The organism is Pseudovibrio sp. FO-BEG1 (assembly GCF_000236645.1).
In the GTDB taxonomy this organism is placed as follows: Bacteria; Pseudomonadota; Alphaproteobacteria; order Rhizobiales; family Stappiaceae; genus Pseudovibrio.
Genome location: NC_016646.1, coordinates 173015 through 229533, shown reverse-complemented (window position 1 = coordinate 229533; position 56519 = coordinate 173015). Strand labels below are relative to the sequence as shown.

Sequence of the window (56519 nt, the reverse complement as noted above, 5' to 3'; positions counted from 1 at the left end):
TGGACTCCGTCACCCTGTTCGCCCGCTGCCATCACGGCTGGAGTTATTACCCCACCAATGTGGGCAAGCCGCACCCGGAACTGCAAAACGCTGACCTGTTGGGGGACATGATCAAGGCCTGTCATGCTGCCGACATTGCGACCCCAATTTACCTGACAGTTCAATGGGATGAGCTGACAGCCCGCGAGCATCCGGAATGGCGTGTGATGCAGGCGCAGAACACAGCGGCCAACTATCCGGGCACCGAGCCTTCCGCCATGAACCAGCTTACTCCCACATGGCACACCATCTGTCTGAACCACGAAGGTGCGATCCAACGGCAGATCGACATCGCGAAGGAAGTTTGCGCGCGGTATAATCCGCCAGCGTTGTTTATGGACATCCTCGCCTCGTGGGAATGCACCTGTAACGCCTGCCTTTCCTCAATGAAATCAGAGGGTTTGGACCCGCTGAGCGCGGATGATCGCAAGAGTCACGATAAACGCGTTCTTTTGCGTTTTTTTGAAAGGTTTTCGCAAGCGGTCAACGGAGAGTTCCCGGATACACGAATTTTCTTCAACTCTGGCCACATCTACAAAGGCCAGGATGAACGCTACCAGTACTACGGTCATCTGGAGCTGGAGAGCCTGCCGACCGGTGGCTGGGGCTATGACCATTTTCCCGTCTCAGCACGGTACGCGGATACATTGAACCTGCCGTACCTGGGTATGACGGGACGCTTCCATACGCATTGGGGTGAGTTCGGCGGCTTTAAGCGGGCTGACGCGCTGACCTATGAGTGCTGCCTGATGGTGTCTCTGGGTGCACGCTGTTCCATTGGCGATCAGCTGCACCCGAACGGGCATATGGACTTTGCGACCTACGATCTGATCCGCCCGGCTTATTCCCGCGTTAAAGCGCTGGAGCCATATGCGAGCAACGCGACCTACCAGCGGGAGGTGGCGATCCTTTCTGTTGAGGCGCAGGTCTCCCAGCTTGGCAGCCATCTGGGGCATCGCAGTGAGCCGAGCGATTCTGCTTCTGCCCGCATGCTGCTGGAAATGCAGATCCCGTTTGATCTCATTTCCTCTTCCAGCAGCTTTGATGACTACAAGCTGATTATTTTGCCGGACAGCATTCGCCTGAATGACGACCTTGCGGTTCGCCTGAAAGCGTTTACGGACGCAGGCGGCGCCATTCTGGCCACTGGCGAGTCCGGCCTTGATGTTGAGGGCAAGCGATACCTCCTCGACATCGGAGCAGAACTGTCTGACACACCAATGGAGTACGACCCGAGCTATCTGTCCTGTCGGGGAAAGCTGGACGATGATCTGGTCGATGCTTCTGTTGTTATGTACGAGAAGGGGGCATCTCTGCGCGCAACAGATGGTGATGTGCTGGCTGACGTCCGTCCATCCTATTTCAACCGCACATGGGACAAGTTCTGCTCGCATCTTCACACGCCGGAAGACCCGGATGCAGCGCCGCTTGGTCCGGCAATCCTGCAGAAGGGGAACGTGGCGTATGTGGCTTATCCGCTGTTCCGCCTTTACGGCACAACGGGCCAGACGCTTTACAAGTATCTGGTGCGCGGGCTCATCAACCGCCTGATGCCAAACCAGCTGATCGGCACCGAGCTGCCATCAGCAACGCGTATGTCACTGATGAAACAGGCAGATGAGCAACGTCAGGTACTACACGTGCTTTACGCACCAACTCAGCTGCGCGGCAGCGGTGTGCCGTACAATGATGGTCAGACCCGTGCGGTTGAGATCATCGAGGATGCGCCGGAGCTTAAAGAAGCCAAAGCCTGGGTGCGTATGGACGAAGAGCCAACGGACGTGACCTGCGCTTATTCGGGTAAAACACTGCCATGGCAGTATGACAGTCTCGACAAAAAGCTGCACATCGTCTTTCCTAGCCTTCATATCCATGGGGCCGCCGTTATCTCACAGGCAGATAACGCAGTGGCTGCGGAATAAAAGGGCAGTGCAGTGAAGAAACCAACCATCCTCGATGTAGCAGATACCGCAGGCGTCGCCGTTGGCACCGTTTCACGCTATCTGAACGATCAACGCATCAGGAAGGACAACCGGACCCGGATCGAACAAGCGATTGCTGATCTGGGATACCGGGCCAATACGCTTGCCCGCGCCATGAAAACAGAGCGCACAAACACAGTCGGGTATCTGGTTCCCAAGTTTGACGAGTTCAACTCGGGGATTTTGACCCAACTGGTGCGGTCTCTGCGTGCCCGTGGGTATTCCATTGTAACCTTTCACCATTCCGATGAAGCGGATGCCATCAACGAGGCGCTGGAATCAGCGTCTTCACGGCGCATCGATGCCATCATCTTGTCCGGCACTCATGAAGTGACGGAGAAGGTGCAGGAGCTGCTGACCGGGGAGCAACCGGTCATAATCTTCAACAACGATGTGCCGGGCGTGGAAACGGACAAGGTGCTGGTCAACGATGAGGCCGCTGCGCAAGATGCAGTGAGCCGCATGATCGACTTTGGCCACACCCGCATTGGCGTGGTGACGGGGGACCTGAATGGAAGCACAGGGCAAAACCGGTTGCAGGGCTACAAAAAAGCCCATGAGCAAGCAGGCCTGAGTGTTGATGAGGAGTTGGTTTACGTTGGCAATTGGGGCCAGCTGGATGGATACACCGCCATGGACAGGTTCCTTGGTATGGAAAATCCACCAAGTGCTGTGTTCTTCTCCAATTACCTTATGACCATTGGTGGTCTGGACTGTTTGTCCAGCAACGGCAAACAGGTGGGCAAAGACATTGATCTTGTCACCTTTGATGATCCGGACATGTTCCGGCTGATCCCGCCGGGCATCACCGCCATTGAACAGCCCATTGAGCAGATTGCCCGTCATCTGACGGAGATCGTGCTGAGCCGGCTGGATGGAACGGCGCCTGATCACCCTCGCAATATTCGCGTCAATTGCGCGCTCAAGCTGCGCGGCTCCTTAGGAGTTGCTCGGAAAGCCTCCGGAAAAACCCATGAAGATAGTTAGCTACAACATTCAATACGGAACCGGCATCGACGGTAAAGTCGATCTGGAGAGAATTGCAGGAGAACTTGAAGGGGCCGACATCATCGGCCTGCAGGAAGTTGACCGCTTCTGGAAACGAAACGGCAATGTGGATCAGGCTGCGGAACTGGCCGATCTGCTCGGTGGATATCGCTGGGTCTATGGCCCGGGCCTTGATATGGACGCCTCGTTTCATGATGAAAACGGCAAGCTGGTCAACCGCCGCCGTCAGCATGGGGAAATGATCCTTTCCAAATACCCGATCATTTCCACCCGTACCTATCCATTGCCCAAGATGGGCTCCATCACCCGCCACGCCATTCAGGCCGCGCTTCTGGAAGCTGTCATCGACGCGCCGGGAGGCCCGCTGCGGGTCTACAACACCCACCTGTTCTACTGGTCGCCAGACTTTGCGCTGGTGCAGGCACAGTTTGTAAGGGACCGCATCAAGACAGCTCCGTCTGAGGGTGGTGCGTGGTGTGGTGGTCCGGGCATTGATGCCCACTGGCTCAATGACGAACCGCAGCCAACCATGCCAACCGACTGCATTTTGCTGGGCGATATGAACAACGGTCCGGGCACGCCGGTCTATGAGGTGTTCACCGGCCCGCCATCAGAAGAAGGTGGCCGGGTGCAGACGCTGGATGGCTTTGTCGACCCATGGGTGTGGCTGGGCAACGAGGAGATGAGTGGCAAGACCGCGCATTTCGACACCCGCCGCATTGACCATGTGTTTGTGGGCGCTTCTCTGCGCCACCGCATTGCGGGCATGTGGGTGGATAAAGACGCGAAAGGCTCTGACCATTTGCCGGTCTGGCTGGAACTGAAGGATGCCTGAGGGGGGAAAGCATGGCACAAGTTACTTTGAAAAATCTCGAAAAGTCCTACGGTCCAACCAAGGTCATTCATGGCATTGATCTGGAGATCAAAGACAAGGAATTTGTCGTCTTTGTCGGGCCGTCCGGCTGCGGAAAATCCACCACCCTGCGCATGATCGCTGGCCTTGAAACGATTTCTGGTGGGGAGCTGGTCATTGGCGACCGGGTGGTCAACGACATGCCGCCACGCCAGCGCAACATCTCCATGGTGTTTCAGGACTATGCGCTCTATCCGCATATGACGGTTGCCAAAAACCTCGGCTTCTCGCTGAAGATCGCTGGGGTTTCCCAGTCCGAGATTGAAAAGCGTGTGGCGGATGCGGCAGGTATTCTAGGGCTGGAGCCCTACCTGAAGCGCAAGCCAGGCCAGCTTTCCGGCGGTCAGCGCCAGCGTGTTGCCATGGGCCGTGCTATCGTGCGCCACCCGGATGTGTACCTGTTTGACGAGCCGCTCTCCAATCTGGATGCCAAGCTTCGCACCCAGATGCGCATTGAGATCAAAAAGCTGCATCAGCGCGTGGGCAACACCATCATCTACGTGACCCACGATCAGGTGGAAGCCATGACACTGGCCGACCGTATCGTGATTATGCGGGATGGCATCATTGAGCAGGTGGGCAGCCCGCGTGAGGTTTTTGAAAAGCCGAACAACACGTTCGTGGCGACCTTCATCGGCTCGCCGCCCATGAACCTGATTGATGCCCACGTGGCCAGCAGCAACGGCGATCCGGTGTTGAAACTAGGTGATGGCAGTGAGCTGAGTGCACCTGCTCGGCTGCGCAACACACTGGAAGCAGGCAAAGCGGTGAAGCTGGGCGTGCGGCCAGAAGACATTTCGCCGGAAGGGAATGCCTTGCCGACAGCCGGTGAAATCGCACAACTGCAACTGCCTGTATTGCTCTCTGAAGACCTGGGCTCAGAGGCAACTTTGTTTACGGAGCTGGCAGGCTCTCCGGTTCAGTCCATCATGTATAATCCGCGCACAGTGCATGCTGGGGAAACGCTGAGCTTCAACATGGCCCTTGATAAATGCCATGTGTTTGACGGAGAGACCCTGCGCAATCTGGCAGCTTAAGTTCTTTTGGGGCGAGCCTTTGCCGAAAGCCTGTTACCACTTTTCGGCAGGGCCGCAGCTTGATCTGCCGGATTGACGTAAACAAAGAAAAGCCCTGAGCACATGCTCAGGGCTTTTGCCGTTGTCGCGTCCTCCCCAAAAGCGGCTCTGGTTTTCAGGAGGACGCGCTGCTTTAGCCTATAGGGAGGCCGGCCTACGCCATTTCTTCCATTTCAAACCCCGGAACCAGCTCCAGCGGCATATCCTGATAGCAAACCGGACGCAGGAAGCGGCGGATCGCCATGGTGCCGACAGAGGTTGCGCCGAAGTTGGTGGAGGCCGGGTAAGGGCCACCATGAACCATGGCATCACACACTTCCACGCCAGTCGGGAAACCGTTTGCCAGTACGCGGCCTGCTTTGCGCTCCAGCAATGGCATCAGCTTGCGGGCTTCTGCGTGGTCTGCAGCATCTATGTGGATGGTGCAGGTCAGCTGGCCTTCAATGGTGCGGGCCACGTCCCGCATCTGCTCGATGCTCTTCAGCTTGACGACAATGCCGAGCGGACCGAACACTTCTTCCTGCAGCTCTTTGTTGCCGAGCCAGTTTTCAGCATCCGTCACGAACATATACGGCTTGGCGCCACGGGTTGCGCAGGCTGTGCCCACCAGCTCTTCAACACCCGCTTCGCTAGCAATCTTTTCAGCGCCGGAGCGGTAAGCCGCTGCGATGCCGTCTGTCAGCATAGGCTGTTCACCAGTGGCGCCTAGAGCCTCCTGAGCCTTAGTGATGAAAGCATCTGCCTCAGCGCCTTCCACCAGCAGAACCACACCCGGATTGGTGCAGAACTGGCCTGCCCCCATGCATAGGGAACCAGCCCAACCGGCCGCGATGGCATCACCACGGTTGGCGAGCGCATTCGGGAAGATGAAGTTTGGATTGACGGAGCCAAGCTCACCGAAGAAAGGGATCGGCTCAGGGCGGGAGGCGCACAGATCAAACAGCGCGCGGCCACCGGCCAGAGAGCCGGTAAAGCCAACGGCTTTGATCAGGGGGTGCTGCACAAGGGCTGTACCAACCTCACGGCTACCGCCTTGAACCAGTGAGAATACACCCGGATGCATGCCACAGGATTTGATCGCTGCGTCAATGGCTTGTGCCACGATCTCCGCTGTGCCCGGATGAGCCTCATGGCCCTTCACGACCACCGGACAGCCCGCAGCCAGCGCTGAGGCCGTATCACCGCCTGCGGTGGAGAACGCCAGCGGGAAGTTGGAGGCGCCGAACACAGCCACAGGACCAACCGGACGCTGGCTGAGGCGCAGGTCAGGACGTGGCAGAGGTGCACGGTCTGGCATGGCTTCATCGTGGGTGAGGTCCAAATACTCGCCCTTCTCAATATGGTCGGCGAACAGGCGTAGCTGGCCAACTGTGCGGCCACGCTCACCGTTGAGGCGCATTTCCGGCAGGCCGGTTTCTGCGCAGCCCACTTCGGTGATTTCTGCGCCGCGCGCATCGATCTCGTCCGCCACAGCACGCAGGAACTTGGCGCGTTCTGCGCGGGTGGTCCAGCCGAAGGTCATGAAGGCGTCTTCGGCAGCTGTGACGGCGCGGTCAACCAGTTCGGTGGTGCCGCAGGCATAGCTTTGGGCAGGGCCCGAGAACGGGGATGACTCGAATTTCTGGGCGTTATCGACCCATTCTCCGGCGATGAGATGGCAACCTGTTAGCATCGTTTCCTCGGCACATGAAGTTATCTGGTAGGCGCTGCGGCGCTGATGTGCAGCCCATAGCTGAATTTTGACAGTGATATATCACTATCTTTTGTCAGGTTCAAGCCGATAACTTCATATTGTGCAAAGGTCTTTTCTACCGCAGATCCGTAAGGGCCTCATCTTCCACGCGAATTCGCAGGGCAAGGATGGCACCGTTAAAGCCGGAGAACAGGAAGGCGATCGGAAACAGGCCGAGCACCATGGGCGCGGTGAAGATCTCCAGTGCCACCAGCAAGTAATTGGGATGGCGCACAAACGCAAACGGTCCTTTGGTCACCAGAGGTGTTTTCGCCACAATAATGCGCGTGGTCCAGCGACGGCCCATGCTGAGCAGAATCCAGAGGCGGAACACCTGCAAGACGGCGAACACCATCAGCCACGGAATGGATACCGGTTTGTCGTAGCCCAGCACAACAAGCGCGATGATCCACGCCACATGCACGCTGACAATCAGCGGGTAGTGAGAAGCGCCAACCTCATAAGCCCCTTGCTCCAGCAAGCGCTTGGTGTTGCTGCGGGCGATGACCAGCTCGGACAGGCGCTGGAGGATGATAAAGCCCAGAAACAGCAGGGCAGCTAAGGAAGCATCAGGCATTGATCACCCCCTCTGGTTTTGAAAAATCAGTTGTGTCTCGGTGCCCGCCAGCCCCTGATGGGATGACAGTGACCGGTTGGAACGAGGCTGTGAAACCGGGGCCAAGGGCGCACATGACCATGTTGCCCTGTGCGGTGCGCTCTAGTACTCGTTCAAGTACAAACAACACAGTTGGAGCGGACATGTTGCCGAACTCCTGCAGGATCTCGCGCTCCACATCCAGAACACCAGTGGGCAGATCCAACGCGCCTTCCAGCGCTTGCACCACCTTCGCGCCGCCCGGGTGGCAGACGAAGCGGTCAACGCCAGTCCTTTCCATGGAAAGGGCACTGAGACTGCGCTCTGTTACATCACGGAAGTGCTCGGTGGCGAAGTCGGGGATAGAGCGGTCAAACACCACGCCGAGGCCGTGTTCTTCCACGTTCCAGCCCATGATGTTGAGCGTGTCTGGCCACATCTCCTGATGACCCGCTCCCAGCTGGAACACTGGTTTAGACCCTTCCGGCTTGCCGGTGGAAAGGCAGGCGGCTGCTGCGCCGTCACCAAACAGAACGGTGGCAATGATATCGGCCTTGGTGAGCCGGTCACTGCGGAAGGAGAGCGTACAGCCTTCCAGAGCGACCATCAGCACGTTGCTGCCCGGTTTTGCCTGCGCCAGCTGCTGCGCGATGGAGAGGCCGGAAACGCCTCCGGCACACCCGAGCCCGAACACCGGCACGCGCATGATGTCTTGCCGGAAGCCCATCTGCTTCCAGGCCTGCGCTTCCAGCGTTGGGGTTGCGATCCCGGTGGAAGAGACGGTGACGACCGTGTCGATCTCATCCGCACGCAACCCTGCTTTAAGCAGCGCTTTGCGGGCGGCGGTGATGAACAGTTCCGTTGCGCCGCGCACATAGGTTTCGTTTCTGGTTTTCCAGTCCTGAGGTTCCAGGAACCATTCCAGTGGCGCAAAGGAGTATCGGGTTTTGACCCCGGCGGTCAGAAACGTGCCAGCCATGCGCTCAAACTGCGCAAACTTTGGCCCAAGAATCCGGCGAGCGTAATCCAGCACCAGAGTCTGGGGTAATTCATAGGGCGGCACCGCTGTCGCAAGGCCGGTCAGGTAAACGGGCATCGGCTCTCCAACCCTGCTTTCTTTCTTGCCAGAACATGCATCATCAACTTTATAGGCCTTGACCAAACTGCTGAAAATCCGGCGTTTTTTGGGGTTGTTTTGGTGGGGTGAGATTGAGTGCTACGGATTGTCAGAGTGCGGCTTGCCCGGCCTCCCGTTCAGTTGCGGATTTCATACGGTAAATGGTGATCGCCAGCAGCGTGGCATTGGTGATGTCGTTGAGCGACCCACCCCAGGATCCCACGATCAGGGCGTTGACCATCCATGTAAGTGCACAGGAGAACATGGCGATGCGCATCTGGATTCCACTGAGGCAGAAGAGCGCGAAGCCGCTCATGAGAGAGGCAGTCCATGGCAGCAGGTCAATGAGGCCTTCATACACCATCACACTCATGATGGTTTGGATGACAGCAAAGATGCCAAACCACGTGTAGCCTTTGAAGCGCAGGGAAACGAAGGACCGCACACCATTGATGCCAAGGTTTGCGCCAGCCACATAAGCGCCCATGAGCACATAATGGATGCAGAACAGGGAGCCGCTGACAAAAAGCAGGCCGCGAAACAGTTGATCACGCTTGGTGGAAAAACCAACCATGTTGACGGCATAGGCCGCCAGCCCAAAGCCCTGTATGACGAGTGGATCCATCTTCCATTTTCTTTCTTATTGGAAGAGGAGTGTAGGCGTGAAAGACCGGCAGATCGTCTGTAATAGCGCGGGTCAGAGATACTACGCGCTGGATAAGTTGTGGCTTAAAGCATCAGAGTAAAGCGGTGCAATGTCAACGGGTTGCCGTTCAGGTGGACGGTCTTGGTTCCGTCTTTATCCCAACGGAAACCACAGGCACGCAGCACGTTGGAAGAGGCCGGATTGTTGTCCGCCGCAAAGGCTTCCAACTCCGTCAGATCTCCTTGCGCCCGCACCAGATCCGCAACGGCAACTACGGCGGCTTTGGCGTAGCCTTTGCCGAGGTGCTTTTCACCTACGCGGTAGCCCAGTTCTGCCGTGTCCAAAGGCTCGGAACCCAGTTTGCGCAGGTTAATGCGGCCCACCAGTTCACCCGCCTCAGAACGCATCAGATAAAACCGGTCCGGATCCGCCATCAGATCACGAATGACCTGCTTCAGAGACTCTTCCTCAAAATGCTCCGGCCCGCGAGCTGGTACCCATTTTTCAAAGAAGGTGCTGTTGCTGCTCTCAAATTCCAGAACATCAAGAGCATCCTCCTCGCAGATTTCGTGAAGGGTGAGGGGCGGCAGGGCAAGGTCGCTGGGTGTATTCATAAAACAGGCACTAATTAAAAAGGACAGGTGCAGCCTACAGCATATCCGTGCAAAGAGAAAACCCCTCACGCCGGCAGGCGCAAGGGGCTTTCTATGTCAGTCTCAGAAAAAGCCTAGAGGTCTTCGCGGGAAAGAGCGTGGGCCGGAATGCTGGAGCAATCCATTTTCACCATGCCCTGACCATCCAGATACACCCAGTTGCGGTTGATGCTGGTTGCCAGATACTTCTCATCATCTGTGTGCACCAGCTCATCCTGTTTGAACTTCGGCAAGATCCATGCCTTCATCAGTACCCAGTAGAGAGCAAAGGCGGTGAAGAAGCCAACGAAGTAGGAAAGGTCAATGGCGTAGATCGCCAGTGCACCACCTACGGCCCAGGCAATCAGGCCAGCCGGGTTGCAGCCTGCGATGTATTTGAACTGACCTTCTTCCTCATAAAGCTCTGGCACGTTCAGGCGGCGTTTGCGGATTACAAAGTAATCGCAGATCATGATGCCACCCAGAGAGGCGAGCATGGCGCCGTAAAGGCCGAGATATGTGAAGAGGTGGTCAAGGATCAGCCAAGGCATTGCCAGCGTACCGACGATTGCTGCCAGAACCAGACCCATGGCGTAGGTGATCCATGGAGCGCCTGCATTCACGAAGGTCAGCGCGGCTGGGATCAGGTTTGCACTGGTGTTGGTAGACCACTGCGCCAGCACGACCATGACCAGCAGAACCACCAGAGTGATGCCGGTGCCCTGACCCTGAATAACTGTGATCGGGTTCCAGTCACCTGCCGCAATGAAGGAGACAGCACCGATCAGCGCGATCCAGCTCTGCACCACTGGCAGGGCGATGAACTGTGCCAGAAACACGTTCTTGTTGCGCTTGAAGAAGCTCTTGGTGCCAGCCTCAACTTTCAGGAAGCGGGTGATGTTTGGAATGTCGACTGCCAGAGAAGACCAGAAGGCCATGTTGGCAACAAACAAAGCCACGATGGAGATTTCTGCATCACCTGCAAAGGACCAGATGTCTTTGCCGCTTGCTGTGGCCAGACCATCAAGGGTGAAGTACATCCAGACGGAGATGGCCATAATCGCTGGAGCTGCGATTTTCGCAAGACGCTCAACGGCGCGGATGCCCATGGCGGTGTTGATCACCTGCAATACAGCGAAGCCGATGTACCAGACCACCCAGTTATCAAAACCGGTGAGGTAGGAGAAGATGCCGTTCAGCGCCAGTGCGCCAAGGTAGGTTTGAATGCCGAACCAGATGGCTGCCACGATGCCGCGGGTGATGGATGGAATGTGTGTGCCCACAGTGCCAAACGGCGCGCGCAGGTAAACGGCGAAGGAAATGCCGTGCTCGGTGCCGATGTCTGCTGTCATCGCCATGACGATGCCGAGCAGCAGGTTGGCGAAAAAGATTGTTGCAATAACGATTGGAAGAGGGAGACCCGCCACACCGCCAGCACCCAGCTGGAAGGTTGCGATGATCACCGCCATCGAGATCCAAAGTCCAATGTAACCGCGATTGGAAATGGCACGTTGATTAAGCCAGACGGGAAGGATGGCTGGCTCCATGAGGCGGGATTGGCCGCGCGAAGTCTCATCCATAACTTGGGTTTGCGCCATGTTCTAGATCCTGATGTATATCTAATTTTCTGAGACAGTAAATCTTAGCAGGGCGCAAGTATGCGCGTGCAAAAACAGCACCCACAGCAAGAAGTAGTGATGACATTACCGTTTGCCGGTAGTTGCACTACATGCACTGTGAGGCTGAATACAGCCTGATGAGATTGTTCTGCTAAAGTCGGCTAACTAACCTGAAAATATGTATTGCGCAAGTAGGTCAGAGCAAATTTTACTAGATTTTCGCAAAGTATTAGAGTGAAAATATTTATCAAGGGCGAAGAAAACTTCAAAACTAAGATTTTTGATCAGTTGGTAAAAGTATTTTATGGGGTAATTCTTGATGGCAGCTGAGGGAGTTCTGCTCACGTTAACTCCCTCAACCCTGTAGGTGTGCGGATCTTGGCTGTGTATTTGATTTTAGGGCCATAAATAACTTCGATTGGAAAGTTAATCGCGAGGTCGCCATAGAGCGCTTTTATGGTTTCAGGTTCAGGATGCTCCAGAGTAAACGTCTCAAGCCGCGCGCCCAGATCCGGAATGTCTGAAGGGTTTTCAGGCACGCCATAACGGTCAATCAGTGAAGGTGCAGCGCCCTCCAGCGGCAGGCTTCCATCCTTGGCAATGGAAAAGGCAAACTCAGGATCGTCTTGAGGTAGCGGAACATGCTCTCCAAAAATATTTGGGTGTTTGGTGAGGACTGGATCGATGGATTCCACGCCAGCAACCCAGCCTCTTAAACGGCGTCCAGCGTTCCATTCGGCTTTTATCGTCTTCTGATCATCCAGGCCGAACCATCGTGCGCGGTTGGGAGTGGGGCAGGTTGGATCAAGTGCAACGACTTCAAGATAGAGCGTTCCACCGAGCTGGAGGCGGTGATTGTGTGTTCCCATGTAATCATGACAAACGCCAAAAGGAACCTGAAGACCAAGGCAGTCTTCAACGTGCTTGACGCCATCCTTCAAGGTCGGCGCAATCACCGTGATATGGTCAAATTTTAACATGCTGCAAGGCTCTGAAAAGTTACGGTAGGACTGAGGATTATCGGTGCACTCCAAGAATAGGGTGCAATCGCCACGGGGGATGTGTGGCTTAGAAATGCCTAACAGTTTGGAACACCTTGGCGCAGGTGTCTAGTGCGAGCGGTAGATGCATATGTTTAGAGGTTCTGGCGGTGTTGGACTTGAGAGGTCTAAGCTGGAAAAGAGACAAACTGGCAGATGATCTACAACGCCGAGAGGATAAGCGCTGCACTACCAAAACTCAGCATGAATACCAGTGCCATTTGCTTCCATCCAGGAGCAACCAGGTAGGCCTTTTGCGGCTTACCGGGATGGTAGAATACTGTTACCTCTGAATTGTCGTGGTGGTCTATGTAGCTGAGCTGCCATTTCAACAATGCCCGCAGATTGTAGGATACTTGGACGTGCCAGACGTTAATCCTATCGCTTTCATAGGGCACACCATCAACAGAGTAGCTGTAAAGCACCTTCGCTCTGTAATTGGTTCCATCATGTGAACCACCACCCCAGCCATGGACCGATTCCTCATGCAGTTTACCGATGACATTTGGCCATTTGCTTATCCGGTACATGTATATCAACGAGTACACACCCATCAGTGCGAAGTATCCGGCGGAAGTCAGTAAAATCGTATCACGGTCGCCTGCGGCAAGTAGTTCAAAATACTCAGTCATATGCATAGGTTAAGTTGAAAAGCGTTTGCTGCCAATGTGAAAGGCCAGCTGCAAACCAGTGAGACGGAGACGCAAGGCTTCCGTGTGGATGTAACCCAGCTCAGCGCTTTCATGCTGCGGGTGGTTCTGGATGAGCGCTGGTTCGAAACTGCGCCGTTTGTGGGGACGCGGTAGTCGACTCGTCCGTCAAACCTTTGCCTGAGAGTGCTCTTCCAACAGAGCTGCTTCTTGTTCCGCTGATAGGCCACATTTCAGCGGAACATCCCGCCGTGTCCGATCCCACTCAAGCAATGGCTCAAGCGTTTCGGAAAGTGGCCGACAGGCCAATCCTGCGGCCTCTGCGCGGGTGGTGTACACGTTCATGAAGTGTGTGTAGTCTGAGGCGGACGGGATCATGACGGGAAGATCTATCCACGGCTGAATGCCAGCTTCTAGGATGTGTTCCTCGTCCACCCACTTCAGGCGGGCGGGGGAGCCGGAGACTGAGATGATCTGCTGAAGCATATCGCCCAGTTGCATCGGGGTGCTGGTCACATTCCAGATCCCACCGCGCTTTTCCTCTGCGCAGGCCAGAGCAAACTCCGCCACATCCCGCACATCAATCATCTGCACATTTCGGGAGGCCGGAGCAGGGGCTGGCACCTCTGGCTTGTCAGCTGTGGCTTGATCTATCCGGCGGACCCACCAAGTCAATCGATCCGAATAATCTCCTGCACCGACCAGCAGTCCCACACGCAGAGACGTCACCCGATCTCCAAGCATGTCCTCTGCAGCAAGCTCGCACGCGCGTTTAAGGCGGCCATAGGAGGCGCCGTAGGAGTTTGCCGAGCTGCGCTCCTGCGGTTCCAGATTTCGGGCGAGTGCAAGATCTTCCTCGGTTGGAAGGGGCACCGCATCCTGCTCATTAAGCAAAGGCTTGGTGAAGGTTCCATAGGCGGAGATGGAGGAGATGAACACGTAGCGCTGGAGGTTGTCTCCTAGCGCTTCAAGTAGATGGCGCACACCGTTCGGTTCAAAAGCGCAGGTATCGAAGGCCCAGTCGAACTGCTGTTCCCGCAAGATGCTCAGATCTCCATAGCGATCCGCTGTGATGGCCTTCACGCCATTTGGCGGGGAGCGGTTGGTGTTGCCGCGCACCAGAACGGACACTTCATGTCCTGCGCTGGCAAGTGCCTCTGTTAGTGCACCGCCTAAAAAACCCGTTCCACCAACAACCAAAACCCGCATGATGTTCTCCCCATTCGTGCACCCAACCTAGCGAGCTGTATGTGTTTGTCCAGCCACACCTTCAGGTTTCACAACCAGAGTAATGTTGACCAACTGATGAGGCTCTGATATTTCCCCAGCCCTCAGCTGCAGCAATTGGTGCGCAGCACAGTATGGAGCGAACCATGTCTTTCCGTGTTTCGCCCTTTAAAGGGCACTGATCCTTCTCAGAGCCAGCGCTAGCGGCCTGTAGGATCTTCTTTCGAGCCAACGCTCGGAAACACTCTCAAGAACTATAGGCCATTTTCATGGGCAATTTACGCTTGGATTGTGCGGGCAGCGCTACAGTTGCGCCTGCGCCAATCCATCGATTTTACGGGACTTCCGCCTGGATCCTTGGAGATGCAGAAGTCCAACTCAATAAACTTGCGCAGCTTGAGGCGGTCCACCAGATCGCGGCGTTTCCTGATCTTCACCCCGGTCCGGTGGGTGTTGCCATCCTGTCTGACAGGGTGCACCCGCACATGATCGGCAATGACATCGGCTGCGGCATGACTGTGTTCCGCACCTCCCTAAGCGCTCACAAACTGAAGCCGCAAAAGCTGGCAGACCGCTTGCGTGTGTTGCAGGATTACACCGATCCGGCTGAGGGACAGGCGCATTTGCGCAGTGCTGACTTGCCGGATGATCTTGCAGTCACAGCCATCGGCACCATAGGTGGCGGCAACCACTTCTGCGAAGTGCAGGTTCTGGCAGAAACGCCGGATGTCGAGCTTGCTGCCAAGGCAGGTGTCGCCAAAGGTGACGTGCTGCTCTTCGTCCACTCCGGCTCCCGTTCCTTCGGAGCCAGCATCTTTGCTGATTATGCAGAGGTTGGTTCGGAAGGGCTGGCGGCAGAGGATGAGCGCACAGCGGCTTACCTCAAAATGCATGATCTTGCTGTGCGATGGGCAAGCCTGAACCGGCAGATCATTGCACAATGTGCCGCCGCTGCTCTGCGCTGTGATGTGGAGCTGGTGGTCGACAGCAGCCATAACCTCATTGAGCGATATGGTGATGGATTCCTGCACCGCAAAGGCGCTGCGAAAGCGGATGTTGACCTTGTTCCGCTGGCTGGCTCTCGCGATGCAAAGAGCTTTCTGCTGAAGCCAATCGGCAACAAACCGGAGGCATTGGCATCTCTGGCTCATGGAGCAGGCCGCAAATATGACCGAGCCTCCATGCATGGCCGGATTGGCAAGCCGAAGTCCGTTCGCAATGCCTTGTCACGCACCTCTTACGGAGGCCGCGTGGTCTGTGAGGACAAACAGCTCCTCGTGGAAGAAGCACCACAAGCCTACAAGAACTCCGAGGATGTTCTTGCACAGCTGGTTGAGGCAGAGCTGGCCACGTGTGTGGGGGTGATGACACCTGTTGTCACGTTCAAAACCGCGCGTGGGGCAGACGAGCGGAGGAGCAAGCGATGACGGAAAAGACAACCGTTCGTTTGCTGTTGTCATCCGGAGACGGGCCTGCGGAATGCAGGCTCGCCCTTTGCCACAGCGTTGCAACTATGGAGAAAACAGCAAAAAAGCTTGGGCTCTCCTTTGCCAGTGATCCGGAACGTGCTGACCTTTCCGCAAATGTTGCGTCTGCTGAAGTGACACTTGCGGGTGAGGGGGCCAAGGCTTTTGCCAGGGCATGGTGCGGCACGATCAAGTGGACCTGCCAGAGCCCCTTCCGCCCAAACCATAAACGGCAGAACTGGTTCATTGGTGTCTATGAGCTGCCAACTTCTGCAGCAGAGGCTGAAGAGTTTAACGCAGAAGACCTGCGCTTTGAAACTTTGCGGGCTGGCGGTCCGGGTGGGCAGCATCAGAACAAGACCGAAAGTGCAGTACGGGTCACCCATGTGCCCACAGGTCTTTCTGTTGTGGCGCGGGACGAACGCTCCCAACACCGGAACAAGCAGATCGCCCTACAGCGTTTGCAGGAAAAGCTCTCTGGTCTTTCGGCTGAAGAAGGTGCGCGCCTGCGAAAATCTGAACGCTTGCTCCACCACCAATTGGAACGAGGCAATCCGGTACGGTGCTTCAAAGGAGTGCGGTTTAAGGAAGTCTGACCTCAACAATCCGAAAGCGCCTCTTTATGATGGCGCTTTCGGGCTCAGATTCGATGCGGGGAGAAATGGTGAGATGACTGATATTGTGAATGGCTTGCTGGTGCAGAACGGACGTGTTCTCATGGGTCTACGCTCTGCATCGCGCAAAAACTATCCCGGCCTCTGGAGCTTTGTGGGTGGGCACGTAGAAGACGGAGAAACTCTGGAACAGGCTCTTATCAGAGAGCTTGGCGAGGAAGTTGGCGTCAAAGCGCAGCGGTTTGCGAAGGTCTTCGAGTTTACAGCTCCGGCCCCAAGCGGTGAGGGTTCAATCACCTTTCATATGTTCACAGTCGACCAATGGAAGGGCACGCCGGAGAACCTGGGCGACGAGCACTCTGAAGTGCGGTGGGTGGCATTTGAAGAAGCGATCAGGCTGCCCGATCTTGCCTTTGCTGAATACCAGAATGTCTTTGAGAAATTGAAAGAAGAAGGAGCGCTTCAATAGCACTCCTGAATGTCAGCTCTGGCTCTCCTGCTGGGCTTCCGGAACAGTGATTTTGCGACCCCATTTGATGTTGGACCAGACCAGCTCATGCAGGAAATAGAAGATAAAGCCGAGGATGGAGCTGACGATTGCAATGCTTCCGCCCACGGTGACTGAGCCGGTAAACACAAGGCCGATCAACGTCATAGAGACGAGGCCCATGATCTGCCAGGTAACTGATTTTGTAAAAATGCGTGAGGCTGAATCCATCTGCGACGTCCGGGTAAGAATGTAAATCCTGTCTTCGTTGCTACCGGAAAAAATGCGGATTGGACATTTGGTATTTGAGCTGCAATAAATTCATTTTGGTGATTTTATTCTGCAATGGTGATTATAATGGACAAGCGTGACAGGGCTGTTTTGTTTAAAAACCGGCTGACTGAAGCCATGGCACAGGCAGATGTGACACGCAGCCAGCTGGCCCGAAATGCAGGTGTGGATCGCTCCACCATCGGCCAGCTGCTGAACAACGAAATCCCACGGCTGCCTAACAGCCAGTTGCTGGCAGACCTTGCAGCATCCCTTGGTGTGAGTGCCGACTGGTTGCTGGGGCTGACCAACAGACCTGAACGCCCCGGTGACATCATCGCGGCAGCCATGGCCATGAGCCCGGCAGAACGCTCTTCGGTCGATGAGCAGATCCTCAACTGGCACAAGGAAGCCACCGGCCTGAAGGTGCGCCACGTGCCCGCCACCCTGCCGGATATCTTGAAAACAGACAGGATGCTGGCCTGGGAGTACGCCTCATTTCGTGGGTTGGATGCGGAAGAGGTGGTTGGCTCCATTCGCGGACAGCTGGACTGGCTGCGCTCACGCCAGTCAGACTACGAAATCTCCATACCGCTGCATGAGATACAGGCCTGCGCCCAGGGCATTGGCTACTATGCCCATCTGGAGGAAGACACTCGCCGCGAGCAACTGCAGTTTGTTGCGGATACCTGCCGCCAGATGTTTCCTCGTCTGCGTTTGTTCCTGTTTGATGCGCACAAAGTGTTCAGCGCCCCCATCACTATCTTCGGGCCCAATCTGGCGGTGATCTATGTGGGCCAGTATTACCTCGCGTTCCGGGAAGCGGAGCGGGTCAGTTCCCTGACCGACCACTTCGACTGGCTCGTCCGTGAGGCCTCCGTCGATGCCAGAGATGTAGCGGATTACGTGGAGACGCTCATTCAGTAGCCTGGTTGTTATGCTGTTCGTTGACTGATCTGCTGCCTTTGCGGTGAGGCCAGATGTAGAACTCCTCCAACACCATCGATCACCGCAAACACCAGCAGGAGTGGGTGAGGGGAGAGGGCATAGGCCCAAAGCATGGAGGCGGCGAAGAGGAGCCGCAATATGCCTTCATATCTGCCGATGGAGACTGAAAAATTGCGCCAACGCCAAATCGCCCATCCTGCTCCCAATACACCGAGCATCTGCCCGAACAGCAGTTGAACTGGCAGAAAAACAGGCCATGTCTGACCTCCAAGCGCTACATTGAGGCTGCTCAACGTTTCTATGTGGGCACTGTTGATGAAGGGGATGGCAAAAGGTGCCAGTGCCAGAACATCATAGATGCAAAAGAACCTGAATAAGCGTTGGTAACTGCTTTGAGAAAACATGATGCACTCTTTGGAAATTGTGAGGTTGAGCTAAGGAAGCACGGGCGAAGTTGCTCGTGCTCCGGTTAGCGTAGAACCGGTTGATCCGAAATTTCCAGAGGGACAGCTTGGTAAATTAGATAAATCTAATATTAAGCTGTGGATTAAGTGACTTCTGTTCTCTTAATTGGTGTTTCCCATAGATCTCCGGGGACATTGCGGTCTCTTAGGCACGAGAAGATCTTGGCGGTGAACAGCAGGCCGAGAGCGAGTTCAAAGGTGCTCAGCGAGATCCAGATGAGCTGAAGCGCCCCTTCCTCGATGCTCCAGTTGTACGCGATCAGGTAGGAGGCAGGTACGCTGCCGAACCACATGGTGAGGATACGGGTTTTGAAGACAAACGTGTTCTGATGAAAACTCTGCAACATACCGCTGGCGATGAAAGACACAGCAAACGCCACTGCATAGTACCAGATGTGCGAGGTGACGGAGACGGAGAGCTCAAAGATATCCTGTCCGTAGCTGCCAAGAGAGAACAGCGAGGTTATCTCCCGGTCAAAGCTTTGCAGGATCACCGTAACAATCGCCACATACGAGAATGCGACAAACAGTGAGGCGCTGATGATCTTGGGAATGCGATCATACTGATTGCGGCCAATGGCCTGAGAGGACAGGATCGTCGCCCCGTTGGCAATACCAACCACGGGCACGATACCGATGTAATTGAGGATGACATTGAAGTTGTTGGCTGCCAGCGCTGTCGTACCCACAATGGCGACGGCCCAGATGATCGCCGTGTTGCCGATCTCGTCTGTACTGTCATGGGCGCCAAGGGGCATGCCACGCTTGAACAGGGCGAGGACGTCGAGCGCTCGCCGGGATTTGCTGAGCAAGGCACGGGCTTCTTTCCAGGCCGCAACCCGCAAGGCGCGGGGTGTTTTGCGGAGATAGACAATCAGCACTGCCAGAGAGCCGAGCACCGTGCCAATGGCAGAACCGGCCATGCCCAACTCTAGAAAGCCATAGGCACCAAACACCAGCAGATAGGTCATGGGCATGGCAACCAATTGCCCTGCAAGGCTGGCCTTGAAGATGAGGCGGGTGTTGCCGATGGCGCCGAAGTAACAGCTGGCAGCGCTATCCAAAATCATGATGGAGCCAAACAGCATGGCCCAGCTGAGGTAGACATTTTCCAGCGCTACGACTTCTTCTGGCCTGCCGCTAAGCTGGGAGATGTTCATCAGCAGCGGCAATGTGAGAATGAGGCCCAACACGCACAGGATGGCGACAGCAAACAGTCTGCCTCCCATTTTGTGGGCCGCTTCAATCCCGCTACGTGCATAAGCTTCAGCAATAACCGAGCGGCCAATCTGCGTGACACCAGAGAAGAAAGAGATTGCGGACATGCCCATGAAGACAGCGGGGCCGGAAGCCGTGAGCGTCTGTTCTGAGTAGGCGGCGAGACACAGTCGATCTACAATCATCATCAGAGTCCGGCCAGACATAGCCAGCATTAATGGACCTGAAATGCGCAGAACCCGCGTCAGTTCATGATGAAACAGCGGAAATCTAAGCAATTAGAAAATGTACCTTACGGAAATAAAACTAAAAATCGAAATCAGTATATATAGCTATCAAAGGTTGTAGAGACACTTTTACGCGATACACATGGCTATACACAGAATGAATGCATGTGTTGCCGGGGCGCCACAAATGGCTTAGGCCGCTACGTTTTTGAGCCTCGCCGGCTAAGCGGGCGAGGCTCAAGAGGTGCTTGTCGGCAGGCTACAAGAGCCCACAATCAGGCCTTCGCCGCCTGTTCTTTCTCGTTTATTGGTTCTCCAAAGTAAGCACGATACATGAACATGACGATGGCGAAGATGCCCCAGCCGAAGACCAGGTCTCCCGGTACGCGGGCCCAGACCAACGCGGTCATTACCGGACCGTGGATTGTCTCCGGTGCGCGGGCAAGCCAGTAGCTCTCAGTAAAGCTGATGTAAGCCTGATAGATGCCCTGCGGGATCAGGGAGAGCGCCAGCATCATGGCCAGACCGATGTTGAGACCCCAGAACGCCTGCTGCAGCCACTTGTCGCTCCACCGATTGTCAGGAATGAGTGAGCGTAGGCAGAACAGCATCAACCCAATGCCCAGCAAGCCATAAACCCCGAACATGGCCGCGTGACCGTGGGCCGGTGTGGAATTGAGGCCCTGCATGTAATAGAGCGCCAGTGGCGGGTTGATGAAGAAGCCGAGCAAACCGGCACCAACGAGGTTCCAGAACAGAACGGAAGCGAAGAAGTTAAGCGGCCATTTGTAATGTTCGATCCACTTGGTGTTCTGCTCCAATTTGTGGGTCTGGTAGGCCTCAAAGCCAATCACCAGTAGTGGCACGACTTCCAGTGCTGAGAATACGGCCCCCAGCGCCAGCACGCCAATCGGTGTGCCGCTCCAATAGAGGTGGTGGAATGTGCCCAGCACGCCGCCGGACATGAAGATGATGGTGGCGAAGATCACCGCAACTGCAGCAGTGGACGCTCGGAGCAGCTTCAGGTTGACGAAGATGAGCGCGATAATGGCTGTCGCAAACACCTCAAAGACGCCCTCAACCCACAAATGCACCACCCACCAGCGCCAGTATTCCATAACGCTGATATGCGTGTTCTGCCCCCAGAACAGACCCGCACCGTAGAGCAGGCCGATTGCGGTGGCGGAGAGCAACGTCAAGGCGATGAGGCTGCGGTTGTGGCCGCCTTTGAGGGCCGGATAAAGCGCACGCAGCACAAGTACCAGCCAGAGCAGGAGCCCGACGAAGAGGAAGATCTGCCAGAAACGGCCCAGATCAACATACTCATAGCCCTGATGACCGAACCAGAAGTTCATGGTGCGGGAGAAGAACTGGTTCACCCCGAGCCACTCACCCGCAAACGAGCCCACCACGATGATGATCAGACAGATCCAGAGGAAGTTGACGCCGAGTGTTTGATAGGCGGGATCCTTGCCGGAAAGCAGTGGGGCCATGAACAGGCCTGTTCCCAGCCACGCTGTCGCGATCCAGAACACCGCCAACTGCGTGTGCCAGGTGCGGGAGATGGAGTAGGGAATGATTTCGGCCAGCGGAATGCCATAAAGATCCTGACCTTCAACTGCGTAGTGCGCGGTGAGGATGCCAAGCGCGACCTGCGCAATCATGAGGCCCACAACCACCCAGAAGTACTTGGCTGTCGCCCGCATGGAAGGGGTTATCTTCACATTCGCCAGAGGGTTCTTTGCAGCAGCGCCGCCTTCCGGAATGATCCGCTCGCGCCAAAGATCATACTGGCGGACGTAGTAGAAGCACAGCGCACCAGCACAGCCAAGCAGCAAGAGGATACTGATGATGGTCCAAATGAACGCAGCACCGCTTGGCTGATTGCCAACCAGTGGTTCATGGGGCCAGTTGCTGGTGTAGGTGATGGTATCATCTGGACGGTTGGTCACCGAACTCCAGGAGGTCCAGAAGAAGAAAGCGGAGAGTTTTTGAGCTTGTTCGGGAGTGATTAGAATGTTGGGAGGAAAGGCATAATCATCGCGAAGGTTTTGCCCGTCGATGTTGTCGTAGGAGGCAAACAGTCGTGTGAAATGATCTTCCACCTGTTTGACAGCCGTAGCCCGATCATCTGAAATGGTAATGGTCTCATTGGCCGGATTGTAGCGATTGCGCCGCATCTCCTCTTCAATGAGAACCTGAAGAAAAGCTTTTTGCTCATCACTTGGTGGGGTGTAACCTGTGCCGACCCGTGCCCGGTGGAAAACATCCCGCAGTGCCAGCGCTTCTCTGTGCAGCCAGTCCGTGGACCAGTCTGGCGCCACGTAACTGCCATGCCCCCAGATGCTGCCTTGCTGCATACCGCCAAGAGATTGCCAGACGTTCTGACCTTCTTCGATGTCATCTTTCGTGTAAATCACATCGCCGCTGTCTGAGACCACCATGTTGGGAATAGGTGGTTTCATGCGGTAGATTTCAGCGCCAAAAAAGAGAAGGACACCAAAGGCGAGGACCATGCCAACGCCGAGAAGTATCCAAAGCCGTTTGAGTGAAAAGGTTACATCATAGTCCTTGTCAAACATGGCTTGCTGCTCCTGACCTTCGGGGGAAACACTGGCTTGCGTTTCAAATCAGATTATCAATCTGATTCAGGCCGTGCCTCCCTCAAAGTTAGGAGAGGCGTTCAGGTAGCTGCGGGTAGCATGTCACTTTGACTTTTTTGCGGTTCGTTGGCCAAACGGCTGCGCAACAGCTCACCTTCGCCCTCAACAATCGGGTAGGCCACGGTGGTCAACAGCGCGTTCAGGTACTTCAGATCGCTGATGGTTTCCAGATGGATGGAGCTAGTGGTCCGGCTGGATTTGCGGTTCTGGCTCAGACGGCGCAGGTGTGCTTCGCGGCTCTTGTATTCCAACTCACGCACCAGCACTTTGCGGGAAACAAGATCCCGTGCCAGATCCGGATCGCGGGTGATGAGCACGCGCAGGGAGATCTGCAGGTTTTGCAGCACGGCAGCGTGCAGGTCTTTAATTTCCTTCCAGCCTTCCTGAGAGAACTCCTTGTTCAGACCGGAAATCTTCTCGGCCAGCACCAGCAGGTTACGCTGAATGACGTCGCCCATCTGTTCCAGACAGACGCAGTAGTTCATGAGCTCAGTATACTTCTGGTAGTCCTCATCGCTCATGGACTGGGTGGTTACATCCGTCAGGTATTCTTTGATGGAACGGTGCAGATCATCAATCTCATCATCCATCTTCATCAGTCGTTTGGCTGTTTGCGCATCATCTCCGCGGAACACAACCATCACGCCGCGTAGCATGGCTTCCACTTTTTCGCTCATATGCAGCATTTCGCGCGTGGCCGCATTGAAGGCAAGGTCAGGGGTTTCCAGCAGTTTACGGTCCAGCAGGCTGAGCCGTTCCATGACGGCGTCTTCCTCTGATTGGCCAGCACTGTCGGAAATGATGAGCTTGGTCAGGCGGGCCACAAGACCGATTGTTGGAATACCGAGCAGGACAACACCCAGGTTGAAACCACTGTGGAAGTTGGCGATGGCGCGGGCAGGGTCATCACCCAGCATATCGAGGGTGAGCACATCAAAGCGCATGAGAAGCAAGGTGATCAACACACCAGCCACACGGAAGATCATGTTGCCAAGCGGAACACGGCGTACTTCAGCACTGTCACTCATGGTGAGCACCAGTGGAATAATGCTGGAGCCGATGTTAGCACCCAGAATGAAGAGTAAGGCACCTTCCATCGGCAGAACGCCGGTGCTTGCCAGTGTCATGATCATCAGCACAACAGCAACAGATGAGTGCAATAGCCAAGTAAGGGCAGCAGCGGTGATGATCGCCACAAACGGATCACCAATCAGCAGATTCAGGATGACTGGCAGAGAGCCACTTTCGCGCAAAGGCTCAGAAGCCATGCTGATGAAGGACAGTGCGATCAACATTTGGCCTACACCGATGATGATACGGCCTGTCTGGCGCATGGTGCGCGTACTGCCGCGGGAGAACAGAGCACCACCCACCACGAGACAGACCGGCAGCAACCAGCTCAGGTCGAGGGAAAGCACCTGCACGACCATCGTGGAGCCCAGATCCGCGCCAAGCATGATGGCAAGGCCTGCGGCCAGTGTGATGGAGCCTTTGCTGATGAACCCACGGGCAAGAATGGCCGTAGCTGTCGCACTTTGCAAAATGATGGAAACCAGAAAGCCAGTGGTGAAGCTGGTGTAACGGTTTTTGGAGGCCTGCTGCATCCAGCCCTGAAACTTCTGGCCTACCGCGCGCTCAACGCCAGTCCGGATCATTCTGGTTGCCCAAAACAATAGGGAAATACCTGCAGCAAGGTGTAGAAGTATTTCAAAACTGCTCATCACAGCCTCCGGATTCAGCTCTTGCGGTTATTAATAGGAGGCTCACTTAAACGCAGTTGTCGTGGTGTGCGGCAAAGGTCTTTAAGCAGATGTTGTCGGACTATCAGAATATGCGAGATCCCTCGCTTCCCCCGGAAATGACGAGAGGGAAAGCAAGTGATCGCATCGCGCGCCTTGGGAGCTCTTGCGGATTCTTGAAATCGATCCGGCAACTAAAATTAGCCACCTCAATGATTTGATAAATAACTTAAGACAGTTATGTCGATAACTCAATATGTTAAGCTCAATTATGGCGAGAAATTTACGCAATAAGTGCGTTTTTTGAGGTCTTTCGTGATCACTTTGCTATTGGACAACCAATTCCTTCTGATAAGTCCAACCTATTGAATTTTCTGAATTAATGTTAGTTGGCAAAGTAATCGCAAGTCGCTGCTTGAAAATGCGCACGAGGTGCGTTTTCCCCAGCCTCTCACAAAAGCGTAATGTGGTGATTATTTTGCTGATTTCCCGTTATCTGACTCGCTTTTGCCAGAGTTTGAAGAAGACTGCTGCATGTAACGGGTTGGATGATCAGGCCCCCTTGAGAGCGATGTTTCAAACTCAAGAGGTGATTATTGAGGTTGAAAGGATATCTCCAAGCTTGTGCGGAGATTACCTAGGCGTTTTCTGCTGAATCAGGTTAGTAGTTTCTCAGAGCAGATCACCTATCAAGTTTTACGGTAACAATTACTTTGAGGCTTCTATGAGTTTTGCGCGCACGATCATGCTGACTTTGCCTGTGGCTCTGTTGCTTGGCACTTCTGTGCAGGCGGCGGATGAGCCAACAGAAGAGCAAGTCACCACAATTGCCAAATGCGTTGCAGAAAAGGGCGGCGGTTATCCGGCGATGGCCTGTTTTGGTGAGGTGATGGAACAGTGCATTGGCACCAAGTATCAAAACAGCCACATGATCTACTGCGCCGTGCAGGAGTATGCGGTGTGGGACCAGCGTCTCACCGCGGCTTACGCTGAGATTATGGATATTGCGAGCACCAATGTGAAAGCAAGCCTGAAGAATGCGCAGCGCAACTGGATCAAGTTCCGCGATGACACCTGCTCGGCCAATGCGTTGATCTATGAAGGCGGCACCCACGCCCCGCTTACCATGTCGGTTTGCATGGGAGATCAAACAGCGGTGCGCAGCTTGCAGCTTGAGCAGTTCCTTGCCGAAGTCGGTCCTCACTGACGAACATGGCCTCTCTCTTTAAAGGGGCCAATATTTAGGAATAGCAGTACAGGCCAATGTGTTTAGGCTGAGCGGATGCTCGTCTCTTAAGGTCTGTGCTGATGAAAAAGGTTCTGATCCATATCGGTGCCCACACAACAGGTTCTACCGCGCTCCAGCAGCAACTCTATGCTAAGGATCCGGAGCGTTTCGTAGACCCAGCGCACTTTGAAAACAGTCGCTTCATGAAGCTCTATGAGGATCGCCTGGTCAAGCCCAAAGCCTCTCAGCTGGCGGAGCTGTTTCAGGAAGCCGTTTACCGGCCTGATATGGAGACCTACCGGCTTTCCTGCGAACGTTTGATGGGCAGGCCTTTTCAAAAAGGCGGCTTCTATCAACATCTGAAACGTTATGTGCAACTGGTGGAAGGGCTGCAGCGGGCCGATGTTTCCGTGAGGACGCTTGTGGTTCTGCGCGAAAGAACAGACTTCCTGATCTCCTGCTTTCTACAAAGTCAGACGGGGTATGCTTCACGCAACAACTTCCATGAGTTTGCCAATCTGGCTGTGACGGATGCCTTCTCCTGGCAAGCCATTGCGGATCAGCTGGATAACGCTGGCACCACCTTCCTGCCTTGGGAAGCTGTTGAGACCAAAGCCTCTGAGCTGGCAGGGCAGTTCAACAAGTTCTTTGAGTTGAAGTTGCTTGGAGGCGAAGACCTGACAGAGTGCACCGAACAGCCTCACCCTGACCCGGGCCTTTCCGTGATCCAGCATCTGGTGAAAATTGAGGATGAAGGCTTGCGGGCGCATCTGATGAAATGTGCTGCAGAGTATTGCCGCCAGGGCGATAGGGCTGCGGTGATTTCGGAGGATTTAGAAGGGATTTATCGCAGGCATTTTCTGGAAGGTGATATCGCGTTCGCCAAAGCCAACTATCCCAGTCCTTTCCGCAAAATCTATTCACAGACGAAATCGGTGGCAGAACAGTTCTGGTTTGCATTCGCCACAGATGATGCCTGATCAGCTTTAAGCGCGGTGTTTGGTGTCACCTACTGTAATTTCCATTGTAACCAGAAAGGCTTGAATAAGCGGGCAAAGCAAGGTGCGTGAGCTTGCTTGCGGTGAGTGTGCGTGAAATGAACAGCCTTGGGTGTGGGCGAGCCGCTGATTATCTGTAAGCCAGCCATCATAACGCCAAACTCACGCCGGTTTTACTGTACCGTCAGCAATGCGCTGGCATAGTGTGCAAATCACTCAACTGACAGGAGAATCCTGACGCCCTCCGGAATATTGGAGAGGTTAGCGCTATTGCGCAGGTTTCGCTGCCGCTTGAAAACAACAATAATAACAGCAGATGGACGCAAACGTCCCGATCAAGATGAGTGAAGAGGCGCCGTGTGACGCAGGTTCAGCTTAAAAACCTCTCAAAAGTGTTCTCCGGAACACCTGCGGTTGATGCCATCAATCTTGATGTGGCCTGCGGTGAGTTTCTGGTGCTACTGGGGCCTTCCGGCTGCGGCAAAACCACGAGCCTGCGCATGGTCTGCGGGCTGGAGCAACCGACCTCCGGTTCCATCTGGTTCAATGGTCAGGATGTGACTAGTCTGCCTGTCCAGAAACGAAAAGTTGGCCTTGTTTCCCAGCGCTTCGGCCTGTTCCCGCATATGACGGTGGAGCAGAACGTGGCGTTTGGGCTCTCCGTGCGCGGTATGCCTGCTGAGGAGCAGATGCGGCAGGTGGGAGAGATGCTAGAGATTGTGCGTCTCTCAGCCTTTGCCAAGCGGTTTCCTTCTCAGCTGTCTGGTGGACAGATGCAGCGCGTGGCGATTGCCAGAACGCTGGTGACCAAGCCGGAAGTGCTGTTGCTGGATGAGCCGATGGCGAGCCTCGATACGCTTTTGCGCACTGAAATGCGCCAGTTCATCCGCGACCTGCATGATGAGTATGGCATGACAACGCTGCTGGTCACCCATGATCAGATCGAAGCAATGGACCTGGCGGACCGGATTGCGGTGATGTTTGATGGCAAGGTTGCACAGCTCGCCGCGCCCGATGAGATTTACCAGCGCCCTGCAAATGAGCAGACTGCCCGTTTCATGGGGCACTCCAACATCTTTGAGTGCGCGCGCACTTCGGAAAGTCATATCGACAGCCCGTTTGGTCAGCTTAGTTTGGGGGAAGCATCAGCACGGGGTGCCGTACAGCCCTCCAAGGCTATGTTGCGGTTTGAGAGTATTCAGATTGGAGAGTGCTGCGAAGCACCGCAGAACAATGCGTTTTCCGGTACAATCACACGAGCAGAATTTCTTGGCGCGATGATGCGCTACACGCTTCAGGTGGGAGAGGGATCTCTGACTGTTGAAGAAGCATCTACAATCAAAAGAAAAACAGGCGATGCGGTCACTGTGACACTACCGCCAGAACAAATTTGGCTGCTGCAATAAGCGGCTGAAGAACCGGTTGGGGGCAATTTATGCAAAGAACAAAATCACTCACCAGACAGATGCTTCTTGCAAGCACGCTCGCTGTTGTCAGCTGGAGCGGCGTTGCACAGGCAGAGGACGCGCCGGGCATGTTCCGTAGTGAGTTCCTGAAAGGCAATCTGGGCTGGGAGGATGTTACCGCCAAAGCCCGTGAGGAAGGCACCGTTAACTTCTATTACTGGGGCGGCTCTGACATCATCAACCTGTGGGTGGATCAGGTGGCAACACCGGCTCTCGCTGCAGAGGGCGTGCGCCTCAACCCGGTTCGCATCACAGCCACCAAAGACACCGTGGATGTGGTGATCGCTGAACTGGCCGCTGGTCGCGGTGAGGAGCAGGGCAGTGTGGATCTGGTTTGGGTCAACGGCGAGAACTTTTACTCTTTGAAACAGCAAAACGCACTGTGGGGTGCGTTCGCCAATCGCCTGCCAAACTCCGTGAACTTTGAGTGGGATGAGAACGATCCGCGTTCCCTCCTCAATCTGCGTGACTATGGTGTTGAGACCGGTTTTCAGGAAATGCCATGGTCTGGTGAGCAGTATGTGTGCTCCGTCAACCGCGCTCATGTTTCCGCAGAAAACACTCCGGCGACCTTTGCGCAGCTGAAGACCTATCTGGAAGCCAACCCGGGCAAGTTCACTTATGTGAAGCCACCGCATTATCTCGGCAACACCTTTGTGCAGTCTGTGCTTTATGCGCATAACCCGGATGGTACTGGCGCTGAGCCATACCAGAAAAGCTTTGAAGAGCTGGGCGGCGCAGAACTGGCACGCCTGATGGAACCGGGCATTGAGTATCTGAAGAGCATCGAACCGCTGTTGCTTGGTGGTGCCTCTGGCAAGCCGCGCTATCCTGAAAACTCTGGCGAACTGGACAATCTGTTCCTCAACTCCGAGGTTCACTTCAACTGTAAGTTCGGCGTGTTCGGCAACCATAACGGCCTGATCACCGGTGCCTATCCAGAGCAGGCGGAAGAGATGATCTTCCCGGCTGGCAACATGATCAAGAATAAGAACTACCTTGCCGTACCACTCAACAGCCCGCATCCGGCGGCCGCTCTTGTGGCGATCAACTACTTCTCTTCAGCGGAAGCTCAGGCTTCCAAGTTGAAGACAGCAGGTATGCCAGTTGGTTTGGATCTGTGGCGATTGAGTGAGGAAGAGTCTGCTGAAATCGAAGCTTCCGCACCACCTCACTACGGCGTCACTCAGCAGCAGCTGGACGACAACATCGCACCAGACACCAACGCGAGCCTTGTTGATGTGATCGAAGCCACCTGGTTGGCCGTGATTGAGCGCAAGGAAGATAAGCCACTGGCCGACATCGTGGCGCAGGTTTCTGGCGAACTGAACAACTGATAGTCTTGCGGATGGCGGGCTGCTGCCATCCGCTCCTTTACGAAACGATTGATGATGCCCAAGGCGCTTTCAGCTCACTCCAACACCTCTGCCTCCCCTGCATTCATGCAGAACCTGCGTGACATTGCAGAAATTACACCACTGCTCGTGGTTTTGCTGGGGCTGTTTGGAGGGGCCGTTGTTCTGGGCGTTCTGCAAAGCTTTGGCTATGCACCTTGGTTTGGCATCAACGAGTTTCCAACCACTGAGTATTATGAACGCCTCTGGCTTTCCTCCGATTTCTGGGTATCTCTCGGACTGACGCTTTACTACGGTTTCGCCGCAACCCTGATTGGTCTTGTGCTCTCTGTTCCGCTGAGCATTGCGCTTTCCAAAAAGTTCAAAGCGTCCCGTCTATTCGGTGCCCTCATTCGCCTGCCTTTGATGGTGCCTTATACGGTTGGCATCGCGCTGGCATTGGTGATGCTGGGCAATGGCGGTCTGCTCTCCCGCATCTCCGCCGGGCTTGGCTTGATTGACGATCCCTCACAGTTTGTACAGATCCTCAAGACCCATTGGGGCTGCGGGATTATCGCCGTTTATGTCTGGAAGCAAGTGCCATTCATGACGCTGACTCTCTCGGCTGTTCTGGCCCGCAAAGGGGAAGATACGGTAGAGGCTGCTATGGTGCTGGGAGCAAGTTCAAGGCAGATCTTCTGGCGCGTCACGCTTCCGCAGATCATGCCGGGCATTGTCTCCGCTTCGCTCATCTGCTTTGCCTTCAACATCGGCGCTTTTGAAGCTCCGTTTATTCTGGGCGGTGGCTATCCGGATACGCTGCCGGTTCTGGCGTGGCGATACTTTCAGGATGCAAACTACGCCTTTCAGCTGCAAGGCATGGCTGTGGTAGTGTCTCTGGCCTTGGTTTCCGGCGTCTTCCTCGGTGCTTATTTGCTGGGCTACCGCAGATGGGAACGTGCGCGGGGGCGTGTGTGATGCTTAGTCAGACCTCCAAACTCCGTGATCTTAAGGCGATCAGCCCCTGGCAACGCCTCCTCGTGCTGACCATGGCGACTTTTACCATCGCTCCGTTTGCGCCGCTGATTATCCAGTCACTGGCCTTCCGGTGGGCGTGGCCCAACATTCTGCCAACAGTGTGGTGGCATGAGCAGCGTGAACGCTCGCCGTTTCCGTTGGCATGGGATTATGTGTTTTCGCCGAGCTCCCGCGTTGGGGAGGCAACCCTCAACACGCTCGGCATCGGAATTGCAGTCACGCTGCTGTGCCTGCTCATCTGTCTGCCCGCTGCACGCGTGCTGGCGCAGTGCAACTTCCGTGGCAAAAACCAACTGGAGTTTTTGATCGCTCTGCCGCTTCTTTTGCCAGAAGCTGCCATTGGCATCGCCCTGCTGATGATCTTCATTGCAATAGGTCTTGCTGGTACGTATGCGGGCGTGATTGTGGTGCACCTGATCCCAACCATTCCCTACATGGTGCGGATGCTGACGGCTGTTTATCAGGGCCATGGAACGGACGCTGAAGACCATGCCCGTGTTCTTGGCGCTAATCGCAGGCAAATCTTCTTCCGTGTCACCCTGCCCATGATCCTACCGGGTGTCATCGCAGGTTGCCTGTTTACCTTCCTGGTCTCTACCAACTTGTTTTTGCTGACGTTCTTCATCGGTCAAGGCCAGATCATCACCCTGCCAACACTGCTCTTCGCTAAAATTTCCGGTGGAGCACTGGACGCAACTGGCGCAGGCATCGCCCTGATCGCCTCAATCCCCGGCATCATCCTGCTGATCTTCACAGACCGGTTTATCCGGAACTATCCGCTGGCGGAGTAATACCCTGAAAAATTAGGGACTTTAAAAACAGAGGTCTGTCTTGTTCAACACACCTAAAGGGAGCGCCGTTGGTTAGAGTCCGGCCATCGGAAGAACTTTAGGCATTAGATATGACAGACATTTCAGTTGGCGGTGTTTCTACGCACCATGCCCCACTTGAAGTGAATGCACCGGCAGCTCAACAGGCGGCAGAGCTGGACGGTCATACAGTTTCAAAATCACTTGGAACGCGGATTAGTGAGGGCTGGAATAATTTCACCAGCAAAATATCCGGATTTTTTGACAGTGTTTCCAGCAAGTACAACGATTGGAAACAAGCTCGGGCCGATGCGGTTGTTGAGCGACAGCAGGAAACATCAAAGGGCGCTGCTTCTGAAATTATAAGCAGCTTGAAAGACGGTAGGTTGGTGGAGGCCTATCAGAGCTTTACACAGCTGCACAGCGTGGCTGAAAACTTGCAGCCAGAAAACCCACGCGCGTTCGTTTCTGAGAAACTGCAGGAAGCAGCCTCTCAGCTTTCAACGCAAGACCGCGAAGCAATCCGCCTTCACGACTTCAAAGAGGATGGCGAACGTCTTGTTCGTGATCATTCTGCGCATGCAGTGCGTTCGCTGCATATCTCAGAAGGTCTGGTGAAATCCGGCCTGATGTCCGTCAGTGACCTCAGTGCGGAAATCAACTTTATCGAAGACGTCAAAAGTGAAATTCCCACTGCCTTGAAGCTGGTTAAGAATGAGCTGAAAGGTCAGGCGCTCGCGGACGTTCGAAGCGTCTCACAAGGGCTTTTCCCGGTTGCCGATGATGGTACGGTGAACACAACGCGCAATGATGTCCAGATTTTCCGGGGTGATCACAACGAGACACCCGGAGAAGTGCTCAAGCATACTGGCGAGAACTATCTGACAAAAGGTAGTTTTGAGAATGTTGGTGGTGTGGATGTCTCCACCAAAGCGGTGGCTGATTGGCCGCGTTCAAACATCAACTTTGTAGATGGTGACCGCACGCACAATACAACCAATACAGGAGGGCCGGATGAGGCACCTGCAAAGGTCGCTGAATCTGTTGCGTTTGCCCGGGAGTTTACTGGTTCTGATGAGGCCACAAAGGTTCTTTCCAGTGTCGTGCACCAGTATGGTTGGCGAGACCTGTCCTCCAAGATGGTGAATGATGATGGTCAGGTTGTTCGCCTTACATTAGCACCTAAAGAGTATGCCTTTGCGAATGTGCACGGCTCTGACGGTGTGAGGCAGGTTGAAAATCCTGGTATACAGGTTGGTGGCGCGGAGTATACGGTCACCAAGACGGAAAGTGGTGACTTCAAAGTTGCGATTGATTGGGAGCTGCTGGCCGTTGGGATCAAGGATGAAAACGGGAGCACCGTTTTGTTTGACCCGCGCAATCCAATCCATGCTGCGAACACTGATGAAGAGAAAGCAAGCGGCATTTCGAGCGCGCTCTCCATTCAGTTAGATGGTGAGATTCTCATCTCTGGTGAAGCAGCCGCGCGCGGTGAACTCGAGCTGTTGGACAGCTCGTTTGAGCATACCTTCACCGGGAAGTTAACTCTTTAAACTCACGATAATACGAGAGGAAAAGCAGTGCAGACTGCTTGGGCACCCTCTCGTGTAATTCAACACCCAGCGTCTTTTGTAACCTTGCATGAGGCTCAAAAGCGCTGGGTTTTGCGCCATTTGCGAGCAGGAGACGCAAATGGCCTTTCAAAACAAAAGGGGCATCATATGGAACTGGTTGAAACCGTAATCCGGCAGTTTGGCGAGACGATCGGGTTATCTGACCTGAAGCTAGACAGCGAAAACATCTGCTCATTGACCGTCGATGGTGAGATCGAGGTGTTTTTTCAGGTTCTGGATTTCAAAACAAACGTCATCCGGTTGAACAGCAAACTGGCCAATCTGAACAGCGTGCCGAAATCGCTTTATCAGCACTTGCTGGAGGCAAACTACAACGGTATCGGAACAGGCGCGGCAGCGCTTTCCATCAACCTGCGCAGCTCGGAAGTGCTGCTGACACAGGCCATTCAAGCAGACAAGCTGTCAGCTGAAGAGTTTGCTGACACGGTGAAGTTGTTTGTGAAGTACACCAGCTTCTGGGTACAGGAACTGGTGGAGCTGGCCAAGTTTCCGTCAGATGATCCAGTCTCCATGCCGGAGATGCCGGTCGATAACCTGAGTTCTCAGATGCAATACCTGATGCCTTAAACAGCCGGTTCGAGACTTCGGATTTGCTTAAGATCTGAGGTCTCGCAAATCGGGTGGGTTTTGGCTGCGTGTCGCTCAATAGTTCTCCCAGTGAACCACTGGAGGGAACTATGGAACTACATGGACAGACGATTATCGTAACAGGCGCAAGCAGCGGCATCGGTGCTGCTGCTGCCGAACTCTTCGCCTCAGAAGGTGCCAATGTTGTACTGGGTGCCAGACGCGAAGCTGAGCTTGCCAAACTGGCGGGCGGTATTACTGAGCAAGGCGGTTCGGCGACCTATCTTGCCGGAGATGTCACGGATGAGACGTATGCTGCCGCTCTGGTTGAACATGCACTCAACACCTATGGCAGACTGCACGGTGCTTTCAACAATGCAGGCATCATGGGAGACATGGAGCCGGTGCCGGAGATGGATACGGACAACTGGAACGGCGTGCTGCGCACCAATCTGACCAGCGCCTTCTATGCAGCCAAGGCGCAGATCCCGGTGCTTAAAAACACCAGTCAGAGTGCAATTGTTTTCACCTCATCCTTCGTTGGCCACACAAACAGCGGCATGCCGGGTATGGGAGCTTATGCTGCCAGCAAGGCAGGATTGGTAGGTCTGGTGAAATCATTGGCGGCTGATCATGGACCAGATGGTATCCGCGTGAATGCGCTTCTGCCTGGAGGCACGAAAACAGCCATGGCAGGCGATGACCCGGAAGGCCATGCCTTCATCTCCAACCTTCATCCTCTCAAGCGCATGGCGAACCCAAAAGAGATTGCGCAGGCCGCTCTGTTCTTGCTGTCAGATCGCGCAAGCTTTGTCACTGGGAGTGCCATGACGGCAGATGGTGGGGTGTCTATTCGGCTGGTTTGAGCCTTGGGAATAAAAAGGGGAGGCGCTGCCTCCCTTTACTTTTTCAGGAGCTGGTGGCCCTGAAGCTGAAGCCCCGCCTCTGCAATCCGCTTCTCCCAAGCTTTGCGCGTGCCAATGCCAGCAGGCTTTTCAAAAAGGCCAGCCTCTTCAGCAGCCTTCGTTAGCGCAGCATACATCGGGATGTTGGGTTCACCATCCGGCAGCAGCAGTTCTTTGCGATGCAAGATGGGTGGGTTATCGCGCTTGGAGTAGTCGATGGCCTTGCTGGTCTGGATGGCAAGATCAAACGTGATTGAATGCAGCAGGGCAGGGAAGCCGGAGCTCTCAAAATCTTCGTAGTGCAGCAAGGAAACTTTGCCCTTCGCGATCTTGCAAAGGTTCCATGGTGTATCCGGGTGTTTTGCCGTGACCTGAGCCAGTCGATCAGCGTCTTCCGGTGCGAGCAGATCGATGCCAGAGCGATGCAGGTAGAGCCAGCCACCAACCCGGCGGCCAATTTTTGTCTTTTGAGCCATAGCTCTTATCTACCTGAAACTATAAGGAAGTGCAGTTCAAATCCGGGTGTTCGTTTTGGGAGAAGCAAAAACGCACCGCCCTGAGGAGGTAGGCGGTGCGTTTGTTGGTTAAGCCTGAAGCAGCTTAATAGCTTCGTCCGTTGTCCAGACGGCGTTCGCGATAAAGCGGAAGTTGGTCAGAGCGGCCAGATAGCCATCGCCATCCGGAATAACAGCTGCCGCTGTGCCATCACTCACCACAGCAACTTCAAAGCCTTGCTCGATCAGCTCACGCATGTGGCTCTCGGTGCAAAGGTTTGCAGACATGCCAGCCAGGATCACCTGATCCACGCCCTGCTTGCGCAGCTGAAGGGAGAGGTCGTTGGTGTCGTTGCCGTAGACCTTGTGTGGGGAAGTAACGATGGTTTTGCCGTCGTTGATGTAAGGCTTGTAGACGTCCAGCCAGTCCGCACCGGAACCTTCAAAACCATCCACATTGAGAGCGCCTTTGCGATCGAACATGCCGATGTTGTGCATCAGCTTTTCCAGTGCGCCTTCAAACTTCCAACCGTGATCAGTTGGGTAGTAGTAGTGAGGAGAAACAGCCACGGTGATGTCCGCTGCCTTTGCAGCTTTGAACAGACGCTCGATGTTGTTCACGGTGTTGTTGCGGGTCACGCTCTCGCCTACAACGCCCCAGGTTACGCCATCAGGAGACAGGAAGTCATTCTGAGGGTCAGTCACCACAAGTGCAGCGCGGCTCAGGTCCAGCTTCATGTCACTTGGAGGCAGAACAGACTTTGCTGGTGGTGCGTATGGGTCTTTCACTTTGTCCTGTGCTTTGGCGTGGGCGACACCCGCAACTGCCGCACCACCGACAGCTGCAGCAGCGGTCAGGCCACCGCGCAGAGCATCACGGCGGCTGAGTGTTTTCTTGTGATCATGGTCATTACACATCGTCTGTTCCTTCTCATGTTTGATGATGAGAAGATGGGAGATGCCATGTGCCTTATGGTCCAAAATTGGTACCTTTTCGTCTTGATATGTATCATTCCATCGCTTGGGCCGTTATAGATGACTGCATGGATATGCATTTTATTCTTGATGAAATGGAGATACAGGCTCACCCGTTTGCTCTGTGTGAGTTGAATGGCGCCTGTGACCTCGATCTGGACAAAGATCCTTTGGCGACCTTGCATTATGTGCTGGCCGGGGAAGGGGAGCTGGTGCTTCCTGGACGTCCCGCGATCCCCGTGCGCAAAGGCTCATTGATCCTTGTGCCCGCGCTCAAAAAGCACGTGCTGCGCAGTTTTGGGCAGGTTCAGGACCCGATCCCCAGCTGCAATCCGGACAAGCTGAAAATGGCGCATCTGATCCATAGCAGTGAAAGCCAGGACAAAGGCCAGCTCATCGCCATCTGCTCCCGCATTTCGCTCAGTCTGCGGCAAATGGAAAATCTGATTGATCTGGTGCAGGAACCGATTGTTGAGTATCAGGCCGGTGAAGATGCCTGCGAAGCGCCGATCCGCCGATTGCTTCTGGAACTCGCCAACCCGGCGCCGGGCAGCCTTGCCATGGTACGCGCACTCCTGATGCAATGCATGATCGAGCTGATGCGCCGCCGTTTCAATGATCAGCATGGCGGACTGGAATGGATGGCCGCGCTGCGTGACCCACGCATGTGGCCAGTGCTTCGCCATATCCTCGACACACCGGGCGAGCCACATTCCGTGGAAAGCCTCGCGTCCCTTGCTGGAATGAGCCGCAGCGGCTTTGCTAAACGCTTTCAGGAAGCTTATGGCAGTGGCCCTATGGAGCTGCTGCGAGATGTCCGCATGCGCCGTGCCGCCACCATGCTGCTGGAGACCGACCACCCTATTGAGCGCGTCTCCCACCTCATCGGCTTTCGCAGCCGCAGTGCCTTCTCCCGCGCCTTCGAAGCCGCCATCGGCATCTCACCGCAGAAGTTCCGGATGCAGCGGAAAAATTAATTGCAGCAACTGCTTAAACGCCTATCATCGCTACGACTTTATTTGTGCATTTGGTGATTGAAGATGTTGGAAGTTGTGAGTGTCGCGAGTTTTACCGCGTGGGAAGCGTTGGCTCGTTTTTCAGAGCTTGGTGCACGTGACCTAATTATTTTCACGTTTCCAATCATGCTTATTGCGTTGCGCTTGCTTAAGCCTAAAGAATTTCTCGCTGTCAGTGTAGTGCAGATACTTGGCATTGTTGTTGTACAAGGCTCTTTGAATGAAGTTGAGGCAATTTCGAGTCTTGATGCTCCATGGGTACAGGCTGGGAAATTTCTACAATTAGGATTGCCTTTTACATTGGTATGTTTAGCTCTTGTTTGCCTGCTCAAGCCTTCGATTTCTACACTGGCAAAGAATTTCGAAGTACGAAGTGCAGTTGCTGTTTTTGCTTTGATGTTTGCAGGCTGCAGCCCTTTTTACTGGGTGTGGATTTGGTCAAATTTAGGTGTCGCAGATTATTACAAGACGCAGGTTACATATTGGACGGCTTTTTCGTCACTAACCGTCATGATGCTTGCGACTTATCTACTGATACCGGCGATTGTTGGTTTGATTACCGAGCGATGGAATAAGCCATTTTTGCGCGTGCCAGTCTTTCTGTTCGCAATGGTACCATGGGTAATGGAAGTCAGAAATTTCTACACTAGTGCGATGATGGTGTTGACTTGACCACGCTAAACAGCATTCAAATATAGACCGCTGGCGTCACCACGTTCGTCAGCCCCGCTGACCGCAACTCCGCGGCGATGCGTTCCACATCTGGCTCCTTCATCGTGGGCCATGTGAGGGCTTCGCCTTTGACGCCGTGGTGTTGGTAGGCGTTGAGGCGTAAGGGCAGGTCAGTGCTCAGGGCTTCTACGAAACTGATGAGTTCTTTGATCTCTTCAGGGTTATCGGTGCGTTCTGGAATGAGCAGATAGCGCAGTTCATGCAGCTTACCGGCCTCGAAGAGCAGCTTGGCGGAGGCCAGAACGCGTTCGTTTTGGCGCGTGGTGAGCAGGCTGTGCAGGGTGTTGTCGAAGGCTTTGATGTCCAGCATCACGCCGTCGGTAACAGGCAGAACTGTCTTCCATGCTGCTTCAGGCAGATAGCCGTTGCTGTCGATGAAGCAGGTGAGATCCTTTAGCTTCTCATCGGACTTGATAGCCGTAAACAGAGCGATGATGAACTTCAGCTGCGTAGTTGCCTCACCGCCGGAAATGGTAATGCCATTCAGGAATGGTTTGTTCTGATAAAGCAGAGCCAGAACATCATCAACTCTGTACTGTGTCACCTTAGGGTTGGCATTGATGGGGCAGACGTCCAAGCACTTATCACACTGGTCGCAAATGCTTGGATCATGTACCACCTTGCCTTGCACGATGGTCAGAGCGCCGGTTGGGCACTCTGGCACGCAGTCACCGCAGTCGTTGCATAGCTTCATGGTATGCGGATTGTGGCAAGTTGGGCAGGCGAAGTTGCAGCCTTGCAGAAACAGGACAAGCCGGTTGCCCGGCCCATCCACGCAAGAGAACTTTAAAACCTTACTGACTGTAGCGAGGGGCAAGTTCATGGCTCATCACCCGCGGTGCGCGCTCCAGTATTTTACCTTTATCAGCCGCTTCGGCGCCCAGCACAGTTGTGTTGATGCGAGACCCGCCACATTCCTTGAACTTTGCGATGTCTGACAAGCGGACCATGTAACCGGTGATACGCACCAGATCATTGTTGGAGACGTTGGCAGAAAACTCACGGAAGCCCAGTTGGAATGCACCTTTGACCAGCTGCTCCAACGCTGCCGGATTGTTCTCGATGGTCTCGTCCAGTGTCAGGATTTCTGAAACACCGGATGGATAGAACGCATGGTGTTCTGCCAGTGCCTGTACATGCGTGACTGGATCTGGCTCGCTGCCATAAGGGATGCGAACACCCGGTGTGCAGCCATCATCATCGCTGAGGCCGGCTTGCGAATGCAGCATAGCCTTGCCTTGCCAACAATTTTCCATTGGGCGTGCTTCAACAGCTTCGAAAAGCACTCTGGAGATGCGGTGTCCAAGCTGGTTGGCAGTCTCATCATGACCGTATTTACCCGAACGGCCTTCCTTGGCCTGCAGCTCGTCCACGCACTGCGCCATGGCAAAGATGCCGTACATGGCGGTGAAGCGGTCTTTACGGATCCAACCTTCCTTCACGAGGAAGCTTTCAAAGAAACCAGATTTGCTGAAGAGGTGATCAATCCGCGCTTCAGTCAGGCGGAAGTTAAGGTCGATGTATTTCGGCAGAACATTCTCGAAGAAGTCTGCCGTGTTTTTGGAGCGACGCGCCACTTCTCGCAGATTGATGCGGGTGAGCGTGGATGCACCACCACACAGTGGCAACACGTTGTAGCAGCTGGCAACACCGTAGCCGTATTCGTCAAACAGCGGTTGATGCAGTGGGTTATTGGCGATGTGCGGTTTGGAGCATTCAATAATGCTTTCGCAAGCCTGAGAGAAGATTTCGTCAGAGCTGACGTTCGGATCCCAGATGAAGGTCAGGTTCGGAGCGATCTGCTTCAGCTCGGCATCAATGCGCATGATGGTGCGGGCAACGCGGTTATCCGTTGGCCCCACATTGGCATGCATGAAAGCGTCCGGCAGGACACGGTCCAGATAGCGCCAGAACAGCTTCAGTTTCTTGTAAAGGTCTTCATCACTGACATCATCACAATACGGCAGCAGTAGATTGTCGAGGCGGCCAATAAACACCGGCATGTTGGTGACGGATGGCACGTGATGATAGGCAATCATGAGGGAGTTGATGGCCTCATCCAGCGTCGTGGCTGGGTCCAGCTCCAGGAAGGTGCTGCCTTTTTCAAGAACAACGGAATAGTCGGGCATCACATAGCGTGGTTTGAAAGGCGCATGTCCCTCGTACATGTCGCAGATAACGCGCTCTTCCAATGCCTTTGCGGTTTCCTCATCAAGCTCAGGATAAGGCAGAGAGTTTTCTGCCTCCAGCGAGAGATAACGCGCCTTTTGCGTAAAGGAGAGGCCTGGGTCTTCTGTAATGCCCTTAAACCGTTTGAGAAGCTCCGACATGGGTTCGTTCCTTTTTGCTCTTTGGAACAAATCTTAAACCCGTGCGACAGGCGAGGAATTGAACTACCGCAATTTCCGATTGGAAAAGAATGATGGTGCACAGGGTGGGTTAGTAGGCATCAGAGAGTGGACCTGCAATTGCTCGAAATTAAACGCTGTTTAACTTTCGCAACTGTAAATTGCATATATATAATTGCAGGTATTCATAATATGGCTCGGTTTCTGATTATTTTAGCTTCATTTCTGCTGCTTGCTGGTTGTGTTACAACCAAAACACCGGAAGAACGCGGAGCTTATCGCATCAATAAAGTCAAAGTTATTGTTCCCAATGGAGAACATAGCGCTTTGGTGGCAAAGCAGTTAAAGCGAAAGTTTAATCAGGTTGCTCGTGAGAGTGCAAAGTGGGTGCCTGCCGGAACTCCAGCGCAAAACATGACCATAGTGCTAACGAAGGTGAGATACTCGACAGTATTCGGCTTTAAAGGATCAGCAACGGGTCGAATAAAGGGTTATGTTTTCCTTGGCCAGAAAGCTCAGGGTATTGTTTACCGGTTTGAGGTTTCAGGAGACCCCGGCAAAGGTACGATGGAGTCATTATCTATTGGCTTTAACAAGTATTACTCACCTGAATGGGTCTTTAACCGACTGATCGAGCGATTGGCTTACACCTACAAAAAGAACGTTTATCTGGTCAATGACAGTTCATACTTTGACAAGATCGCAGATGCGCCCACTCCTGTGAGGCAAAGCCCATCAGCGGGAGTTCCTTCTAGAACGAAATCTCACAAGCAGGGCATCACCCCACCACCTCTTGTGCTGATTGGTGGGTGATGCCGTAGATACGAGAAAACCCGGCCTCATCGAAGCCGGGTTTTGCGTTTTTCAGTACTGACTACGCGATTACGCTTTTTCAGAGGCTGGTTTTGGGTCAAGGTCGCTTGCGTCGTGGCGTTCTGGGACTTGTTGGTCTTCATCACCCCAGGTGCGGTTGACGCGTTTGCCGCGTTTAACGGCAGGGCGCTCAGCGATTTCTTCTGCCCAACGTTTCACGTTCTTGTACTCGTCAACGGAGAGGAACTCAGCAGCGCTGTAGAGTGAGCCGAGCACCAATGCGCCGTACCACGGGAAGATCGCCATATCTGCGATGGAGTACTCGTCGCCAGCCATGAAGCGGCGTTCCGCCAGATTGCGGTCCAGCACGTCCAGCTGACGCTTGGCTTCCATAGCAAAGCGGTTGATTGGGTACTCAAACTTTTCTGGCGCGTAAGCGTAGAAGTGGCCGAAACCGCCGCCCAGATATGGAGCGGAACCCATCTGCCAGAACAGCCAGTTCATGGCTTCTGTGCGGGCTGCCGGATCTTTCGGCAAGAAGGCGCCGAACTTTTCTGCCAGGTACAGCAGGATGGAACCGGACTCGAATACGCGAGTTGGTGTGTCGGTGCTGTGGTCCACCAGTGCCGGGATTTTGGAGTTCGGGTTTGCGCCAACAAAGCCGCTGGAGAACTGGTCACCTTCGCCGATGTTGATCAGCCAGGCATCGTATTCTGCTTCGCTGAAGCCAGCTGCCAGAAGCTCTTCCAGCATGATGGTGACTTTCACGCCGTTTGGCGTTGCCAGCGAATAAAGCTGCAGCGGATGCTTGCCAACCTGTAGATCTTTGTCATGGGTTGGGCCAGCAATCGGGCGGTTGATGTTTGCGAACTGGCCGCCGTTTTTCTGTTCCCACTTCCAAACCTTTGGTGGGGTATACTCTTGCTTATCACTCATGAAATTGTGGCTCCGTATTGATTATTAGCAAATGGGAACGGACAGCTTTGCGGCTGTCTTTTTCATCTCAACAGATGGGTGAGTCCTTAACAAAATCAAGTGTGCCATCAAAAACAAGGTCTTGGCTGACACGCCTTGCTGCATAGTCCATCTTGAAAGTTCCCAACATGCCAGATTAAAAATTGCTTTTTTCAAAGCAGCTGCCGGAATATTGTTCGCCGCTGACAATACGCTCAGAGATTCCTTTTTTCATTGCTGGATTGATCAAATGACTGTGATACCGACCCTCGAAACCGAAAGATTGCGCCTCCGTCCGATGACGATTGAGGATTGGCCGCAGTATGAGCTGCTGATGCAGTCGGATCGTTCTCAGTTTATGGGCGGCCCAACGTCAAGGCATGTGACCTGGGGCATCTTCAGTCATGATATCGCGCATTGGGTCTTGTTTGGGCACGGCGCTTTGATGGTGGATGACAAAACAACGGGCAAAACAGTTGGTCAGGTCGGGCTCAATCATGGACCATTGTTTCCGGAACATGAGCTGGGCTGGTTCCTTTATGATGGCTTTGAAGGGCACGGCTATGCCTTGGAAGCAGCTCAGCGGATGCGCAAATGGGCCTTTGAAGAGCTAGGCCTGAAAACGCTGGTCAGCTACATCGACCCAAAAAACGAGCGTTCGCGCAAATTGGCAGAACGTATGGGCGCTGTCATTGACCCGGATGCGGAACGCCATGATCCTGTCGATCTGGTCTATCGCCATCCTGCTTTGTAGGACTTTGAGACCAGAGGCCTCGTTTTTTCTTTAGCACCACGTCACATCTGAAGGCGCTGTCTCGTCGAACCAGTGAACGCAACAAAACAATCACTGGAGATGACGATGAACGTTCACACCACCATCAATCACTATGAGAGCGGTGCGCAGATTATGGCAGCCCTTCAGGGCGTGGAAGAGGTTATTGCTGCAACAGGATTTGACGAAAAACTGCATCACCTCATCCTGCTGCGCGCCTCTCAGATCAACGGCTGTGGTTTCTGTGTGAAGATGCACACCCGCGATGCCCGCAAGGCGGGGGAAACCAATCACCGTCTGGACCATCTCATCATCTGGCGTCATAGCGATGATTTTTCTGAAAAAGAGAAGCTGGCGTTTGAATGGACCGAAGCTCTGACAGAACTAAACAAGGAAGATCAGCTTCCACGTCTTCGCCAGGAGCTGAAAAAGCATTACAGTGATCAGGAAATTTCCACGATGACGGCCATGGTTGGCATGATCAACCTTTGGAACCGGATTGCAATATCGAACCATTGATCATGACATCAGATAAATCACTTTGTGCATTTGAACAGGCCAGACCCATGCTGATGGGGCTGGCTTATCGCTTGTTGGGTTCCACGGCCGAAGCCGAAGACGTGGTGCAGGAAACATACCTCAGCTGGTCATCCGCCATTCATGATGACATCTCCAATGCGGAGGCATGGCTTACCACCGTTTGCACGCGAAAAGCGCTTGATCATCTCAAATCAGCGCGTAAAAAACGTGAAAATTACGTTGGTATGTGGCTGCCGGAGCCTTTGCACACCACAACACAGGACACACCCGAGGATCGGGTAGAACTCTCCGAGAGTCTCACCATGGCGTTCCTGCTGGTGATGGAACGGCTCGCCCCAAAAGAGCGCGCTGCCTTTTTGCTGCGTGAGGTGTTCTCCTCCAGTTATGAGGAAGTCGCAGATATTCTGGAGGTCACTCCGGCCAGTTGCCGCAAGCTGGTTTCACGGGCCAAAGCCAACATCCAGCAAAAATCTCAGCGGTTTGTTGCATCTGCCGAAAAACAGCGCGAGATGGTTCATGCATTCCAATCCGCGCTGGAAACAGGCGAGACCTCTCAGCTTTCCCAGTTGCTGGCAGCTGATGTGGCGCTACTGTCTGACGGCGGCGGCAAGGTCAATGCTATTCCAAAACCACTTGTGGGGCTGGAGCAGGTGCTTGGCTTTATCGACAAGGCCATCTCGCCAGCGGCAAGCAGCGGAAGAGCCTGGGTGGAAGAACTCAATGCGTGTCTGTCTCTGGTGACAGTCGATGGCGGCGGCATCGTCACAACCTTCACCTTTGGCTATGATGAGGAGATGAAGGTCAACGCCATCTACGCGCAGCGCAATCCAGATAAACTTTCTGCGGTTCAGTGAGGCAAGGGCAGGTCACCTAAAGCCCGCCTTGCATTCATTGCGAGAACCTTCCAAACTGCCCGCTGATGTTTGGGAGGGGAACTCATGTCAGTTGAGATGATATTTGCGCTTGTGATTGCAACAGCTGCTCTGGTGGCCATTCCAGGCCCCAATGTTGCGCTCATTGCTGCCAATACCATCAGCCATGGGTTCCGCTTTGGCGCTGTGACTGTTCTTGGAACAACCCTCGGCGTTGCCATTCAGCTTAGCATTGTCGTGCTTGGATTTACGGCTCTATTGACGTTTGTGGCAGATGCCTTCTTGTGGGTGAAATGGGCTGGTGCGGCTTACCTGATCTATCTTGGCATCAAATCATGGCGAGAACGGGCGGATATGCTGGAGAACGCGCAAGCCAGCGCAACACCTTTGCGCAGTCTCTTCTGGCAGGGCATGCTGCTTGCTATGATCAACCCGAAGACACTTGTCTTCAGCGCAGCCTTTCTGCCTCAGTTCGTCAGCAACCAGAGCGCAACCTACGCATTGGCTCAGCCTGCACTGATCTATCTGCTTGTTATCTTTGGCGGAGACCTGTGTTGGGCCGCTCTCGCCCGCTCTGCAACACCGCTCTTCAAAAGCATTGGCCACCTGCGCCACAAGCTCACCGGCACACTCTTCATCGGTTCCGGCATCGGCCTCGCGTTGGCACGGTTTGAGCGGTGAGGCTCCACTTCCGCTTATTGCAGAAGTAGAGCTAGCTTGCGTACGATTTACTGGTTAAGCCATTTTGGTTTATCGCGACATTCATCATCTGTAAGATGGACACCTACGATGTGGTCATCATTGAAAGTAGCGGGATTGTTACGTGCAATATCGGCAATTTGGTTTGCGAATGCCCGTGCTGGATTTGCAACTGCTGGATTATCATTTACGCTGACATGACCCTGAGGGATTGCCGGTGGGTTTTGATCAAAAGTCGCGTCAAATCCTGGGAATTGATTAATCGCGGATTGATTGCCAACAACTGGGATTGGATTGGTAGTATCCAACATCAGTGCACAGTTGAAATTCTGTGGTGCTGCCATGATCTGTGCCATGTCTTTGTTGAAAGAGAGGCCTCCTCCTCCGAAATTAAAGCGATTTTCTCTGAGGTCCAAGACACCGTGTCCACCCTCTAGTAATCCACGATAGATTGCTTCACTCGTAGCGGGCTGTGTGAAGAATGCACTAGCTGCTATAAAAGCGCATAGACTAAATGTGAGATGTTTTTTGCTTTTCATTATGTCCTCATTTTTGGTTGTTTGCAGAAAGGAGGACGATTTACGAACCAGAGTGTGAGTTTTTAAGAACCTAAGCCTTCCCGCCAACGGGGATAATCTCACGCGATAACGGGTGATAGGGCTCTCCAGTCCATTCCCCCAGCCAGTCTGTGACTTGCAAACCCGTGTCAGCCATCAACTGCGCCAGTTTCTTTTGTGAGGTGTATTTGAGTTGGGAGGGGGCGCTGAAAATCTCTCCTGTCTCCAGTGACTTGTAAGCATTGATAAAGCTGAGGATCTGTTCTGCCTCATCATACTCCGAGATGTTCCAGCTCTCGATAGGCCCTAGTTTCGAATGCATGGACTGAGATAGCGTTTCTTGTTTGCTGCGGGTCTTCCTGCCCGGAAAGTCTGGATTGCGGGTGTCGAAGACAAACTGACCTGTTGGGCTCAGGTGCTTTGCAATGCAGGATAGCGCTGCGCGCTGGTCTTCTTTAGTCAGGAAAAATTGGAAGGAATGTCCCGTCAGGCAGATAAGATCAAAGGTCTCTCCCAGATCAAACGAGCGGGCGTCACCTTCTACCCATGTCACCTGCTCTCCACCGGGACGAGTGCGGGCGATATCCAGCATTGCTCCGGCTGGATCGAGCCCAACAACGCGGCGCCCCTTCACCAGCTGTACGGTGAGCTCTCCAGTGCCACAGCCCAGATCAAGGACAGACCTGGCGTTGCGAGCAAGTGATTTACAGAACATATGGTCCTGTCGGTCGCGGGGTGTCAGTTCATAAAACTGCGCGACAGCAGGGTCCGTGAAGATATTGCGTGTATTCATTTTTAAAAAAAGCTTTCTCAGAGAATGCCAGCAGCATAGGCGCAGATCCGCACCAAGACAAATGGGGGTAGAGCAGACCCTATCTCGACGGAGTGCCAACTGTTCAGGGCTGTAGGATCGCATTACTCTTATCTGGATGAATCAGTTCCAGCGTGCGACTTTGGCCCACCGCTTGGCTCGCGACAGCAGAGAAAGGCACTTACATGGCGAACCCGCTTTATGATCGTTTGTTCGGCATCCATGCATCCAAAACCAAGCCTTTCCTGTATTTGCCTGATGGAACAACCATCTCATACGCACATTTTCTTGAAATGACAGCGCAGCTTGCCCATGCGCTCGTGAAGCATGGTTTGCAGCCGGGTGATCGCGTGGCCATGCAAACGGAAAAGACACCGCAAGCGCTGGCGCTTTATGCCGCTTGCGTTCAGGCTGGCCTGATCTTTCTACCGTTGAATATCGCCTACACCGTTGAAGAACTTTCCTACTTCCTCGATAACAGCGGTGCATCGGTGGTTGTCTGTGATGGGGCTAAAGCGGAGAAACTACAGGTACTTGCTGATGAGCTAGGTGTGGTCCTACGCACGCTCAACGCAGATGGCACCGGCACGTTGATGGATGAAGCCAATAGCCAACCGACAGCATTTGAAACAGTAGACCGAGACCTTCAGGATCTCTCCGCCTTCCTCTACACCTCAGGCACCACGGGTCGTTCTAAAGGGGCCATGCTGACGCAAGATAACTTGCTTTCCAACGCAGATACTCTTGTTGAGTACTGGCGCTTTTCTGAGGAAGATGTACTGCTGCATGCGCTACCGATTTTCCATACACACGGCCTGTTTGTTGCGACCAATGTGATCTTGGCTGTAGGCGGCTCTATGATCTTCCTGCCCAAGTTCAATCTGGATAAGATCATCGAGAAGCTGCCGGATGCGACCTCCATGATGGGTGTGCCAACGTTCTATACCCGATTGCTTGGAGATGAACGCTTCACCAAAGAGCTGACAGGCCACATACGGCTGTTCACCTCTGGTAGTGCGCCATTGCTGGCGGAAACTCATCGCCAATTTGAAGACCGCACCAATCACCGCATTCTTGAACGCTACGGCATGACAGAAACCAACATGAGCACCTCCAACCCCTATGATGGAGAACGGCGGGCAGGCACTGTTGGTTTCCCTCTACCGGGTGTGGAGCTGAAGATCACTGATCCTGAAAGTGGTACTGAGCTGGAGCAAGGTGCCATTGGGGTCATCGAAGTTCGCGGAAGAAACGTCTTCAAAGGCTACTGGCAGATGCCGGAGAAAACCGCCGCAGAACTGCGGGAGGATGGCTTCTTCATCACCGGTGACATGGGCAAAGTGGATGAAGATGGTTACGTCCACATTGTTGGCCGCAACAAAGACCTCATCATCTCAGGCGGTTACAACATCTACCCGAAAGAAATCGAACTCCTGCTGGATGAGCAACCCGGCGTTCTGGAAAGCGCCGTGATCGGCGTACCTCACGCAGACTTCGGCGAAGCTCCATTGGGCATTCTCGTCGCCGAAAAAGGCCAGACACCTGACCTGGACGCCATCATGACAACCGTCAAAGACCGCCTCGCCCGCTTCAAACACCCCCAAAAGCTGCTAGTGGTAAACGAACTCCCCCGCAACACTATGGGCAAGGTTCAAAAGAACGTTCTGCGAGAGCGATTTAGTGAGCCGGGTTAGGTGGATTGAGTGGCGTACTTTATCGCCGCTCAACACTGTTCAACTGCGGTTCAAAGAGCCTCAAGGAAACTCACTAGATCTTCGATCTCGGTCCTGTTCAGTTTCAATGGCTGCAACAGATTGGAGTGCGTGGGAAACAGCGGATCAGCTGCTTCTTTCTTGGTGCGCGGCCGCTCGCGACCGCCGCCGAAGTTATAGAGCAACACGACTTTGCGCAGTGAAGATATGACACCATTGTGCATGTAAGGTGCGCTGTTACGGATATGGCGCAGGCTAGGTGTTGCGAAGGCACCAACATCTTTCGGATCATTGGTAACTTGATAACGCCCTAAATCCTCCAGTGGCTTACCGAAGTAAGTCAGGCCAAGATTGTGGAACTTGCCATCTGTCAGAGCTGGACCATTGTGGCAGTTCATGCAGCGGGCTTTGGTACGAAACAGATGCAGGCCGCGGATCTGGCTGTCGCTCAAGACGCTGTGGCGACCCTCCATAAACAGATCCAGCCGTGTTTTCCGCTCCAGTCCGCGTTCAAAAGAGGCAAGCGCGGTTGCCAGAAGATCCGCTGAGATTCGGTTGGCTTCAAAAGCATCGAAAAACATCTCGGGGTAGACGTCATGGGTGTTCAACCGCTCAAGAACTTTATCAAGCTCAGCTGCCATCTCAATCGGATTTTCAATTGGCCCGAGTGCCTGCTCCTCCAGCGTTGCAGCGCGGCCATCCCAAAAGAGGGAAGGGCGATGCACGGCAGTTATCACCGCTGGTGCATTTCGGTTGCCCCTTTGACGGTCATGACCAAATGAGGTTTTGACGCCATCCGCCCATCCAAGTTCCCTGTTGTGGCAACTCTGACAGGAAATCTGTCCGCTCTTGGAAAGAATTGGATCATCAAACAGCTTCGCGCCAAGCGCAGCAATCAGATGCTCCTTTGAACCTTTCTCAGGTCTCATGGGTAGCTGCAGCGGAGCCATCTCGCTCCACTCAACACCTTCATCAATGGTTGGTGCAGGCCATTCTGATACCGGCTTTTGATAGATGGCACGAAGCGGCTCACCTGCAGAAGTTTGCGCGAAAACAGCGCCAGCCGCAGGCAATAGGAGCACCGCTGCAGAAACCGCAGCAGTCACCCTGGAAACAGTGATCTTCTTAAGCATGTTACTTTGCTTTTATTGTCATGAAAAAGAAAAAGGCCAGCTCCCCGGCCCAAACTTTAGAAGCTCGTCTTCAACCCCAACCAGAACTGACGACCTTTTTTGAAGGGATTTGTGTCTGACGCAGTCGCATTCCCGGTCTCGTTGAAGACGTTATTTACCTTTGCAGTAACAACCGTTTCTCCGAACTCGGTCTTGGCAAGTTGGTAGGAGGCGCCAGCGTTTACATAGGTTGTGAAATCATAGCGGTGATCAACGTAGACATCATGCTTCTGCTCTGTGCCATCGACTTCAATATCAATGTTTTCCTTGCTGTCGATGACACCGTCATACGGCAGAGTAAAAGAAGCGCTGCTCCAGAGTTTCAGGCGATTATCCAACAATCCGGCTTGCAAACGAAGGCCACCCCGGATTGGGATGTCTAGATTGCCCTTTACCCCATCAAATCCGGATTCCGTGTAAGACTTGCCCTTGTAGTAAATGTAGTCTTCTAATTCGACTTCTTCGAAGTAGCTGTTATTCGTGACATGACGTTTCGCCCATGAAGCGCTGACACTGAAACCGAGCGTGTTAAGCGGTCCGAATGAAAGATCGCTCCAGGTCTTAGCGTACTCAACTGAAACACTGTCGTACTTACTTGAACCATCATTAGTCAAAGCATCGCCAGCTTCATTTTTTGCGAAGCGATCTTCACCCTTTCGATGTAAGTATTTGATGCGAAATACACCATCAATGAGTGGATCTGTTACACTTGCGCCGACTGTGTACTCATCGTTGTAGGGTGTCCTCAGGCCAAAACTTGCGTAGTCAATAGCCGTTTTGCTGCTTTTGTAATACCAACCGCCTTCGGTATCTAACGCGTTGCTAATATTTCCATTTTCAATATTTCGCCAGTGAGTTACACTTTTGCTGTCGCCAGACTTTAGAGCATATCCAAGCATGCTGTCGTCATAGTAACGATTAAAGCCACCTGAGATAACGACACGATCAGTTGCTTCCCATGACGCCTTTAAACGTGGAGCAACATTCACATTATTTAAAAAATTTTCGTAGTCCAACCGCACCCCAGGCTGGAACTGGAAGTTGCCATAGTTGAGTTCAGTTTCAGCCCACAAATTTACTTCAGTTAATGCCACGTTGGTTTCGTACGGGGAGTAAGTAACACGAGAACGAGCATACATTTCATCATTCCAGCAAGCTGGATCATCTGCTGATACGCAGTCAAACGTACCGATTTTGGATGAGGAGTAAAACGTCAACTCTGTCGGCCGCTCGCGACGAGCGAAGATACGATTGACGCCAGCGCCTGCTGAGAACTTATGCTCAAGCCAATCCCCGTCAACACTGAAGCTTGAACCTAAACTGGTTTCTGATTGAGTTTTTTCGCCGAGTCCTCCGTAGAAGCAGCCGATATAACTTTCACCAGGGAGGTCACGACAAACATCACTCAACCCATCGACGAAATCACCATTTCTAGGCTTAGCTGTCAGTGCATAAAACGCGTTGTTTTTGTCAATGTTTCCCTTCTTGGAGGTGTTGATGAAGAATTTTGAGTCAAAGTTCAGGTTACTAATCTCGCCCAGATCGCCGAAGTCTTTTTGGAAGCTAAGTTGAGTGGAAGACCCGTCGCCGGTAATCTCAGCCGCCTCGTCCATTAAATAGCGATGAGATTCAAACTCTTGATCGTAAAGCGTTGTAGTATTCGTAACGGATAACTCTCCCCAGTCCCGATCTAGCTTCAGCTTGTTTAGGAAAGTCATAGACTGCGTGTTTGTTGAAACGTCTTTTTGTTCAACAAATTGAGGTTCTCGTTCGCGTGTTGTGTTGGCGTATCGGTTAGAGAAGCTTGAAAGAATTGATAACCCATCTGCAATTGGTCCGCTTACTCCGATTGATCCGTTAAGTTTAAGGAACTCGTAGGGCTTAACATCATAAGGGTTTTTGCCATCATCAGTAGCGATGTTAAACTTAGCTAATGTGTCTGCTGTGCCCTCAATAGATGCAAAGCCTGACCAACGATCTGTAGTAGGATTGATTGTTTCAGCTTCAATGACGCCTCCTTGAAAACCGCCATAACGTGCAGAAATATCGCTATCTTGGACGGTGAGGGTCTGTACGACTGCATCTGGGATATAGACTGTTTGAGAGTGCAACCCATAGGTTGCTTTTAAGTCGATAATCTTTTCGTCAAGGGGAAGGTCTGCTTTATCGTCATATCCTGCTCCACGAGAGTTAATGCCAATTCCATCAAGCATAAAAAGATTTGCGTCTACATCTGCACCCGAAATGGAATACTGACCAGGACGTAAATCTTGCTCATTTGTCGCATTATCGCCTGCGTCAGTGCTCGTATGATTTTGCCACTGAACATTCGGAAGTGTCTTGAGCTGGGAGTTGATATCGCCGCCTGCATCTCCTCCGGTTTTAATAAGGCTGCGACTGATTGTTGTTTTGCCGATGGCGCGAGGGTCTCCGTCACCAAATAAGCTCTCTGTATTGGAAGGATTGGTGTTGGCATAAACGACAACCTCATCCAGTAACTCGCTGTCGGCTGAGGCATCTGCTTTGCTTCCGAAAGGGAGTAGTGCGACGGAGGTGGATGAGCGCTTGCGAAGTTGTAAGCCGGTTCCACTAATGAGCTTTCTCAGAGCAGCTTCTGGTGACATGTTACCAGAGACGCCAGAAGAACGTTTGCCAGCAACCGCATCACTGGAGTAACTGATCTGCCAGCCGGTCGTTGCGATGAACTCTCTGATCGCTGAGGAAAGCGGCTGTGCGCTGATCGAAAATGAAACAGACTGTTCTTGAGCGATTGCCGCAACATGTTGGTTGAAAACGACTGAACCGGTTGTAAGTGCAGAGCAACCCAAAAGAGCTGTAACCAGAAGATGTGAAACAGAGTTTCTGTTTAATCTCTGGGTATTTTTCTTTCCCAGAATATCAGCGAGCAAGTGCATATTGTCCCAACTTTTTGCCGTGCAGTTCACTCAGCGATGCTTCAAATATCGCCATCTAAAAAGAACGACGTTTGAAACATTCCAATCCGGCAAAAAAAGTTGAGTATTTAATTCATGAAATAGATTCCAGTTGGCAATCGATAAAGTTTCGCCCCTGCTGCGAGGGTGAGTGTCTCAATAGCTTCAACTAGATTGTCTGTTTTAAAATAACCACTTACCCGTATGTCACGAAGAGCAGACGAGGTAATGAAAATGGAGCTGTTGTAGTATCGTTCAATTTCTTCAACTGCCTTTGAAAGGGGGACATCCTCAAGCACCAGCCGGCCCTCTCGCCAAGCCAGAACTTCAGCTGGATTAATCTCTGTGCTCTCTCCAATTCCTTTTGAGGAGATGCGGCTCAACTCCCCCGGCTTCAGCTCTCTGGCTGTATCTGCATCATTTGCCCGTGTGAGTTCCACACGACCTCTCTCCAACACCACTCGGTCTTCAGTCTTGCTTGTCAGCACCGAAAAGGCGGTGCCGAGAACTGTCACTTCTCCATAACCACCGGTGACCTGAAACGGTCTTTGAGCATCATACAAGACATCAAAATAGGCTTCTCCGCGAAGAACGTGAACGCGGCGTTGTGTACCTTCAAAATCCAGCGCAACAGCTGTTTCGCTGTTCATGAGCATAGAAGAGCCATCCGGCAGAGAAATCTGTCGCATTTGTGCAGATTGAGTCGTGTAATCAGCCTGCAAATAGATCCACCAATCAGAAAATTGTGTCGCTCCGACCATCAAAGTGAAAGCAGCTGCTATTCCAACCAGCCTTCGGAAAGCCTTCCGCGGATGAGTTTCCGTCGCGGGTCGACGAGCTGAAAAAGTCTTCAACTCCCGCACCGCCTTCTTAAAGGCTGATGCTCCCCAAATCTCTTCCAGTCTGGTGAACTCCTGGCGATGTCGCTCACTGGTGTTGAACCAGGCTGAGAACTGTTTCCTTTGATTTTCGGAGGCATCTTCTTGCAGCTTTAGAAACCAGTTCAGTGCTTCATCAGCAACGGGATCAGGGTGCCTGAAAACTCTGGCTTCTTGGTCGTCTTTGGTGTTGTTATCTTGGAACGAGTTCATAAGAAACTGCTTGAAATAATTATTGTTTTAGGTTCGGAAAAAATTTTATTTTCGCTCAAGCCGATGGAGTGCATCCCGGCAATGAGCCATGGCCAACTTTAGATCGTTGAACACGGTTCGTTCAGAAACATCCAGATGCTTGGCAATTCTGTGATTTGGCCATTCTTCTATACGGCTTAAAACGATGACCGTTTGCGCCCGTGACGGAAGACAGGAAAGCGCGCTATGAAACTCCCTAAAACGCTCACGTTCTATCAAAGCATTTTCCAGGGAGTAGACATCTGCAGGAATGCTATCCAAAGCGTCCGGCGCACCGTTATCCATCTCGTAGGTTTGGCGTGTTTTGCTTCGGCGCAGATGGTCTAATGCAAGATTTCGGGCAGTCTGATGCAAAAAGCCTTCAACATGACTGATCTGCTGTGATTCTGAAGTTCTTTGTGCTCGGAGATAGGCTTCCTGAGAAAGGTCCTCAGCAATGCCGGGATCCTTCACAATACGCAAAATACTGCCAATCAACGAGCGACGCTCGTTCATAAAGATCGAAGCTAAGGTCGGCGACATCTTTAACTACCCGAAGAAGATTAAGTTTACTCCTCGGGCGTCGGCTAAAGGATTGAGCGCTGTATAACACAACACGACACCTAGGGAAGTCCCCTACAGCAAATGCACTACAGAAATTCCCTCAATATTGGGCTAGTGAAATTTTGCTACCCCTCAACACCTTCCGCATATCCACCTTCTCGAAGGTCGTCTTGAGAGTTGCGTCATAGCGGGCTTCGCGGTGGTATTCGCGGTAGCCGAGGTGCTGGTAGAGGGTGAGGGCTCTTGTGTTTTGGGCGGTGACGGTGATGAGTGCGTGGGAGTGGGTGATTTGGGCTTCCAGTGAGCGCAAGAGGGCGGTGGCGAGGCCCTGGCCTTCGAAGGTGGGAGCGATCCAGAGGTCGGTGATACGGTTGTCAGCATGTTCTCTTGCGCCGAAACCTGCGAGTTGATTGCCGATCTGCGCGACCAGTACGTGTGCATGGCATGCTTTCAGGAAAGGTAGGAAGGGATTGCTGACCTCAAACTCCTTCGCGATGTGAGCGGGCACAAGCGGTTTGATGCCTTTGCGCCAGGCTTCCAGTCCGATTACTGCCAGTGGTTCCGCGTCTTCAGCGGTTGCCGGCCTGATGGTTAGCGTGGGTGAAGAGGCTTGAGAGAAAACCATGGCAATCGGGAAAGGTGTATTGGCGCTCGCCTAGTTGGCGCGGTTGAAGCTTTGGAAGCCTTTGCAGGCCTTGGGGCTTTTGGCGTTGGGTTGGCTGAGTTCGCCGCAGGTCTTTCTCGTCACGGATGAAACGCAGGCAATCGCTTGTCTTTTTTGCGCGTTGGAGGTGGCCTCACTGGCAAAGTCGGCTTTGATTACCGCGCACGCCTGATTGACGCTGTTGTTGATGGCCGTTGCCGTGGGATGCTGCTTTGAGGATGCATCAATGCCCATCTGCTCAAAAGCGCAAGCCTTCAGCTTCTCGCACATGTTGGCGATTGCTGCGTTAAGATCAGAGGTCATTCCCGCAGTTGCGACGCTGGATGAGGCAAGCAGAAGAGAAGCAGCAAGGCATAGGTTTTTCATCACAGACTCAAGTTTGTATTGGTCACATGAGCATTTTGAGTTGCTGACATGACCAACACAATCACCAAGATCTGCTGGCTTTACCCTCAGGGTTTCGCCATGATCCGAAAGTTACTGCCGTCATCTTTACGCACCTTCCCTCCGTCCCAAAGAAGGTGCAGTGACCTCATCTGAGGATGGAAACCTTGCCGCGTAGGATGTCGAAGAACATCACGAAATCGCCGAGAAGGCTGTAGAACGGGAACTTGAATGTGGCTGGCTTGTTCTTTTCAAAAAAGAAATGCCCAATCCATGCAAAGCCATAGCCAACCACAGGCACGGCGAGCAGCCACGTCCAGAGGCCGAACGTAATGATGTAGGCGACCAGACCAAGTACAAGGGCTGTTCCGGTGAAGTGCAGGCGGCGGCTGACCACGTTCTGGTGTTCTGCCAAATAAAACGGATAGAACTCTTTGAAACTGCCAAACTGCTGGTTATGGCTATTGTTGGCTTCACTCATTGCATTATCCCCCCTTAATCTGCCGATAGTACGTTAGCAGCACTGCGGCCTGACGCGTGATGAACAATCGCGCGCGTTCTCCCAATCCTGCCTCTTTTTCCGGAAGAAGCATAGACCTGACCAATCTACGCATGGCGCGGGCATGCTCGCGATAGCGCTGTGTCGGGCTCTGGCCCTTGCCGCGCTGTTCCATGGTGATGTTGGTGTGGTTTTGGCCGCGCACCAGCAAAGCGGACTGGTTGTCGGCCCGCACATTGCTTTTGGCCGCCACATAGCGAATGGCAAAGCCGATACGCCGGTCATCCGTGGTGTTGGCGTCAGAACCATGCACCAGCTGGAAGTGGTGCAGAGACATCTCACCGGGCTTCAGCTCCATATAGATCTGACGTTCCGGTTCCAGCTCCTCAACCGGAATTTCCTGTCCGCGGGTGAGCAGGTTGTCTTTGGCGTAGGTGTTGATCTGCGTGCGGATGGATTTGTGGCTACCCGGTTCCACCTTCATCACGCCGGATTGAGCCGTCGCAGGGCTGAGCGCAACCCAGGCGGTGACCACATCATCCGCGTCCACCCCCCAATACGCAGCGTCCTGATGCATGGAGACGTAGGATTTGCTGCCCGCTTCCTTGGTGAACAGGTTGGTCATCAGGCACAGGATGTCCGGGCCGATCAGCTGTTCAACTGCATCCAGAATAACCGGATGGTGCACCAACTCGTCCGCCCAGTCATACAGCAGGTAGGATTTGTTACACTGGGCCTTGTCGAGCGGATGGCCTTGAAGCTTCTCAACGGCCTCCAGCTCTGCACGCATGCGGATGGCGTCGTCTGATCCCAAAACCTTGATTGGGAATAAAAAGCCCTCGCTTTGGTATTGGCCTGTGTCGATTGTGTTGGCGGTGTCTGTCAATGTCATGCTGGAACCATCCTTGAAATAAGCGTTGCGAAGGTTGCAACAAGACCGAGTGAGGCTGCGCCAAGAAGAACTGAAAGTGCCGGTATGCGTTCGCGTGTGCCGGTGTGCGGGTCCAACCGCGTAAACAGCATAGCGTAAAGATTGCCGGTCATGAACGCCCATGCGCAAAGCATAAGAACAACACCGGCTGCACTTTCAAAAATCAAAGCAGAAATGATGAGCACGCCGCAAGCCAGATAGTCATCAATGGACAGCGGCCAATATTTGTTGGTTCTGACCAAAATGAGTGTTTCGCCTACGCAGAGTATTGCTGCGAGAACAATTGCGTAAATTGGCAGATAAGTTTGAAACTCCCCCAAAGTTCTCCCTCCCAAATTGTGGAAACAGCGTTACCGAGTCTTGTTGATGTGTCAAGTTAATTGATCTCGATCAATTCCGGAGTGTTTTTCGGTACATCTTGGGACAAGGCGGCTAGGAGACAAATGAAAACCGGATACAATGGGAGAAGTTGGGGGGAGCCAATAAGAATGACCGTGGACGTAGACCGTAGAACAATAAAGCCAGAAGCGCTCGAAACACTTCGCAAAACCATTCTGGAGATCTTTTCCTCCGGAATGTATCAGGACGTGGGAATCCGGCAGATCTGTCAGCAGGCG

57 protein-coding genes and 1 pseudogene (2 of these 58 running past the window's edge) are annotated in these 56519 nt (G+C 53.5%); 27 read left to right on the top strand and 31 right to left on the bottom strand.

What is annotated here, in order from left to right:
* The 4 genes in view from PSE_RS25690 to PSE_RS25675 are tightly spaced (at most 12 nt apart) and all read left to right on the top strand, a layout consistent with a single transcriptional unit that may run on beyond the window.
* Positions 1-1961, top strand: the 3' portion of a protein-coding gene (locus PSE_RS25690; protein ID WP_014290322.1) for an alpha-amylase family protein. It extends 136 nt beyond the left edge of the window; only the last 1961 of its 2097 coding nucleotides appear in the window; the start codon falls outside the window, past its left edge; it ends in the stop codon at positions 1959-1961.
* 12 nt (positions 1962-1973) lie between these two features.
* Positions 1974-3008, top strand: a complete 1035-nt coding sequence (locus PSE_RS25685) for a LacI family DNA-binding transcriptional regulator (protein ID WP_014290321.1) — start codon at positions 1974-1976, stop codon at positions 3006-3008.
* Positions 2995-3864, top strand: a complete 870-nt coding sequence (locus PSE_RS25680) for an endonuclease/exonuclease/phosphatase family protein (RefSeq protein WP_014290320.1) — start codon at positions 2995-2997, stop codon at positions 3862-3864. The genes PSE_RS25685 and PSE_RS25680 overlap by 14 nt, the downstream gene beginning before the upstream one ends.
* Before the next feature lie 11 nt (positions 3865-3875).
* Positions 3876-4979: an ABC transporter ATP-binding protein gene (locus PSE_RS25675; RefSeq protein ID WP_014290319.1), complete on the top strand. Its 1104-nt coding sequence runs from the start codon at positions 3876-3878 to the stop codon at positions 4977-4979.
* 193 nt (positions 4980-5172) lie between these two features.
* Here the strand turns inward: PSE_RS25675 and PSE_RS25670 are convergent, their stop codons facing one another.
* The 8 genes from PSE_RS25670 to PSE_RS25635 form a co-directional block, all read right to left on the bottom strand.
* Positions 5173-6690: an aldehyde dehydrogenase (NADP(+)) gene (locus tag PSE_RS25670; protein ID WP_014290318.1), complete on the bottom strand. Its 1518-nt coding sequence runs from the start codon at positions 6688-6690 to the stop codon at positions 5173-5175.
* Positions 6691-6826: 136 nt separating this feature from the next.
* Positions 6827-7327 (bottom strand): isoprenylcysteine carboxyl methyltransferase family protein, encoded by a 501-nt coding sequence (locus PSE_RS25665; protein WP_014290317.1) that lies wholly within the window; start codon positions 7325-7327, stop codon positions 6827-6829.
* Positions 7320-8441, bottom strand: coding sequence for a type III polyketide synthase (locus PSE_RS25660; RefSeq protein WP_244421397.1), 1122 nt, complete (start codon positions 8439-8441; stop codon positions 7320-7322). The genes PSE_RS25665 and PSE_RS25660 overlap by 8 nt, the downstream gene beginning before the upstream one ends.
* 130 nt (positions 8442-8571) lie before the next feature.
* Positions 8572-9087, bottom strand: a complete 516-nt coding sequence (locus tag PSE_RS25655) for a YgjV family protein (protein ID WP_014290315.1) — start codon at positions 9085-9087, stop codon at positions 8572-8574.
* 104 nt (positions 9088-9191) lie between these two features.
* On the bottom strand, positions 9192-9722 hold the full coding sequence (locus tag PSE_RS25650) for a GNAT family N-acetyltransferase (RefSeq protein ID WP_014290314.1): 531 nt from the start codon (positions 9720-9722) through the stop codon (positions 9192-9194).
* A 113-nt stretch (positions 9723-9835) separates the two neighbouring features.
* On the bottom strand, positions 9836-11338 hold the full coding sequence (locus PSE_RS25645) for an NCS1 family transporter (RefSeq protein ID WP_008550793.1): 1503 nt from the start codon (positions 11336-11338) through the stop codon (positions 9836-9838).
* 362 nt (positions 11339-11700) lie between these two features.
* A complete protein-coding gene (locus tag PSE_RS25640; protein ID WP_014290312.1) occupies positions 11701-12339 on the bottom strand; it encodes a VOC family protein in 639 nt (212 codons plus the stop codon).
* 221 nt (positions 12340-12560) lie between these two features.
* A complete protein-coding gene (locus PSE_RS25635) occupies positions 12561-13031 on the bottom strand; it encodes a DUF3592 domain-containing protein (protein ID WP_244421410.1) in 471 nt (156 codons plus the stop codon).
* A 36-nt stretch (positions 13032-13067) separates the two neighbouring features.
* On the opposite strand from PSE_RS25635, the gene PSE_RS27340 reads away from it, so the two are divergent.
* Positions 13068-13205, top strand: coding sequence for a hypothetical protein (locus tag PSE_RS27340; protein WP_014290310.1), 138 nt, complete (start codon positions 13068-13070; stop codon positions 13203-13205).
* A 12-nt stretch (positions 13206-13217) separates the two neighbouring features.
* Here the strand turns inward: PSE_RS27340 and PSE_RS25630 are convergent, their stop codons facing one another.
* Positions 13218-14258 (bottom strand): NAD-dependent epimerase/dehydratase family protein, encoded by a 1041-nt coding sequence (locus PSE_RS25630; protein WP_014290309.1) that lies wholly within the window; start codon positions 14256-14258, stop codon positions 13218-13220.
* 287 nt (positions 14259-14545) lie between these two features.
* Here PSE_RS25630 and PSE_RS25625 point away from each other — a divergent pair, with 287 nt between their 5' ends.
* From PSE_RS25625 to PSE_RS25615, 3 genes are all read left to right on the top strand, one after another.
* Positions 14546-15703, top strand: a complete 1158-nt coding sequence (locus PSE_RS25625; protein ID WP_051126011.1) for an RNA ligase RtcB family protein — start codon at positions 14546-14548, stop codon at positions 15701-15703.
* Positions 15700-16338 carry a peptide chain release factor H gene (gene prfH, locus PSE_RS25620; RefSeq protein ID WP_041769220.1) on the top strand — a complete coding sequence of 213 codons (639 nt, stop codon included), beginning with the start codon at positions 15700-15702 and terminating at the stop codon, positions 16336-16338. The genes PSE_RS25625 and prfH overlap by 4 nt, the downstream gene beginning before the upstream one ends.
* Positions 16339-16411: 73 nt before the next feature.
* The gene (locus PSE_RS25615) at positions 16412-16825 is read left to right on the top strand and encodes an NUDIX domain-containing protein (protein ID WP_014290305.1); all 414 of its coding nucleotides are present in this window, start codon (positions 16412-16414) and stop codon (positions 16823-16825) included.
* A gap of 12 nt (positions 16826-16837) precedes the next feature.
* On the opposite strand, the gene PSE_RS25610 is transcribed toward PSE_RS25615, so the two are convergent.
* Positions 16838-17074, bottom strand: a complete 237-nt coding sequence (locus PSE_RS25610; RefSeq protein WP_014290304.1) for a DUF2061 domain-containing protein — start codon at positions 17072-17074, stop codon at positions 16838-16840.
* 126 nt (positions 17075-17200) lie between these two features.
* Here PSE_RS25610 and PSE_RS25605 point away from each other — a divergent pair, with 126 nt between their 5' ends.
* Positions 17201-18040 carry a helix-turn-helix domain-containing protein gene (locus PSE_RS25605; RefSeq protein ID WP_014290303.1) on the top strand — a complete coding sequence of 280 codons (840 nt, stop codon included), beginning with the start codon at positions 17201-17203 and terminating at the stop codon, positions 18038-18040.
* Between the two features lie 8 nt (positions 18041-18048).
* Here PSE_RS25605 and PSE_RS25600 read toward each other — a convergent pair whose 3' ends face one another.
* The 4 genes from PSE_RS25600 to PSE_RS25585 all read right to left on the bottom strand — a co-directional run bounded on the left by PSE_RS25600 (position 18049) and on the right by PSE_RS25585 (position 24354).
* Positions 18049-18465, bottom strand: a complete 417-nt coding sequence (locus tag PSE_RS25600; protein WP_014290302.1) for a hypothetical protein — start codon at positions 18463-18465, stop codon at positions 18049-18051.
* A 143-nt stretch (positions 18466-18608) separates the two neighbouring features.
* Positions 18609-19949, bottom strand: a complete 1341-nt coding sequence (locus PSE_RS25595) for an MATE family efflux transporter (protein WP_244421409.1) — start codon at positions 19947-19949, stop codon at positions 18609-18611.
* Positions 19950-20245: 296 nt separating this feature from the next.
* Positions 20246-22552 carry a nitric-oxide reductase large subunit gene (locus PSE_RS25590; RefSeq protein WP_014290300.1) on the bottom strand — a complete coding sequence of 769 codons (2307 nt, stop codon included), beginning with the start codon at positions 22550-22552 and terminating at the stop codon, positions 20246-20248.
* Positions 22553-22653: 101 nt separating this feature from the next.
* On the bottom strand, positions 22654-24354 hold the full coding sequence (locus tag PSE_RS25585) for a Na/Pi cotransporter family protein (RefSeq protein ID WP_041769217.1): 1701 nt from the start codon (positions 24352-24354) through the stop codon (positions 22654-22656).
* A gap of 742 nt (positions 24355-25096) precedes the next feature.
* Here PSE_RS25585 and PSE_RS25580 point away from each other — a divergent pair.
* The 9 genes from PSE_RS25580 to PSE_RS25540 all read left to right on the top strand — a co-directional run bounded on the left by PSE_RS25580 (position 25097) and on the right by PSE_RS25540 (position 34312).
* Positions 25097-25579 (top strand): lysozyme inhibitor LprI family protein, encoded by a 483-nt coding sequence (locus PSE_RS25580; protein WP_014290298.1) that lies wholly within the window; start codon positions 25097-25099, stop codon positions 25577-25579.
* Between the two features lie 101 nt (positions 25580-25680).
* The gene (locus tag PSE_RS25575; protein WP_041769215.1) at positions 25681-26580 is read left to right on the top strand and encodes a hypothetical protein; all 900 of its coding nucleotides are present in this window, start codon (positions 25681-25683) and stop codon (positions 26578-26580) included.
* A gap of 377 nt (positions 26581-26957) precedes the next feature.
* Positions 26958-28004, top strand: coding sequence for an ABC transporter ATP-binding protein (locus PSE_RS25570; RefSeq protein ID WP_014290295.1), 1047 nt, complete (start codon positions 26958-26960; stop codon positions 28002-28004).
* 29 nt (positions 28005-28033) lie between these two features.
* Positions 28034-29401 carry an ABC transporter substrate-binding protein gene (locus tag PSE_RS25565; RefSeq protein WP_014290294.1) on the top strand — a complete coding sequence of 456 codons (1368 nt, stop codon included), beginning with the start codon at positions 28034-28036 and terminating at the stop codon, positions 29399-29401.
* A gap of 51 nt (positions 29402-29452) precedes the next feature.
* On the top strand, positions 29453-30376 hold the full coding sequence (locus PSE_RS25560; protein WP_014290293.1) for an ABC transporter permease: 924 nt from the start codon (positions 29453-29455) through the stop codon (positions 30374-30376).
* Complete coding sequence (locus PSE_RS25555; RefSeq protein ID WP_083841647.1) at positions 30376-31227, top strand: ABC transporter permease; 852 nt, start codon at positions 30376-30378, stop codon at positions 31225-31227. The genes PSE_RS25560 and PSE_RS25555 overlap by 1 nt, the downstream gene beginning before the upstream one ends.
* Positions 31228-31337: 110 nt before the next feature.
* A complete protein-coding gene (locus tag PSE_RS25550) occupies positions 31338-32798 on the top strand; it encodes a hypothetical protein (RefSeq protein ID WP_014290291.1) in 1461 nt (486 codons plus the stop codon).
* A 168-nt stretch (positions 32799-32966) separates the two neighbouring features.
* Positions 32967-33446, top strand: a complete 480-nt coding sequence (locus tag PSE_RS25545) for a type III secretion system chaperone (RefSeq protein WP_008550984.1) — start codon at positions 32967-32969, stop codon at positions 33444-33446.
* A gap of 110 nt (positions 33447-33556) precedes the next feature.
* Positions 33557-34312 carry an SDR family oxidoreductase gene (locus tag PSE_RS25540; protein WP_014290289.1) on the top strand — a complete coding sequence of 252 codons (756 nt, stop codon included), beginning with the start codon at positions 33557-33559 and terminating at the stop codon, positions 34310-34312.
* 35 nt (positions 34313-34347) lie between these two features.
* On the opposite strand, the gene PSE_RS25535 is transcribed toward PSE_RS25540, so the two are convergent.
* A complete protein-coding gene (locus PSE_RS25535) occupies positions 34348-34827 on the bottom strand; it encodes a hypothetical protein (protein ID WP_014290288.1) in 480 nt (159 codons plus the stop codon).
* Positions 34828-34935: 108 nt separating this feature from the next.
* Positions 34936-35763, bottom strand: coding sequence for a cysteine hydrolase (locus PSE_RS25530; RefSeq protein ID WP_041769279.1), 828 nt, complete (start codon positions 35761-35763; stop codon positions 34936-34938).
* Positions 35764-35888: 125 nt separating this feature from the next.
* On the opposite strand from PSE_RS25530, the gene PSE_RS25525 reads away from it, so the two are divergent.
* Complete coding sequence (locus PSE_RS25525) at positions 35889-36797, top strand: AraC family transcriptional regulator (protein WP_008551218.1); 909 nt, start codon at positions 35889-35891, stop codon at positions 36795-36797.
* Between the two features lie 63 nt (positions 36798-36860).
* Complete coding sequence (locus tag PSE_RS25520) at positions 36861-37508, top strand: hypothetical protein (RefSeq protein ID WP_014290285.1); 648 nt, start codon at positions 36861-36863, stop codon at positions 37506-37508.
* Positions 37509-37524: 16 nt separating this feature from the next.
* Here PSE_RS25520 and PSE_RS25515 read toward each other — a convergent pair whose 3' ends face one another.
* Together PSE_RS25515 and PSE_RS25510 are read right to left on the bottom strand one after the other, a co-directional pair.
* A complete protein-coding gene (locus PSE_RS25515; RefSeq protein WP_050773944.1) occupies positions 37525-38391 on the bottom strand; it encodes a YjjW family glycine radical enzyme activase in 867 nt (288 codons plus the stop codon).
* Entirely contained in the window at positions 38363-39898 is a 1536-nt protein-coding gene (locus tag PSE_RS25510; RefSeq protein WP_014290284.1) for a YjjI family glycine radical enzyme, read from the bottom strand. The genes PSE_RS25515 and PSE_RS25510 overlap by 29 nt, the downstream gene beginning before the upstream one ends.
* 210 nt (positions 39899-40108) lie before the next feature.
* On the opposite strand from PSE_RS25510, the gene PSE_RS25505 reads away from it, so the two are divergent.
* A complete protein-coding gene (locus PSE_RS25505) occupies positions 40109-40729 on the top strand; it encodes a hypothetical protein (RefSeq protein WP_014290283.1) in 621 nt (206 codons plus the stop codon).
* A gap of 69 nt (positions 40730-40798) precedes the next feature.
* Here the strand turns inward: PSE_RS25505 and yghU are convergent, their stop codons facing one another.
* The gene (gene yghU / locus PSE_RS25500; protein WP_014290282.1) at positions 40799-41665 is read right to left on the bottom strand and encodes a glutathione-dependent disulfide-bond oxidoreductase; all 867 of its coding nucleotides are present in this window, start codon (positions 41663-41665) and stop codon (positions 40799-40801) included.
* A gap of 316 nt (positions 41666-41981) precedes the next feature.
* Here yghU and PSE_RS25495 point away from each other — a divergent pair, with 316 nt between their 5' ends.
* The 4 genes from PSE_RS25495 (at position 41982) to PSE_RS25480 (ending at position 44548) form a co-directional block, all read left to right on the top strand.
* Complete coding sequence (locus PSE_RS25495; protein WP_014290280.1) at positions 41982-42437, top strand: GNAT family N-acetyltransferase; 456 nt, start codon at positions 41982-41984, stop codon at positions 42435-42437.
* Between the two features lie 105 nt (positions 42438-42542).
* A complete protein-coding gene (locus tag PSE_RS25490) occupies positions 42543-42974 on the top strand; it encodes a carboxymuconolactone decarboxylase family protein (protein WP_041769213.1) in 432 nt (143 codons plus the stop codon).
* A 2-nt stretch (positions 42975-42976) separates the two neighbouring features.
* Positions 42977-43849, top strand: coding sequence for an RNA polymerase sigma-70 factor (locus tag PSE_RS25485; protein WP_014290278.1), 873 nt, complete (start codon positions 42977-42979; stop codon positions 43847-43849).
* A gap of 84 nt (positions 43850-43933) precedes the next feature.
* Entirely contained in the window at positions 43934-44548 is a 615-nt protein-coding gene (locus PSE_RS25480; protein ID WP_014290277.1) for a LysE family translocator, read from the top strand.
* Positions 44549-44595: 47 nt separating this feature from the next.
* Here the strand turns inward: PSE_RS25480 and PSE_RS27760 are convergent, their stop codons facing one another.
* Together PSE_RS27760 and PSE_RS25470 are read right to left on the bottom strand one after the other, a co-directional pair.
* Entirely contained in the window at positions 44596-45105 is a 510-nt protein-coding gene (locus PSE_RS27760) for a hypothetical protein (RefSeq protein WP_208982377.1), read from the bottom strand.
* Positions 45106-45175: 70 nt separating this feature from the next.
* A complete protein-coding gene (locus PSE_RS25470) occupies positions 45176-45916 on the bottom strand; it encodes a trans-aconitate 2-methyltransferase (RefSeq protein ID WP_008551168.1) in 741 nt (246 codons plus the stop codon).
* A gap of 203 nt (positions 45917-46119) precedes the next feature.
* Between PSE_RS25470 and PSE_RS25465 the strand changes: the two genes are divergently transcribed.
* The gene (locus PSE_RS25465; RefSeq protein ID WP_041769212.1) at positions 46120-47628 is read left to right on the top strand and encodes a malonyl-CoA synthase; all 1509 of its coding nucleotides are present in this window, start codon (positions 46120-46122) and stop codon (positions 47626-47628) included.
* 50 nt (positions 47629-47678) lie between these two features.
* Here PSE_RS25465 and PSE_RS25460 read toward each other — a convergent pair whose 3' ends face one another.
* The 10 genes and pseudogenes from PSE_RS25460 to PSE_RS25420 all read right to left on the bottom strand — a co-directional run bounded on the left by PSE_RS25460 (position 47679) and on the right by PSE_RS25420 (position 56222).
* Positions 47679-48779, bottom strand: a complete 1101-nt coding sequence (locus tag PSE_RS25460; RefSeq protein ID WP_014290275.1) for a cytochrome-c peroxidase — start codon at positions 48777-48779, stop codon at positions 47679-47681.
* A gap of 56 nt (positions 48780-48835) precedes the next feature.
* Positions 48836-51733, bottom strand: coding sequence for a TonB-dependent receptor (locus PSE_RS25455; RefSeq protein WP_014290274.1), 2898 nt, complete (start codon positions 51731-51733; stop codon positions 48836-48838).
* A gap of 107 nt (positions 51734-51840) precedes the next feature.
* The gene (locus PSE_RS25450; RefSeq protein ID WP_244421411.1) at positions 51841-52605 is read right to left on the bottom strand and encodes a FecR family protein; all 765 of its coding nucleotides are present in this window, start codon (positions 52603-52605) and stop codon (positions 51841-51843) included.
* A 96-nt stretch (positions 52606-52701) separates the two neighbouring features.
* Positions 52702-52842 (bottom strand): annotated as a pseudogene (locus PSE_RS27755) (FecR family protein); the annotation flags it as partial.
* Positions 52843-52887: 45 nt separating this feature from the next.
* On the bottom strand, positions 52888-53376 hold the full coding sequence (locus PSE_RS25445; protein ID WP_014290272.1) for an RNA polymerase sigma factor: 489 nt from the start codon (positions 53374-53376) through the stop codon (positions 52888-52890).
* 148 nt (positions 53377-53524) lie between these two features.
* Positions 53525-54049: a GNAT family N-acetyltransferase gene (locus PSE_RS25440; protein ID WP_014290271.1), complete on the bottom strand. Its 525-nt coding sequence runs from the start codon at positions 54047-54049 to the stop codon at positions 53525-53527.
* A 30-nt stretch (positions 54050-54079) separates the two neighbouring features.
* Positions 54080-54454, bottom strand: coding sequence for a hypothetical protein (locus PSE_RS25435; RefSeq protein ID WP_014290270.1), 375 nt, complete (start codon positions 54452-54454; stop codon positions 54080-54082).
* Between the two features lie 166 nt (positions 54455-54620).
* Positions 54621-54953, bottom strand: coding sequence for a DUF962 domain-containing protein (locus tag PSE_RS25430; RefSeq protein ID WP_014290269.1), 333 nt, complete (start codon positions 54951-54953; stop codon positions 54621-54623).
* A 4-nt stretch (positions 54954-54957) separates the two neighbouring features.
* Complete coding sequence (locus PSE_RS25425; protein ID WP_014290268.1) at positions 54958-55863, bottom strand: phytanoyl-CoA dioxygenase family protein; 906 nt, start codon at positions 55861-55863, stop codon at positions 54958-54960.
* Positions 55860-56222, bottom strand: coding sequence for a hypothetical protein (locus PSE_RS25420; protein WP_014290267.1), 363 nt, complete (start codon positions 56220-56222; stop codon positions 55860-55862). The genes PSE_RS25425 and PSE_RS25420 overlap by 4 nt, the downstream gene beginning before the upstream one ends.
* A 168-nt stretch (positions 56223-56390) precedes the next feature.
* On the opposite strand from PSE_RS25420, the gene PSE_RS25415 reads away from it, so the two are divergent.
* A protein-coding gene (locus PSE_RS25415; RefSeq protein ID WP_014290266.1) for a TetR/AcrR family transcriptional regulator crosses the window boundary here: on the top strand, positions 56391-56519 show its 5' portion. Its footprint extends 465 nt past the window's final position; the window shows 129 of its 594 coding nt (coding positions 1-129); it begins with the start codon at positions 56391-56393; the stop codon falls past the right edge of the window.

Coding starts and splice junctions, on each gene's coding strand:
- PSE_RS25530 (WP_041769279.1), bottom strand. CDS start 35,763: ATGTGTAATGACCATGATCACAAGAAAACACTCAGCCGCCGTGATGCT.
- yghU (WP_014290282.1), bottom strand. CDS start 41,665: ATGAGTGATAAGCAAGAGTATACCCCACCAAAGGTTTGGAAGTGGGAA.
- PSE_RS25455 (WP_014290274.1), bottom strand. CDS start 51,733: ATGCACTTGCTCGCTGATATTCTGGGAAAGAAAAATACCCAGAGATTA.
- PSE_RS25505 (WP_014290283.1), top strand. CDS start 40,109: ATGGCTCGGTTTCTGATTATTTTAGCTTCATTTCTGCTGCTTGCTGGT.
- PSE_RS25495 (WP_014290280.1), top strand. CDS start 41,982: ATGACGATTGAGGATTGGCCGCAGTATGAGCTGCTGATGCAGTCGGAT.
- PSE_RS25510 (WP_014290284.1), bottom strand. CDS start 39,898: ATGTCGGAGCTTCTCAAACGGTTTAAGGGCATTACAGAAGACCCAGGC.
- PSE_RS25445 (WP_014290272.1), bottom strand. CDS start 53,376: ATGAACGAGCGTCGCTCGTTGATTGGCAGTATTTTGCGTATTGTGAAG.
- PSE_RS25675 (WP_014290319.1), top strand. CDS start 3,876: ATGGCACAAGTTACTTTGAAAAATCTCGAAAAGTCCTACGGTCCAACC.
- PSE_RS25650 (WP_014290314.1), bottom strand. CDS start 9,722: ATGAATACACCCAGCGACCTTGCCCTGCCGCCCCTCACCCTTCACGAA.
- PSE_RS25625 (WP_051126011.1), top strand. CDS start 14,546: ATGGGCAATTTACGCTTGGATTGTGCGGGCAGCGCTACAGTTGCGCCT.
- PSE_RS25585 (WP_041769217.1), bottom strand. CDS start 24,354: ATGAGCAGTTTTGAAATACTTCTACACCTTGCTGCAGGTATTTCCCTA.
- PSE_RS25540 (WP_014290289.1), top strand. CDS start 33,557: ATGGAACTACATGGACAGACGATTATCGTAACAGGCGCAAGCAGCGGC.
- PSE_RS25615 (WP_014290305.1), top strand. CDS start 16,412: ATGACTGATATTGTGAATGGCTTGCTGGTGCAGAACGGACGTGTTCTC.
- PSE_RS25630 (WP_014290309.1), bottom strand. CDS start 14,258: ATGCGGGTTTTGGTTGTTGGTGGAACGGGTTTTTTAGGCGGTGCACTA.
- PSE_RS25480 (WP_014290277.1), top strand. CDS start 43,934: ATGTCAGTTGAGATGATATTTGCGCTTGTGATTGCAACAGCTGCTCTG.
- PSE_RS25565 (WP_014290294.1), top strand. CDS start 28,034: ATGCAAAGAACAAAATCACTCACCAGACAGATGCTTCTTGCAAGCACG.
- PSE_RS25600 (WP_014290302.1), bottom strand. CDS start 18,465: ATGTTTTCTCAAAGCAGTTACCAACGCTTATTCAGGTTCTTTTGCATC.
- PSE_RS25465 (WP_041769212.1), top strand. CDS start 46,120: ATGGCGAACCCGCTTTATGATCGTTTGTTCGGCATCCATGCATCCAAA.
- PSE_RS25440 (WP_014290271.1), bottom strand. CDS start 54,049: ATGGTTTTCTCTCAAGCCTCTTCACCCACGCTAACCATCAGGCCGGCA.
- PSE_RS25610 (WP_014290304.1), bottom strand. CDS start 17,074: ATGGATTCAGCCTCACGCATTTTTACAAAATCAGTTACCTGGCAGATC.
- PSE_RS25460 (WP_014290275.1), bottom strand. CDS start 48,779: ATGCTTAAGAAGATCACTGTTTCCAGGGTGACTGCTGCGGTTTCTGCA.
- PSE_RS25560 (WP_014290293.1), top strand. CDS start 29,453: ATGATGCCCAAGGCGCTTTCAGCTCACTCCAACACCTCTGCCTCCCCT.
- PSE_RS25595 (WP_244421409.1), bottom strand. CDS start 19,949: ATGTCTGGCCGGACTCTGATGATGATTGTAGATCGACTGTGTCTCGCC.
- PSE_RS25655 (WP_014290315.1), bottom strand. CDS start 9,087: ATGGATCCACTCGTCATACAGGGCTTTGGGCTGGCGGCCTATGCCGTC.
- PSE_RS25590 (WP_014290300.1), bottom strand. CDS start 22,552: ATGTTTGACAAGGACTATGATGTAACCTTTTCACTCAAACGGCTTTGG.
- PSE_RS25640 (WP_014290312.1), bottom strand. CDS start 12,339: ATGTTAAAATTTGACCATATCACGGTGATTGCGCCGACCTTGAAGGAT.
- PSE_RS25580 (WP_014290298.1), top strand. CDS start 25,097: ATGAGTTTTGCGCGCACGATCATGCTGACTTTGCCTGTGGCTCTGTTG.
- PSE_RS25550 (WP_014290291.1), top strand. CDS start 31,338: ATGACAGACATTTCAGTTGGCGGTGTTTCTACGCACCATGCCCCACTT.
- PSE_RS25555 (WP_083841647.1), top strand. CDS start 30,376: ATGCTTAGTCAGACCTCCAAACTCCGTGATCTTAAGGCGATCAGCCCC.
- PSE_RS25575 (WP_041769215.1), top strand. CDS start 25,681: ATGAAAAAGGTTCTGATCCATATCGGTGCCCACACAACAGGTTCTACC.
- PSE_RS25680 (WP_014290320.1), top strand. CDS start 2,995: ATGAAGATAGTTAGCTACAACATTCAATACGGAACCGGCATCGACGGT.
- PSE_RS25425 (WP_014290268.1), bottom strand. CDS start 55,863: ATGACATTGACAGACACCGCCAACACAATCGACACAGGCCAATACCAA.
- PSE_RS25665 (WP_014290317.1), bottom strand. CDS start 7,327: ATGCCTGATGCTTCCTTAGCTGCCCTGCTGTTTCTGGGCTTTATCATC.
- PSE_RS25435 (WP_014290270.1), bottom strand. CDS start 54,454: ATGAAAAACCTATGCCTTGCTGCTTCTCTTCTGCTTGCCTCATCCAGC.
- PSE_RS25470 (WP_008551168.1), bottom strand. CDS start 45,916: ATGAATACACGCAATATCTTCACGGACCCTGCTGTCGCGCAGTTTTAT.
- PSE_RS25525 (WP_008551218.1), top strand. CDS start 35,889: ATGGATATGCATTTTATTCTTGATGAAATGGAGATACAGGCTCACCCG.
- PSE_RS25520 (WP_014290285.1), top strand. CDS start 36,861: ATGTTGGAAGTTGTGAGTGTCGCGAGTTTTACCGCGTGGGAAGCGTTG.
- PSE_RS25535 (WP_014290288.1), bottom strand. CDS start 34,827: ATGGCTCAAAAGACAAAAATTGGCCGCCGGGTTGGTGGCTGGCTCTAC.
- PSE_RS25660 (WP_244421397.1), bottom strand. CDS start 8,441: ATGCCCGTTTACCTGACCGGCCTTGCGACAGCGGTGCCGCCCTATGAA.
- PSE_RS25490 (WP_041769213.1), top strand. CDS start 42,543: ATGAACGTTCACACCACCATCAATCACTATGAGAGCGGTGCGCAGATT.
- PSE_RS27760 (WP_208982377.1), bottom strand. CDS start 45,105: ATGAAAAGCAAAAAACATCTCACATTTAGTCTATGCGCTTTTATAGCA.
- PSE_RS25515 (WP_050773944.1), bottom strand. CDS start 38,391: ATGAACTTGCCCCTCGCTACAGTCAGTAAGGTTTTAAAGTTCTCTTGC.
- PSE_RS25545 (WP_008550984.1), top strand. CDS start 32,967: ATGGAACTGGTTGAAACCGTAATCCGGCAGTTTGGCGAGACGATCGGG.
- PSE_RS25645 (WP_008550793.1), bottom strand. CDS start 11,338: ATGGCGCAAACCCAAGTTATGGATGAGACTTCGCGCGGCCAATCCCGC.
- PSE_RS25485 (WP_014290278.1), top strand. CDS start 42,977: ATGACATCAGATAAATCACTTTGTGCATTTGAACAGGCCAGACCCATG.
- prfH (WP_041769220.1), top strand. CDS start 15,700: ATGACGGAAAAGACAACCGTTCGTTTGCTGTTGTCATCCGGAGACGGG.
- PSE_RS25635 (WP_244421410.1), bottom strand. CDS start 13,031: ATGACTGAGTATTTTGAACTACTTGCCGCAGGCGACCGTGATACGATT.
- PSE_RS25670 (WP_014290318.1), bottom strand. CDS start 6,690: ATGCTAACAGGTTGCCATCTCATCGCCGGAGAATGGGTCGATAACGCC.
- PSE_RS25605 (WP_014290303.1), top strand. CDS start 17,201: ATGGACAAGCGTGACAGGGCTGTTTTGTTTAAAAACCGGCTGACTGAA.
- PSE_RS25430 (WP_014290269.1), bottom strand. CDS start 54,953: ATGAGTGAAGCCAACAATAGCCATAACCAGCAGTTTGGCAGTTTCAAA.